The organism is Desulfurococcus sp., assembly GCF_038881575.1.
Taxonomy (GTDB): domain Archaea; phylum Thermoproteota; class Thermoprotei_A; order Sulfolobales; family Desulfurococcaceae; genus Desulfurococcus.
Genome location: NZ_JAVZPN010000006.1, coordinates 1 through 57671 on the forward strand (window position 1 = coordinate 1; position 57671 = coordinate 57671).

The following is a 57671-nucleotide window of genomic DNA, read 5'->3' on the forward strand; positions in this document are numbered from 1 at the left end:
GAAGAATACGTTAAACAGGGGTTGAGGTTCTTTGAGACCATATATAATGCAATGGGGCTTGCATCCAGGGTTAAAGCATACACGGAGGACTACATTAACTATGTTATAGAAGTAATAGACAACTGGGAGTGCCCCGCCTTATCAGAAGCCAGTTTATCCGCTGGGCCGCAGATAACCCTTGGAATAATAGAGGGATATCTAGGCAGAATGCTGGGTAAGAGGGTGGTAGCCGCCGAGGAGAAGCATGCCCGGAGCCCTGGCGAAGTCTGTGTATATACGGCTAAATCACTTGAATCGTTTATTGAGTAACCAGGATATTATTTACCGGGTGTGAGATGCCTCATACACCTCGAGTAGCCCAGAGTATCCCTTATATCTATAGCTAATTAAGTCTTTAAATATCTCGATGGTGATCAATTAATCTAGGGTGATTGATTTGAGCGAGCAGAAAACCGTCAAGGAGAAGCTATTAGAGTTTCTAGGCAACCAGGATAAGCCGTTAATGCCTAAGGAGATAAGCAGGTTAACCGGGTTAAACTATAATACCGTGAGGGCTAGGCTCCATGATTTAAGGAAGGAAGGCCTCGTTGAGAGGATGCCAGAGGGTTGGATTGCTAAAAAGACATAGATGGAAACTAGGTTGTCCCCACTCTACTCCAGTTTTTCACCTGGTAATTTATCCAGTGTTTAAGCGGTGATTATTTAATGCAACCTCACACCGGCTTCATGGAGTTATTTACCTGGAAAATGGTGAGCGACCCTATATACGGCTTCGTTTACTTCAACAGGGAGATTGAGGAGCAGATTATTAATAGTAGCCTGCTCCAGAGACTCCGCTACATAATGCAGTTGCAGACAGCCCACCTTGTTTACCCCGGCGCTGTTCACACCAGGTTCCAGCACAGCCTCGGTGTAATGCATCTAAGCGGGTTGGTTGCAGAGGATTTAACATGGAAGCTCATGTCCATTTATGGAAGGGAAGCATTAGAAGACTACTCCCCTGCCACACTAATAGAGGCCAGTAGACTAGCCGGATTACTCCACGATGTAGGGCATGCAGCCTTCGGCCACTCCTTCGAGCACTCTGTTCTATGGAGGAGGATGATACCCAGTGAGTTATCGAATCATGAGAGGATAGGACTCAAGCTAGTGGAGCTAGTCTTAGAGGATGCACTCATTAAACTAGAGGAAAAGTATGGTTTAAACGGTTTAACCGATGTCTTAAAGAAGCTACTGAAGGATAATTATGATGGATCACCACTTATCAGGATGTATAGGTGGGTTATCAAGGATGGATTATATCCAACCGATATAGTCGACTTCCTCAGGAGGGATAGCTATTACGCTGGTACAAGCGAGTACGGTTATATAAGTCATGAGAGGCTCTACAGGAACACCTACCCCCTCATAGAGGGAGGCGGCTTCAAGCCTGTCCTAGATAGAACCGGTCTAGGAGAGTTTAAGCAATACATGATTGCCAAGGCAAGCATGTATGAGCACGTATACTATCACAGTGTTTGCAGGGCCTTCGATAAAATACTTGACACACTCCTAGAGAGGCTTGATGAGGAATACGGGCTCGTGGAAAGAGTACTCGCTATATCCAAGGGAAGGATCGAAGACTTCCTCGAGTTAACCGATGTACACGTATACAGTATCCTCCTAGGTAAGGCTTTAAGGGAGGATTCTGAAACCGGGCGTCTAGCCAGGTTGATGCTTATCGAGAGGAAGCCTGAGTGGAGGCGTGTCGGCGGAGACTACGTGTTAAACGGGTACAGGGGGCCGAGGTTCATTAGTGAAATACTTAAATTAATCTTTAACAGGGAGTGGAGGAGTAAAGTGGTATCCGTTCTCACGGAAGAATTATCTAGAAAGCTTGGTGGAATAGGGGTTACAGAGGAAGATATATGGGTTGACGTACTCGATGTATCACCCGTGCCCAAGACCCTTCTATACCCCGGTGGAGAAAACAGCATACCCGGGGTCATGGTTTACACCGGTAAAATACTGGGTAGGCAGATAGTCGTGGGGCAAGAGATAAATCTACTAGAGGGAGAGCTGCCTCTGGCAGTGATATTCAGGGCCTATGTGAGAAGAGGTAAGTACAGGGTTGAAGCAGAATCCATAGCCTCTAAGACCATCGGGGATGTCTTGGAGAGCCTGCTCAGAATAAACATGGATGAGTATAGGAGGAGTATTGAGGAAGCATATAAGTCCGCCACGGGTATTGATTACTCGAGGTTTAAACTCACAATGTAGCGGAGGCTAGTGTAAATGGCTAGGCTAATAATCAACGTGTATTTCAAAACCGATGAATACGTTGTAGAAGTGAACAAGTATAATGGTGAAGGATTACTGGAGGAGTCAAGGGTTTACGAGGGCGTTAAACAAGTAGTCTTAAGTAACCTGGTTGTCAGAATAAACAGGCAGCTCCATAACCAGCCGTGGAGCCTCATAGTGGAGGCCGAGGACCCGGTTATAGAGTTCAAGGAGAAAAGCCTCCTCTACGTGTATGAGAAGAAGTAACGCGTGATCTAGATGAGTAGCATAGGGTATTTTAAAATAGAGAATTCAAGAAGCAGGAGCGGTAAGCATGCCGCTTCAAGCACTCTACTAATATATAGAAGGGGTATAGGGGTGGTGAAGCCTGGGAGGGAGAATATTATTGAGGAAACCGAGGCTAGACCCACGTATGTTAAGGGCTCCGCTAAATCCATTAAGATCACTCTTGCCCACGGCGATTTCGCTATATATGGCTGGTTCGTGAAAAACTATATGGGGAGGGTTAAAGGATACATTAGCGTTTACAATCACAGGGGTGAACTAGTGTATAGGGCTAAATACCTTAACGGTGTTGCCAGGCTGGGGGTGGGAAGCCCGGTCTACGCCTGGCTTGCGAGAATATTTATCGAGGCGCTGAATATACCTGTCTCCAAGACCCATCTAGGTGATGAGAAGTGAGTGATATAGTTGTCCTGGCTGAACGCATGGTGAAAGCTTTTTCAAGATATAATTGCTTCATATTCGAGGAAAACGAGCTCGAGAAGGTTAGGGACCTTATTATAGCGGCGGAGTTGAAGGGTCTTGTTGAGGTGAAGCAGGTGGATCCACGATACCCATACATATATATTGCAACACCATGGACCCGGAGCCTTGAAAAAGACTGTGTTTCACGCGTAAACATAATGCTTACAGAGGGCAGGCTAACACAGGAGGAGCATAAGAAGTATAGGGCAAACCTGATCGAGCAATGCATTGTCAGCGGGGAGGTCGAGGCCTCCAAGAGAATTGTCGAGGCTTTAACAAGGCATATTAATAAGTTGAAGAGTAGTAGCGGTAACAATGGGAGGAAGAATTCATAACTATATGTCCACGGCTTCCACCCACTGTGAGGCAGTCTAGTTGTGTTATAAACGGGTTTTAAATTAAGATACCTAGTAGAGGTTAATGGATCATGTAAGGGTGTCACCGATGGATGCCGGGAGATGCCTTATAATAGCAAGGTTTCAGCCATTCCATTACGGCCACTTAAACGCTGTGGAGTACTGTTATAGAAACTACGATGAAACCATAATAGTGGTTGGGATGGCTAGTCAAAGCCATACACCTGAGAACCCGTTTACAGCTGGTGAGAGAATACTCATGATTAGGGAATCACTTAGATGGGCTGGACACGATTTATCAAGGTATATAACGGTTACTCTTCCCACACTCGAGGTGAATAGGGCGGCTATACACTTTGTTAGACAATATAGTCCCCCATTTAAATCCGTGATCACATTAAACCCGATAATACAAAGGCTCTTCATGGAGGAGGGGTATGAGGTGATTACCCCGCCCCTCAAGGAGAGGGATACATATAGTGGTTCAACCATTAGACGGCTAATACTAAATAATGACCCCTTGTGGAAACAATTAGTTCCGCCGCCAGTCGTGGAGATAATTGAAAGCATAGGAGGAGTGGAGAGAATAAAGATGCTTTACAGTGAGAGGCTACCAGGGTATTATGCCACCGCCTAACTGGGATGAGATGTATTATGGGGGAGGAAATACCTGTATTCAAGTGCCCGGCTTGCGGACTCTGCTGCACATTTTCACCCGTCTCCATACTGCCGCATGAAGACGTGGTGCTTGGAATCATAGCTGGAGTACTTGATCTACCTTATAAGAGTCAACCAGGGTACACGGTTTACGATGAGATCTCGGGTTTGAATATAGCTTTCAGCTATATAATGGAGCTCAACAACGGGAGATGTGTTTTCTTAAGCGGGGTTAGGTGCCTGGTACACAATGTATACAAGCCGCTGATATGTAGGAGCTATCCCTATGTACCCCGTCACGTTAAATACAATATAGATGAAAGGGGTAGGTATATACTGGCGACAGCTGACTACGGGATAAGCTTAGCCTGTCCAATAGTTAGGAGGGATCGGGGTGTATTGGAGAAGTACTCCGAGAACCCTGGTTTAGTAATCAGGTATATGAAGAGGGAATATGAGGCAGCTGTTGAAATGGAGAATGCTCGGAACCTATTGTTAGGGCTCCTCTCAAAACTATGGAGAGAAGGGTTAGTAGAGTTATCGACAGGTAAGAGAAACGCGCCTGTGGTAAACCTCTATGAATTTTTGAGGAAATACTACCCGGATCTCCCCAACATGCTTAACATTGATAAAGTCGTTGAGAAGATTAAACTATTAGAGGGAGAAGTAAATGAGTAGCGAGCTCGCATTAAAGCTTGAACTGGTGAGAATTCTCTCCGAGCACGACGAGATACCTATCTCCGAAGTAGTGAGAGAGATAGGTGTACAACAGGATGAATTAATCAGCATGATTAACGAGTTATCCAGGTATTACCTAATGGAGACCGCGAGATCCAGGGTTTTATGGAGCCCGGGCGATAATCCACGTAGATTAAAACCATGGGGTTGGAACTACCTATATAGAATTATAACAGGATCCACGATGACTTCAGCGAAGCAGATGCCTCCATGGAGTATAGTTGTATCGGAGATGCAGACGCAGGGTAGAGGAAGACATGGAAAGACATGGATAGGGAATCTCGGGGGATTATGGATCACGTTCAAGATTAATACCACACCCCAGGTAACACAGATTCTTCCAATAGTGATACCAGTCCTCCTAGTCAGGATGCTAAGAGATAAACTCGGTATAAATGTCGAAATCAAGTGGCCTAACGACATAATATTCAGGGATAAAAAGATCGCTGGAATACTCCTGGAGGGCGAGTACAAGGAGTCAGTAATGGTCAGTTATATCGGGGTAGGCATAAACGTTAATAATGACCCCCCGCTTGAAGTTGCTGAGAGCATTAAGAACATAGTGGGACACCTGATACCGCGTAACAGGATCCTCTCTTATCTCTCCGGATGGATGGGTAGGTTGGATAGATTAGCCGATGAGCCGGATGAATTAAGGATGGAGTATATGGAGTATCTCTCTACACTGGGTAGAAAAGTCATAGCTATGACAAGCAGTGGTGAAATACAAGGGATTGCAAAGGATGTAACAGAGTATGGAGAGCTGATCATTGAGAACGAATCAGGCAGCCATAGATTATCAAGTAGTGAAATACTTAGATTAAGGCATGCCGAGTAACTGCCTTACTTCCCAGCTATGTTAACCCCGTGGATCCATAGGCTTGGAGAGCCAACCCCGTTATTCACAACTAGGTCTCCTCCAATACCTGTAAGACCGTTATTTAGCCACTCGTAGATGTTACCGGTGATAACCACTCCTTTAACTGGTTGAATAACCCTACCTTTTTCAACTAGCAGTCCATGGCTCACTGTAGCCTTCACGACACCGTTAACTGGGTTACTCATCCAATACCCAATCATCTCGTAAACCACTAGTGCTCTCCTGGCTTCATTAATGAAGCTGTTTAAATCGCCTTTAACCGGCCGAAGTATAAGGTTGGTAGCACCTGGTTGCACTGGGCTACCGGGTGAACGCCTGAACCCGTTTCCAGTAGTCTCGGTACTCATCCTAGATGCTGTATAATACGAGTGCAGCGGTTGCTTGAACACTCCTTTATCAATAACTATTTTACTATATGTGCCTACACCCTCATCGTCGAATCCCCTACTACCTAGTTCCAGGGGTATCGATGGATCATCCATTATAGATACCTGTGGCGATGTAACCTGCTCACTTATTCTATCCTTCAATGGGCTCCTCGACTCAAGGATGTTCAAGGCTGAGAAAGCCGGTGTTAACACAGTGGAGATAATTAATCCCGCTGCTTCTGGAGCCAGTATTAAATCGTAGACACCGCTCTCCACTAATCCTGCATTAGTGAATAACGTTGCCAACTCACCTGCTTCTTCAGCCTGCTTCAATATATATGATTCATCGAGTCCGCGTTTAACTATGAACATCGATTTATCAGATGAGCCGCTAGGTGATTCAACGCTTAATGTAAGCCATATGCTAATAAATGTACACTCCGAGCTAGCGTCGACTCCATGCAAGTTTAAAACACGTATTCTCTGAGTACCCAGGTTTAATGAGCCCTCGACAACGATGGCCTTCTCGACATGCTTCTCCATAGCCTTGCTTCTTAAAGCCTCCATGGTGCTTAATAATAGTTTAAGGGCTCCCTCATCGTTTATATTGGTGATTCTTCGATCAAGGCAAGTGGTACTGCTGGCCCCACGTATTAATGGAGGAAAGCCAGGCCAATACGGGTCCTCGGGGCTCGAGTTAATTATTCCAACTAGTTCACTCACGGCTTTCTCTGGTTCGATGTTCAACGTGGTTAAAGTAATGCCACCGGTTTTCCTTCCAGCCGCGCCCCTTAAACCTATATTTGTTATTCTCGAACGCGAGGCCTCCCTAACCATATTGTTTGATACAGTGAATGATAATATATTGGATTCAATAGAGTAAACCTCTACCTCACTCAACCCTTTCCTAATACCTATCTCCACGAGCTTCTCGAGCAAGCTTAACCACCCCCAATAGTGAATCCCCTGACCCTGACATGTGGTCCTCCATCCCCTACCCTAACCATCTGTCCGCTCTTACCGCATCCACCGAACACGCTTGTTTTAACAACCAGGTCTTTTCCCACGGCATCCACATTCTTCAGCGTCTCAAGTATTATACCACTTAACATTACTCCTTTAACTAGTTTAACGGGCTCACCGTTTTCAACTATGTAGCTTGGACCACTTGTAAACGTGAAGGCGCCTGTTAACGGGTTTACCTCACCCCCCATTGCACCCTTACCCTTGATATACAGTCCCCTCTCCATATCCCTAATCATCTCCTCCGGTTCCCAATCCCTGGGCTCCATATAGGTGTTCGTTTGCCTCACCAGTAACGTGTTTCTAAAAGACATTACGCGGGCATTACCAGTAGGAGATGCTTTGAGCCCCCGTGCTGTTGTAAGGCTATGGAGAAAGGATGATAACACACCGTTTCTCACCGTGTATGTTTTAAGCTTAGGGGTTCCTTCATCATCATAGGGAACGTAGACCCCTCCCTCGACTCTTCCATCATCAATTATTGAGACAAGAGGGCTGGCCACGGTTTCCCCGATTCTACCGCCGAGGACGCTTCCACCGGCTTCAACTATGTCTGCCTCGCTTGCATGCCCAAATGCCTCGTGAAGCATTAGCCCCACTATCTCGTTATCCAGCACGATGTCATATCTGCCTGGCTTCACATGCCCTGCTCTCGCTGCATCCACGGCTAGCTTACTATTCTCAGCAACGTAGTTAAGCCAGTTGAACGACTTAATGAATTCCCACCCAGCTACACTTGACTCGCTTGTCCACAGCATCTCGTACCTACCCTCTACGCTAGCCACCGCCCTTACCCCTACCCCGATCATTCTCCGCGTGAAATCAATGTAGTCTCCCCTACTGGAGACGTATATCCTGTGATCCCTCTCATACCCGTATGGAATAATGAGGCTTGAAATACCCTGTACCCCTCTCCCAGCCTTATACATGTCGAATAATAGTTTCACCTTCTCTGAGAGATCCACGTTCTCAGGGTTTAATCCATAGTGACTCACGATTCTATCCCTGTAGACCGGGCGCTCAAGTAATCCCTGTTCCATCCCATGGTGCCCTAGTACCCTGGCCAATTTAATAGCTGACTCCACGGCCTCTCTCATGCCTTTCCTACTTAGATCATTGGTTGAGGCATAACCCATCAGTCCTTTTACTAAGACTCTTACACCTATACCACTGGAGTAAGTGGCTGTTGCCTCTCTTAAAACACCATTATCCACAACCAAGGATTCATAGTAGTAGTCTTGGTAGCGGACATCGATAAAGTCCGCGCCGAGCTCTAGCCCGGTTTTCACAATGTAATCCAGGTCTATCATCGGCTCCAAGAGAAACACCTTTTTGGGGTTAATTAAAATAATTGTCTCTGCGAACAAATATATATTTCGTTCCAGGGAACTGGGGTAGAAACATTAGAAAACATTAGATCATAGCTTTCTGTACTAGTTTATGTCTTTCTACGCCCTTAATGCTTCTTCATTATTTCATCGTGTTCTTTAGGAAAACTTATTAGGTATTTGCAAAAATAGTCAGTGAAGTGGGGTTGAACCCCTCTTCGCCGAGGAGGGCGATAACCCCCGCAAGCGGGGAGAATAAAGAAATGAAAAACCATGGTAAACCCAGCAATACCAGACACAACACAGAACAACACATGAAGCTACGGCCCAGGTGAACAGTTCAGCCGTAACGGGGAGGGGTCTAGTGTTCAGGGATCCTCTAGTTAACGAGGTGGATGAGGAGCTTAGATCCAGGTATCCTGAGAGCAGGGTAGCTGTTATATATGAGAGAGTAGAGGAGACACGTGAACCAGAGCCTGGCCCAAGTATAGAGGAATTAGATCTACCCGGCGAAGTAGCCAGGATTCTTCACCGTAGAGGTATTAGGAGACTATATAGATTCCAGTATGAGGCATATCGTCACATTCTAAACAGGGAAAACACTGTGATATCAGCTGGTACAGGTACCGGGAAAACTGAAGCATTTATGCTCCCTATCTTGAGGGAGATATACTATGTGAGGAAGAGTAATCCAAGAGCTATGATACTATATCCAACAAAGGCCCTTGCAAGGGATCAGCTTAATAGGTTCACTGATTACACCGTGTATCCAATAATAGGCTTCAGCATATATGATGGGGATACACCCAGGAGGCAAAGAGAGAAAATAGGATTGAATCCACCCTCAATCATAATATCGAACCCGGATATGCTACATATAGGGTTAGTGTATAGCTCGTATATTAGGGGCTTCGTGGAGAACAGTGAGTTCATGGTTTTCGATGAATTACATGTCTACGAGGGAGTTCTAGGCAGCCACATACATCATCTTGTTGAGAGAATAAAGAGAACCAGCAGGGAGAAACCAGTATTCATAGGTTCATCTGCAACGATTGGTAATCCAAAGGAGTTCGCTGAGGAATTATTTGGTGAGGAAGTCGTTGAGGTGAGGGGTGAGGCGTTCAGAAAGGGTATGGTTACACATGTACTGGTTTCATCAGGCTATTTAAGCAGGTGGAGCGTCGTAGCTTATCTATGCTACATCCTGTCTAGGAAGGGTTTAAAATACATTGTTTTCGTTGATAGCCAGCAACTAGCTGAGTTGCTCACAAGGATTCTTAAGACCAGGTATAACGTAAACATTATGGTTCACCGTGCCGGCCTACCTGCTGATGTAAGAAGGGATATTGAAGTAAAACTGAGAAATGGCTTAATAAATGGGGTTGTAGCAACTTCTACATTAGAGCTTGGTATAGATATAGGGGCATTGGATGCTACTGTAATGGCTATGCCTCCCCCATCATACTCGAAGTACCTACAGAGAGCTGGTAGAGCTGGTAGAAGAAGGAAAGGTTATGTTTTCACAGTTCTAGGGGACGACCCGATAGATGTATACTATGCTAGATCCCCGGAGCGGTTTTTCACACAGTCAATTCCACCATCCGTTATAGAGCCCTCGAATGAGGAAGTAGCTAAGACACATCTAGTAGCATATCTTCTCCAATCATGGAGGGCCAGGATCGATAAGATACCTGGTGAATGGAGAAATGTTATAGATGAGTTAGTGGCTGAGGGGGTCGTGAAGAAGACTGGAGAGTATATAAGACCTATACCTGCCTCTGCTAGGAGGCTCCTAAGTACACAGGGTGGTTTAAGAGGGATGGGCCCTATTGTGGAGATAGTTGATTCTAGTAGTGGGGATACGTTGGCCACGAGGGAGTTACCTGTAGCACTCCTGGAATTATATCCCGGCGCCATCTACCTGTACATGGGGGAACCATATATTGTTGAGTCGTTGAACCTAGTGGAAAAGAAAGCACTTGTCAAGAGACTAGGGGAAAATACAACGGCATATACCAGGCCATTATATACCGTCGACGTCGTTAGCTACGATGTATTAATGGAGAGAAAGAGTAGTAGAGGAATAATGGCGTCGTATGCCAAAGTAGTATTAGAGCTAAGCGTGAACGGAATGGTCGTTAAAGACATGTATACTGGTGAAACAAGATTCACAATGGATCTTGAAAAACCCATTAAATATCAGTATTCAACCAGGGCACTTCTATTAAAATACCCTGTATATGAGGAGCTAGGGATAAAGGGTTGTGCAGAAGCATTTCACGCAATAGAGCATGCATTAATTTCAGCGGCGAGAGTGACATGCGGCTCTGGTTTAACAGATTTAGGCGGTATAAGCTATCCTAGTGGCGATATAGTAATATATGACTCAGCTATAGGTGGCAGTGGCTTATCTAAGCTACTCTATAAGAGGCTGGAAGAAACAGAGGATGTAGCACTAGAAATCATGAGCAAGTGCGACTGCTATGATGGATGCCCAAGATGTATCTATAGTCCATACTGTGGTAATAACAACCAGGTACTCTCACGGAGGAAAGCAGTATACGTACTCAATAAAATTAGAGGAGGCAAGGCCCAAGCGGTAGCACACCCCCTTGAGTTGCGTGGGGGAAAGCCATTGGTTGCTGTTTTAGTTTTCATATTGGTTTATATCGGTTGATGTTATTCCTCCACCACTATTACTGCGTATACTCTTTTTCCATGTAACCTCTCTAGTTTTTCCTTGCTCTCCTTTCCTATTGGGTACAACACGTAGCTGCTCTTCCTATACTTTATCACGCTACACTCTACAACAAACACACCCATAGAGACACCTAAGAATAATGTAGACAGAAAATCTTTTAAATTTGTCTGTATATTTTATTGGTGGGAGCTACTCGATGAGGGTGCGAGAGCTGGTTGAAACGCTCAAGGCTAGGGCTCTCCCCGAGGGTAGCGATGAGGAGCTCCTAGAGTTCCTGAAGTTATTCCGTGATGCTACACAGCTCGTTGTAAACAGCATGTGGAGCTTGGATGAAGTACCATCCATAAAAACACTCCACAAAATGTTCTACAGCAAGCTCGTGAGCTATGGGTTGAGGGCACACCACGCCAAACAAATATATTGTTATGCTAGGGCAATTGTGAAATCAGTCAAGAAAAATGGCGGCAGAAAACCGGTTCTAAGAAAATTAACGGCTAGAATTGATAAATACGACTACAGGCTGAACTTAGAGAACAAAACATTGGTGCTAAAGCTCCACAATGGTTACGAAGCCAAGCTGAAGCTGTTAGCGCCCAAGGAGAGGATAGAGAAGTTTCTTGGATGGAACAACTATGAGATTGCTATCAGATACGATGGAAAAGACTACTGGGTCTCAATATACTTCAAGAAGGCTGTTAATCTGAAGAAGCCCAGAACTGTTATGGCTGTAGACATTAACTTCGACAATGTAACATTAGTTGTGTTCTCTAAGAGCGGTAAGTTGCTTAGAGTTAAGAGGTTTGAGACTCCTCTCAGAAAGGTTTTGACTCACAGGATATGGATTGAGAGGATTCAGAAGAGGTACCCGAGGTCATGGAGGTTTATCAAAGGTATTAGAAGAGCCATTAGGAAACACGGTGAGAGAATCAGAAGCACTACCCGTGATTACGCATGCGAGCTTGGAAGCATAGTAGCAGAGCTGGCCAATAGGTATAGCTCGGTTATTGTATTGGAGAACTTGAAGAAGGTTAGGGAGAAAGCTAAGAAAGGTGAGGAGTTCAATAAGAAGCTATCTCTCTGGTTCTACAGAAGAATGCAGTTCGCACTAGAGTACAAAGCCCTTGAGAATGGGTTGGAAGTAGTTTACGTGAATCCGAGGAAAACCTCATCGATATGTCCAAGATGCAGAAGCAAGCTAATTGAAGCTGGCTACAGAGTTATGAAGTGCAGGAAGTGTGGCTTCATGGGAGACAGAGACGTTATAGCATGCACAAATCTGTTCATCAGATACTCGAGATGTGGGGTGCCCGGGGTCGCCCTGAACGCCCCCAAGCCAGATGCAAACCCAAGTGGGATGCGGGGGAACAAAAATGAGGGGATGATATCAACTAACATAAATCTATGTCAGACCTGAACCCCATTGGTTTAAGTAATTTAACTCCCTAAAGCATTGATCTAGGTAGTGATGAGGGTCCCGAATAAAGAGCCGTGTGGCCGTGAAGAGACTACAGGTGCTGAACAGTTTTTTAGAGGTAATTATGATGTATCATTTACTTGCAGTGTTTTTAAGAAATGAAAATGTTAGGTGTGTAGAATAGTAAGAAGTAGATAAGATCATTCACCGCTAATATAATACTATACTTAAACGAGTAAGCGGGGAGTACAGGATATTTTGCAGGAGTGTTAAGCTTGTAGAAGCAGTACTCCTCGATAAAGCCTCCTATTTCAAGCAGGCTTGCTACAGCTGGCGGTATCCTATTCAATGTTTTCTCCTTTTTAACGTATCCTATAGCTAGGCTCTCAGTAAATGATTTAAGCCCATAAGGCATAAGCCTCCAGATCAATAATGGTACATTACCGGCTCTTCTAGCACCAAGCTTGATAAGTAGTGATGAGACTTCTAGTGGTGAGACAATTATGAATGCAAAAGCCAGTATCACAGAGAGGGCGAGTGTTTTAACAGCGATGAATGGTATTAGTGAAGCATCTACTGGGGCGAACCCTATGATTGATGCTATCATGGCTGTAAGAGACATATACAGTGAGATTAGTGATGAAAGAGCCAGGATAGATATAGCCCACTCATACCCAGGCGATACGAGTCCCAGGATTAATGAGAGCACAGCCATTCCAGTTAATGATCTTAGATGGTTCTCCAATAATATAAACACGATCAAAGATAAGTGAAGCATCTTGACGACCCAGTGGGCTTGCCTAAATCCTGTATCACCCTTAAGAAAGAGTATTTTATAAACAATAGAGACAAGCCAGCTAATAAACCCCATAGTCTCAACCCATTCTAAACTCGTAGTCAAGGAGCTTGATTACTCTCTCATCATGTGTAGCTACTACAACTGTTTTCCCCTCGTTGACTAGCTCTAATAATACCTCAAGCACCCTTGATGCATTGGCTTGGTCAAGTCCTCCAGTTGGCTCATCGATCAAGTATATATCGAAACCTCCTAGATACGCTGAAGCCAGTGCCAGCCTCCTTCTCTCCCCTGAGCTAAGTCTTGCCAGGGGAGTATCAAGTATCCTAGAGATATCGAATATCTCGGCGGCTTCAAGTGCCTTCTCTTCCCTACCATTGGCCATGTAGAGCAGCTCCTCGCGTGGAGTAGGCTTGGTGAAATATAGTAGGGGGTTTTCAGGTATGTATACTGGGGTGCCGAGTCTATTAATAAATCCTTTGGTAGGTTTCAGTATCCCCGCTATGAGTTTTAGGAGCGTTGATTTTCCAGTGCCATTCCTCCCGGTTAAACCAGTGATCAACGACTTCTTAACCTGGAGTGATAGGCCTCTGAATAATGGCTTTTCACCAGGGTATTTAAACCAGATGTTTTCTATGTCCACGGCTACCTCATCGTTGACGACTCTCATAGTTTTACTTGGCTGATGGAATTGCTGGAGTACCCCGGTATCCCATTCACCATAATATTTAGCGACTCCGTTCTCTAAAACCAGTAGCTTTCCCGCTAATTCCCTCCAGAATAATGGATCATGGTCTATAATGATTATGAAGGCTCCATTATCCCTCGCATCCCTAGCCACATCTGCCACTATTCTCCTAGCCTCTCTATCCAGGTATACTAGTGGTTCATCCAGGATCAATACGCTGGATTTCTTAGCTAGGGCCTCGGCCCATAGAAGCCTCTGGGTCTCGCCAGCGCTTAGATTTATTGTTAATGAATTAATCTTACCTGCGAGTCCGAGTTTTTCAAGGAATACACTGCTACACTTTAATCCAAGCTGGGAGAGTATAAAGCAATGTTCTGCATACACAGTGTAACCTACTAGCGCGTACCAGGGTTCCTGTGGTATGTATGTTACCAGCTCATATATTTTCTCAGGCGGCATCTCTAGAAGCGGGTATCCATTAATTAATATCGAGCCCTTGAATAAGCCACCGCTTCTACCCAGCAGTCCCGTCAATGCCTTTGCAAGCGTTGTCTTCCCGCTTCCAGATGGCCCGGTTACAACTAATACCTCTCCATTGGAGACATTGATATTGATTTCCCTGATAATGAATCCATCCCTATAGCCGGCTACCTCTATATGTGCCTCCATCATTTTCGGCTCACTCAATATTTAAGGAGCGTTAATTAAGTGAGGTGTTAATTAATACCTTACTTTAAATACCCGGCTCTTCTAAGCCATGAGACAACGGGCAGTGCCACCACTATACCTGTAATAGCCTGCCCTATATTCACAGGTATCTCAATAACAGCGTCTATAGGCGGTCTACCCGTGTAGGGGTTTGAGATAAAGTACTCGTACAGGAAGTAACCCATGACCATTATAATGCCTCCAGTTAATAGGGCCAGTGCTTCACCCATGCTACTATACTTCATCAATAGTGAATAGACTACCATGAAACCAAGGAGCATGCCTATGAGTAGCCAAATATACCATGGTATATTTACCTCGAAGCCTGCTGGGCCAACCTGTACGATACCTGAGTACTTCACCAGCGCGAACCCTGTGAACACGGAGGCGTACACTGAGCCCAGTAACCCGCCAATGATTTTCTGGTGTCTCGATCTGAGTAGTCTGGCAAGATACCCTGCTACTAGTCCCTCCAGCAGCTTTATCACCAGTGTGCCTGGTGCGAAAATCTGGTAGCCAGTGGTTAGATCCGCTAATGCAGCACCTACTCCTCCAGCTACCCCGGCAACTATGGGTCCCGATGTGATGGCTGCTACATATATCATGGATTCACCTAGGTTGAAATACCCGCCTGTAGCAGGTTGGTATATTTGAAGCACTATTGTTGCAGCGTAAACGAGTACGGTGAAGACTACTGTTTCAACTATAAGCCTGGTCTTCACGGCATTCACCATTACACGGGTATTTTATTGAACCTATTTAAGAGTTCATGAACGTTCAATACGTCTTCCCGGCTAGATAGGCCGATAGATGTTATCCCCGATCTCTACGACTACGTTGTCAATGCTCTCTATGGGTATGTAGTTCAACCCTTTCTCCACTATATATCTCACAAGCCTTGACACAGTCCGGGACACCTCTCTGTTCTCCAATACTTCTTCAAGGCTAAACCATTTAACGTCTACTGCATCACTACCCGGCCTAGCCTCGCTCTTGATGCTTTCAGGATTGAATAATACATCTACTATGATATAATGATATTTTACTCTCCTTGAGCTGTCTAACACTATATTGTTTAAAACCCAGATTACTCCAAGTGGTTCGGCGTCAAGTCCTGTTTCTTCTCTCAGCTCTCTTCTAGCGGCATCACCTATTTTCTCACCGGGCTCTACAACTCCGCCTGGCAGGCTCCATTTACCTCTAGCAGGCGGGCTCCCTCTTTTAACCAGGAGTATCCTGTTATCCCTGATCAAGACTGCTCCAACAGCCCCTATAGCGAAACCCGGGTATTCTCTCCGCATTTTTTACGCCGTGTCTTAATAATTGTCATGGGATTTAATTTAATAGCTGCTCGAAGTATTAAACATTACTCTATGGTGTGATTCGACCAGGTGGTTTACATGGAGGCTAAGCCACGGGTTTTAATAATTAATGCTTCGCCGCGTAAATACGGGTCGTCAATGCAGTTATCCGTAGTAGCTTCAAAAGGAGTGATAGATGCTGGAGGCGTGCCAGAGATAATTAGCCTATACGACTATAAGATAAAGCCCTGCATAGGGTGTGTATCGGATGGTAATAAATACTGTAAGTTTCCCTGTGTAATTAGGGATGACGACTTTAACTCGCTGGCAGAGAAGCTCTTGAATTCCCATGGATTCATAATATCTACGCCAGTATACTGGTATGCTCCAAGTGGTGTCCTAAAGAACTTTATTGATAGGTTGACAAGTATGGAGCACATGATATTCCATAAGGGTAGAAGCCTGTTGGAGGGTAAGGTCGCAGGGTTTATTGCTACAGGTCTCGACAGCGGGGTAATGATGGCTATATCATATCTGGCCATAGTAATGAGTAGTATGGGTGTACACATTATTCCATGGAGTATGGCGTACAGTCACCTGGATGATGTCACCAGGGATGAGCAGGCCCTTAGAGACTCCTATAACGTGGGGTACATTGTGGCTAAGACTGCGAGGGCCCTGATGAATTACGAGTATATAGGGTATAATCCATCAGTTAACATAGTTGAATTAGCTGAACTAGCCCGTAAATACACTATTGCAGAGTCAGCTGAGAGGGAGGAAAGAATTAGAAACCTTGAAAGCCTACTGAATGGTTAACAATACTTGTTTTTTATCCTCTCGATAATCCTACTAGAGCTCCACTCGCCTATCCTCGACTCCAGCTTTTCAACCCTCACGTCACTTAACCCTTTTTTCTCGAGGAGGCTTTTTAATTCATCTGGCTGGATCCATTGATCCGGTCCTAGAAGCACTATATCCGGCTTCAACTCTGCAATCGGTTTTAAGAAGTCCTCTTCATCACCCATTACTGCTTTCGATACGTATTTCACGTTTTCCACGATTATCAATCTATCTTTCTCATCCATAATGGGTTCCCTTCCCTTGAACCTTGTGAAGTTTCTATTCCTTGAGACAACTACATATACTTCTCCAAGCTCCCAAGCCCTCTTAAGCAAGTAAATGTGACCGGGATGAAGGAACTCGAAGCTACCTGCCACGAGAACCCTGGGTCTCTTCAATAGTTCTGAGAGAGGTTTCCAGTTGAATGAGATAACACCTTGATACCTCAGTGAGTCTATGAGACCCTCCGCGTATGCTATGCAGGCTAGACTAGTGAAGCAGTCGTTTTTCTCGAGATAGTACTTTGCATCGCTTGTATAGCTACGGGCTAGCTCAATAATGTATCGATGCCTTGGATCAAGCTCCCCGATAACGGTCGCTTGTTGAAGCACCTGTTCGACATTATCTATGTAGGCTTTAACTCTATCGCATTGAGTGGTCATTAGGTGCGCACCTGGTTATCCTTTATTATGTCATAGAATACTGCTCCAAGTATTTAATCCGTGAGCTATAATAATCTTAATAATGGTTTGAATCAGGGGTTGATTGTTTCATGAGTGGGGAGGGATATATTGATCAACTACTTAATTTCCTACGATCAAGGAGTTTTCACAATGGGGAGGCTTCAATAATACCTGTCCTAACCCATCCCTGGAACGTGGCTAGTGTAGTTAATAGGCTCAGCGAGGAGCTGGGTTTATCGGACTTCATTGTTTTAACCAGGAAGGAACTAGTTGATGACGTGTATCAATCGCTTTCCCAGGAACCCGCTCCCACCAGTGAACTAAATATATACGTGGATCACATGTATGTGAAAAGCACACTGCATGACAGCGTATTCGATAACGCTGTAAGGCTTCAGTACTTTGTAAATAATATTAGCGATAGAGTCAAGAGAATATATATAGACTTAACCCTCACCACTGGTCCATTCGCGGTAACGCTCCAAGGAGTATTCAGTAAGGCAGGGAGTCCTCCGATAATATATACCTACGTGGATACTATACCATTACCAGGGCTCCCACAATACCCTAGTAGCCCTAGATGGATGCATAGGGTGTATGTCTATGATTATGAGTCGCATCCCTTAGAGATCAAGCATGGTGGAGCCGGGAATAAAACACTCCCAGCCACTATTTCCGGTAAAATAATGTGGAAAGGGACGCGCGGCATATTCGAGGATATCTCCAGAATCATGAATAAGTTAATAGATGCCAAGATGATGGAGAAGATAAGTGGTGAATTCAGGGAGGATATCTCAGAATCATCTCCAGTGCTGGTGGTGAATGCTTTAAACCCTGTGAACGAGGAGAGAAGAAAGATTATATCGCTTAAACTAATCGAGGGACCCGACGAGGATTCAGTCAATATGATGATGGGTAACTGGAAAATACTGTCGGAACTAGTTTATGAACTCCACCAGGATGCAGATAAGTCATCCATTGAGAGAATACTAATGCAATTCCAGAGATATACCGGAGCGGTTGACCTAATAGCCAGGGAGCTTGAGGGGCAGAATGCCAGAGACTATGAGGGCTGGAAGATGCACAGCCTCCTAGTGGATATGTATAGAAGGCTTAAGAAACCCATAGCCCTGCTCCCAGACACCAATATGTTCTACCAGGGGTTACATATGACACTGTTAAAGGCCAGTATTAAAAACGGGAAGCCATGGAATCCTATCGATGGTGTCAGGATATATATACCTGTCTGTGCCGAGGCCGAGATAAACGGAAAGGTAGCTGGGGTTTCAAGCGAGACCACCGGGATCTCCAAGTACTCTTATATAATGGCTTTGCTTGCCAATAGAGCCATAGACGAGATCAGGCAGTATTACAAGGGGGTGCACCTGCCTGCTGTTAGCCAGCCTTGCGAGGCATCAATAGCCGTGGTGGAACAGGGTTTAAGCGAGGAAAGGATAATACTGGTAACGGCGGATAAGAAAGCGTATAATGCATGGGTAACCCTGAATGTCTGTAGGGACAGGGTTATATGTATATACGTGGGACACAAGAATAAGCCGTTGAACATAGATGGATTGTACTCTAAATTCTATGCTAGCATCGTGCTGGCAAGCCAGATTTACGTGGCTAGCTCTATAATTCCTCTAGAGCTCTCCATGAATAACAAAAGAATCCGCATAGTGCTTGAAACACTCCAGGGCGCTGGAGCCCCAGTATTAAACATTATTGAAGAACCTGCTTCATACCATGGAGCAAATTGATCAAGCCTGGGAACCTAGTAGCGGAGCTAGCTGATAAGCATGACCCGGTTATTGTATTGGGGGATCTAAAGAAGGTTGGGGAGACGCTGAGAAGGACAGGAGTTTCAACAAGAGGCTATTGCTATGGTCCTACAGAAGAATACAGTTCGCATTAGAGTGCAGGGCACTTAAGAATGGATTGAAGACATCCTATGTGAATCCTAGAGGGCGTCTTCGAGGTGTCCGAGATGTGGTGTCATGCTAGTCGAAGTCGGCTACAGAACCATGAGGTGTCCGTGCTGTGGTTTCACAGGTGATAGAGACGTTATGGCATGTATGAATCTATTCTATAGATGCTCAAGATGTGGGGTGCTCTAGGGGTCGCCTTGAACGCCCCCAAGCCGGGTGCAGACTCAAGAAGAGATGCAGGGGAAGAGAGATGAAGGGATGACATCAACCAACATAAATCTACGTGAGACCTGGATCCTGCATCAGCATACATGGTGGTACTCAAATACACGGGAACAACAGGTATCCTAGGAATCACCGCTCTAAGCCAAAGTACTGGTAAGTAGCTATAATAGCCAAAGAATTCAAAAGTCCATTACCAAGCCAGCAGTCTCAGCAATAATCTTGATCTCAACTAGCTAGCTGGAACTACATTGGAGGTATTCTGGAGAATACCTCCTCGTATCTCACACCGCGGTGCTTCATGTATGTTGTGATAGCAATGAATAAGAGGAGGATGGCTCCGAATAACGATGTAGCCACTATTACATCAGTTAGTGAGGTATTGGCGCCAACGGTTAGCGCTAGCCCGAATCCGATCGTTGAGGATGTGTAGCCCACTATGTATAGTAACCCCCTGTTTCTATATGTAAACCTGCTGTATAGTTTCTCCGAGAACAATGGTGTAGAGATCAATGAGAGCCCTGTGAAAACCAGGAACACTGAGTACCCTAGATTCATTATTTTAAGGAATGAGAGCTCTAATTGCTGGCTAGACTTAATGAAGAATGATAGTAGTAGTACCAGAGTTGAGAACACGTATATGAATAGGTTCGAATAGAGTGGTGTACTGGTTCTACGTGATATCCTAGCCAAGAACCTCGGCATTAAGTGGTCCTGGCTCAGTGCGAGCAATCCACGGGTAGCACTGAGCCAAATAGTCAGCATAGTGTTAAAGTAGAACAAGTATGCTGTGGCAGAGAAGATGAGTGAGGTATAGATGTTACCGGTGTAGACCGATATAATGGTGACCAGGCTTGGCGAGGGAAGTGTATTGGTGCCCATAATAATCTTTAATACCCCGGGGTAATAGTGATATAGGTAGCTGTACGCTGATAGGAAATCATATCCAGCGATAAGCGTTACAATAACTGGTGTAACAGTGTAGAGGGCTACTAATGTAGCGAAGCCAGCTATGTATCCTTTAAAATACGAGTTAACAGGGTCTTTGACCTCACCAGCTATGAAGCTAGCGTTCTCTAAGCCCAGGTAGGCCCATACAGCTATACCGAATAACGCGAACGTGGCGTTCCACCCGGTTACAGGTTTAAGTGCTTCAACGGCTACCCCGTTGACAACCCCGCCGTGTAGGGCTATACTCATTATTTTCCCATAGGAGTCATTGAACAACGTGTTCCAGTTATTGATGAACACCTTGTTGGAGAAGGGGTAGAGTGATGCAAGTATAGCTATGTATAATACCAGGGGTGTTGCCACGGATACATATAGTAGTATTCTTATAGCCCTCCTTCCAAGCGTCCCCGCGATGAATATGAGTGTAAACACTATAAGTGCTATAATGGCTGTGAAGATCATGCTCCTCAGTGATTCCCCGAGCGCGGTGAAATAACTATTATTAGTAATGTATCCACCCACAATAAATCCATCGCTTAAGATCCCCGTGGAAGAGAAGGCTAGGAAACCAATGCTCAACAATCCCCCGCTTAGAAACAGGTATAATGCTATAGCCAGGAAACCGGGAAGCGCTCCGAAAGCCCTGCTCACCAGTATATAAGGTGATGCACTACGCGGAAGAGATGAAGCAGTAATCATGAACAGCAATGCGATAGGGATAAACAGCAGTCCAGCTGATATGAATGCGTATGGTACTACTCCGCCATAAAACCCAGGGGAGCCGGTTGCTGACACAGAGTAGTAGAGGAGTCCTGAGGCCAATGGATTAGCTATAACCCATAGAAATACATCGAACCATGTAAATTCCCTCCTGAGTAGATATGCCCTGAAAACCGTGAAAGATGACTCCTCATCGCCCATATAGCATACCTCTATCCATCTAAATATTATGTTTGTTTTTCTATATTTATGTTTATGTTTATAGAATATAAATTTTTGGTGGAACAATAAACCATATATTTCCTTTGATTTACCGGGATTAGAGGTTAAATAAATAATATAAAATATTCCTCTACTTTAAATGGGTCCACCATAATTTTAATTCATGCTAATGATTTCTCATGTACGCTGAGAGATCCAGTAATCCATGCCCGCTTAGATTGAACAATATCACTGGTTTCTCGCTGGTACCCTTGTATTTCAATGCTATATCTATCACTGCTTTCACTGCATGGGAGCTTTCAGGGGCCGGAAGTACACCCTGGGTCCTGGCGAATATGAGTCCTGCCTCTAATACCTCGTCCTGAGGGTATGCAACTGGTTTTATGATGTTGTTTTTCACAAGTATGCTTAGCGAGGGAGCGACACCATGGTATCTTAATCCACCTGCATATATTGGCGGCGGGATGTAGTCATGCCCAAGGGTATACATTTTTAATAGTGGTGTCAATCCAGCTGTATCGCCGTAGTCATACCTATACTCCCCCCTAGTCATAGAGGGAACTGTTTCCGGTTCAACAGCGATGAACACTGGTGGCTCATCATTATTATAGTTATAGCCTATGAATGGGTATGAGAGCCCAGCGAAGTTGGAGCCTCCCCCGACGCATCCAATAACATAGTCCACTCTCTCAACTCCCAGTAACTCTAATTGCTTAATGGCCTCTAACCCTATCACGGATTGATGTAGTAGTACATGGTTTAAGACGCTTCCAAGACTATACTTAGCCCTACCCCCACTCGACACCACGTCTTCTATTGCTTCGCTTATAGCTATACCTAGGCTGCCAGGATGATCAGGGTTTTCCGCTAAGAGTTTTCTACCAGTATTGGTCTTGGTGCTTGGACTAGGATATACTTCAGCACCATAGGCCTCCATCAGTATCCTTCTATAAGGTTTCTGAAGATAACTAGCCCTCACCATGAATACCCTTACCTTCAACCCGTATAAGCTGCCAGCCAGTGAAAGAGCCGAGCCCCACTGGCCAGCACCGGTCTCAGTGGACACTCTTTCAACGCCTTCAGCCGCATTATAATATGCCTGCGCGATAGCCGTGTTGATTTTATGGGATCCCGTGGGGAGTACGCCCTCGTATTTAAAGAATATTTTTGCATTAGTCTTCAAAACTTCTTCCAGTCTTCTCGCCCTTATCAATGGCGTGGGCCGTCCCAGCATGAGTAGTGTCTCTCTGACAGCCTCAGGGATGGGTATTCGGCTCTGTGTGCTGAACTCCTGCTCTATGAGACTCCTGGGGAACAGTACCTCCAGCTCGCTTCTCTTAACTGGCTCCCCGCTAGGATGAATCATGGGGGGTAGTGGTTCAGGTAGATTGGGTACTATGTTATACCAGTAGGATGGGAGTATATCAGGGGTTTGGATACTTCTTAACTCCATTCCAACATAGTATCACCGAGGGATGATATTTAGGGGGTTTGATATATAAATCTTTGCTTTTGTATATAATTAATAATACATGAAATATATAGAAAACCATAGTTGAAACCTCTGCCCTCTAGGGTCGTGGTGCCGAGAAATGCTTATAAGTGGTTGCCCCAACCCTATTAAAAAGCCATCTCAAAGTATAAGACGGGGTTCTACATGCTTTTATTATCCTGCAGACGAAGTATATACAGGGAATTGGTTGATTATTTCTCAAAGTAATGGGGATCTGGATGAAATATGGACTTCTAACTGAGAAGCAGTATCTTGTGCTCAAATATAGGGTACAAGGGTTAACACAGGAAGAGATAGCGAGGATCCTAGGTATCTCTAGGAGTACTGTTGCTGCAATAGAGAAGTCAGCCTTAAGGAAGATAAGGATGGCTGAGGAAACCATACGTTTATACAGGCTTCTCCACGCGGCAGGCTATATCGATATACCCGCTGGAACACATATGGCTGAAATACCCGGGATGCTTATCAGGAAAGCTGACGAGCTAGGGGTGAAGTTAAAGGGTGATTTCAATCTGATATATGGGCAACTACGCTTACTCATAGGTACACGAGTAACAAGGTTGCCACGTAGTGTGAGGGCAGTAATTCATAGCGATGGCTCCTATGAATTCTATCTCCTCACCTAATCCTCAGCCATATAAGGATTTAAAACCCGGTGATTAATCACAGTAGATAATGGGTGGGCCGGTAGCTCAGCTGGAAGAGCGCCGCCCTCGCAAGGCGGAGGTCCCGGGTTCAAGTCCCGGCCGGTCCATTTAAAAAGATCATCATTACAACTGAAAGCCTCGTCCTTCAGGGTGGGGATGAAATGTTTATAGGCTTTGGTGCTTGCATAGATGAGGGCTCAAACAGCTATATCCCCTGGGTCCCCGGGAGGGGATAGGGGTAATGGGCTGGAGACCCGGCCAGGACTAAACCCGGCGAGAACCAGGGAATACAGCCCAAAACTCCCCTGCTCCAAAAAAAAAAGAATCCCCGCCCATCAGGACAGAGAGGAGGTCAGAGTGAGTAGCCGAGTTCCAGAGCCTTAATGTTTAATTGATGCCATTTCTCAGGTATTAAATCCACCACGGTCATCTTTAAGTGTTCTAGGCTCCATATACTTGTTGCCTTGGCCATGTGTCCTGCTACAACCATGTTTGCAATCCTCCTGGTCCCAAGCCTTGATTCGGCTATCTCACTATACCTGTGATGAAATAGCTTGAATCCCGTGAATAAACCTGGGTCAACGTATTCTTCATCGATGAAAACCATAGTGGTTGGTTTAAGCATTTTTAAATATTTATCAAGGTTGAAGGGGTACATGAATACCGCTATATCGGGTGACTGTACTTTTACATAGTCTACATCATACATGGAATCCCCAATCACTATATCAGTCCTGCTCTCGCCTCCCCTGGTTTCAGCAGCATAGGTCTCCGTGGCTACAGCATATTTCCCAGCATACTTGCTGATCGATAACCCAAGTATTCTACCCAGTAGTAATACGCCCTGCCCCCCACGCCCAATAATGAGTACCTCCACCTTCATTTCAACCCCCTCATGATCTCAAGGTATGATGGGTTGTCTCGAACCACGAATTCACCTATAATTATGCCTTTCTCCCAGTCTATTAAGGCTTCATCTATTGTTGGATTAGGCTTGTACTTAACTCTTTTCTTCAGCTCATTATACATTTCAACAGGGTCTCTAAGCCCGATGTGCCTTCCATATACTTCGGGGCATGTGCTTACAACTTCTATGAATCTAAACCCCTTCATACCTAAAGCCCTGTAGAAGAACTGCTCTATGTAATGCGGTGTCGTTACACTAGCCCTAGCCACATAGTTCGCGTTCAGCGATGCTACGACTTTTATGATATTCAATGGAGGTTCTGGATTACCATGGGGAGTTGTTGTAGTCTTGACCCCAAGGGGCGTCGTAGGCGCTACTTGGCCACCCGTCATTGCGTAGACGAAGTTCGTGAACATAACTGTGACCATGTCTATATTCCTCTTAGCGGCATGGAGCAGGTGGTTGCCCCCAATGCCGGCGATATCTCCATCACCTCCTACAACGATCAACGTTAGCTCCGGGTTTGCGAGTTTAACGCCTGTCGCGAAAGGTATCGCCCTGCCGTGGAGAACATGCGCTGAATCATAGCTAACGTAAAAGGCCATTCTAGCGGAGCACCCTATACCTCCAACCCATACTACTTTATTCCTATCCACTACTCCCTCACTGATTCTTTTATCAAGCGCCCTGAGCATGGCTCCCAATCCTATTCCAAGGCCGCATCCGGGACAGTATAATGTGGGTATCCTGTCGAGTCTAAGGTGCTTGTCAAGTGGATGTAGGTGTCCAGGGATTACAGCCATTGCTCCACCGCCTCGGTTACTTCTTTCACAGTGGGTAGTTCAAGGCTTACAACTGGGGCTGAATACACATCTCTATCTCTGAAAATACGTTTCATATCGAGGAATAATTTACCCATATTATTCTCTACAACGATCACTTTATCTATCCTGCTTGATACACTATTATAGATCCTCTCCTCATCTAATGGCCAGAGGGTTTTCGGCCTGAGCATACCGGCTTTAACCCCTCTACGCCTCAGCTCCCTTATTGTTGCATAAACTGTTCTAGCTGTTGAACCATATGAGACCAGGAGTACATCAGCATCGTTGATCATATATGTTTCCTGTTCATATACGTAGTTGATGTTCTTCACTATTTTAAGCATTAGTCTCATGACAGTGTTCTTATGATACGTGTTTGTAGGAGCATAGTATCCTCTCTCATCATGAGTTAATGATTCGACAAGCACGTTATAGCCCTCCCCGAAACATGCCATTGGTGGAACCAGGTCGTCTCCAGGCATATATGGCTTATAATTATCTTTACTAGTGGGTTTTCTCCTCTCAATGATCTCGACCTCGCCTCTTTCATAGATAATGAGTGGTTCCCATAGATGAGCTATCACGGCATCGCTTAGGAGTATTACAGGTGTTCTAAGTTTTTCAGCAGTATTGAAGGCCTTAATTGTTAAATCATAGGCCTCCTGTACACTCCAGGGGATATAACTAGGGATAATATAGTCTCCATGCGTCAGCCACCTGACTTGAAAAATATCTGCCTGAGTAGTCTTTGTCGGTACACCAGTACTTGGCCCAGCCCTCATGACGTCCACGATAACTAATGGGGTTTCACTCATTACCGCTAGCCCTAATCCCTCCGCCATAAGTGATAACCCAGGGCCTGAGGTAGCCGTCATGGCCTTAGCTCCAGCCCATGATGCCCCTATTATGGCATTGATAGAGGCTATCTCATCCTCCATTTGCATCACGATACCTCCTTGCCCTGGAAGATGCTCTGCAAGGTACTCCATTATCTCAGAGCTAGGCGTGATAGGGTATCCTGCATAGAATTTTAAACCAGCAGCTATAGCGGCTTCAGCGATAGCCATGTTACCCGAGGCAAAGGTCTTCCTCACTTTGAAGCCACCCCCACAAATATAGCGAAATCGGGACAGTTGTATTCACAGAGCCGGCAACCAATGCATTTCTCTATGTGTGCCGGCTCGGGAGGGCGGTAGCCGTACTTGTTTAATACGCTGGATTTAACGAGGACTTTTGTTGGGCATACACTGATGCATATACCGCATTCTTTGCACCTGTCAACTATTACTGTGACCCTGTATTTCTGGTTCTCCCTTGTGATCAATCCCAGGCTAGAATAAGTAGCCCCCATTGAGTTAACCACCTAATATTAGTATATACAAGTACTTACAATATATAAATAATTTCTATCCTGCATAAATAGTATAGAAACAATTGCTGAGGAATAAGCAATAACCCGGGTAAAAATGTGAAAATCTTCGAATAGATGCTGACCTAACAGCCGTTTCCTCCTAGGTGTTCGCTTCAATTATTTCATCATGGCTTCATGGTTGCATCGAGGGGTTCCGTCTTCCTGGAGGGCTCTCCCAGCTCACCCCATAGGCTCATGGATGGCGGTCGAGCACAACGCCGCAGATCCATCCATGCTAAAACCCATTGGGCTCAGAGCAGTGCCCCATCACCTAGGCGGATCAAGCAAACAACGATTCACCCATCAATCAAACAATATAAACCTCCTCTAAACACTAAAAAGACTTCAGCCACTTGGAACTCGATCATCGTTTTCCATGTTCCAGGAGGATCATTGAGAAGGCGTTAACTAGTTTTTCAACACTATCAGCTACTTCACTGGAGATCTCTACTCCATAATCTAGGTTCAACGGTACTACACCAACCACGTATACTTCTTTAATACCGGCATCATGGAGCATCCTTAATAATATCCCAAATGGTATTGTATGAGTTGTTGCTAGGCTGTATTTCTCTGCTAGGGAGTCTTCACTAGCTATGACTATCTCTCCTGGCTTAGCCCCCCTATATATCACTGCATCAACTATCACCAGCTTCTCCGTTCCAGCATGTAGTATTTCGCTTATACAGTTCTCCAAACCATACTCGCATTTAACGCATTCAATACCTCTTTCAACTAGTTTATCGCAGAACACCAAGCCTGCTTGATCATCCATCCTAAGAGGAGATCCTATACCAGCTACCAATACCTTACCGCTTAAAATATGTTTAAGTAGAGTAAAAAATCCCTGTGGATCAGCGGCCTCAGGTTGCGGCCTACTTTGGTGCATTACTAGCCCTTCTTAAGAGGTCTTCCCATACTTTGTCAACGTATTCCTGGAATTGCTTTAATAACTCCTTGTTCTCCGGCTTTAACAGGTGTCTGAACCTACCTTGGACCTCGATGTATTTTTCAATGGGTTGCTTTAAAGCCGGGTTCCTCGCTATCGCTAGACTTCTATCTGTCAACACATATCCCTGCTCAGGTGTCCACTCCCATAATGGGAAGTAGCATGTATCAACGGCTCTCCTCATTATCTCTACTGATATATCTGTTTCATGCCTCCATCCACGGTTGCAATCGCTTAAGGCATGGATGAATGCTGGACCATTAACCTCTAAGCCCTTTCTAACCTTCTTCATGTAATCCATCCAGTGGGCTGGTGTGGCTGTGGCAACATATGGTATTCTATGGGCCACCATTATATCGGCTATCGGCTTCTTAGCCTGTGTTTTACCCGGTATCACTTCACCGGCGGGCGATGTAGTCGTTGACGCGAATTGCGGGGTCCCACCGGATCTCTGTATACCGGTGTTCATGTAGGCTTCATTATCGTAGAGTATATATAATACGTCGTGACCCCTCTCAGCCATACCGCTTAACGCCTGGAACCCTATGTCAAAGGTCCCTCCATCACCAGCAAACACTATGACATCCACGTGATCGTATGGTAGTCTCCCGGTCTTCTTTAATGCCTTAATCGCTGATTCAACGCCTCCGGCAACAGCCGCAGCGTTCTCGAATGCTACGTGGATCCATGGCGCAGCCCAGCTTGTATAGGGGAATATTGTGGTTGCTACTTCGAGGCACCCGGTAGCGTTGACGAATATTGTGGGTCCTCTGAGAGCGAAGCTAGTTAGCTTTACTACTAGTGGTGCAGCGCATCCAGCACATAGCCTGTGACCCGGTAGTAGCACTGGCCTCTTTTGCTCAGCCAGCTGCCTGAGGTTGAAGTTTAACGGTATCTCACCCTTCCAGCCTGGTTCAAACATCCATATCTTGTATGCTTGCTCGCCTTTTTTAACAGGGAATTCTGGCAGGGTTTGAACCTTCATGGCTACTCCCTCACCCCTAAGTACCTTATCTTCCTCTCAACACTCTTGGACCCTAGGTCTTTCTTTACTTCTTCAATCATCCTGTAGACTAGTGAGGGCGGTAGGTCTCTCCCTCCTAGGCCATAGATGTAGTCGAGCAGTAGTGGTCTCTCATCGAGATCATATAGACTTACCGCTATATCCTCGTATAGCGCGCCAAATGAGCCGGGTCCTATAGCTTTATCCATTACAGCCACTATTTTAGCGCCTGAGAGTATTTTTGCTACATCACTATATGGGAATGGCCTGAACATCCTTATCTTTAGCAATCCTATCTTCTCCCCCTTCTCTCTTAGCTTCTTCACAACACTCCTGATGGTGCCTGCCCCACTGCCCATTGCAACAATCACTATGTCTGCGTCCTCCACGCCATATGCATCCACTATTCCATCACCGTATCTCCTGCCCGTTAGCTTATACCATTCTTCATTTATCTCCCTTACAACAGAAGGTACATTCTTCATGGCTTCCACCTGCTGGACTTTGTGTTCAAAGTAGTAATCGTATAGATCCAGTGAGCCGAATGTTAAAGGTCTGGCCGGGTTTAACACTAGTGGCACTTCATCGCTGAAATAGTCTACTTTAACGTTTACTAGTTTCCTCGGACCCCCTAGGAACTCGTGGACCGTGTCATCTGGTAACATGTAGAAGTTCTCTAGGGTGTGGCTCAGGAAGAACCCATCGAGATTTACAGCGACAGGTAGTTGTACACGTGGATCCTCAGCTATCTTGAATGCCTGAATAGTGGTGTCATACGTCTCTTGCACGTTTTCCACGAATAACTGTATCCATCCAGAGTCCCTCATCAGGTATGCATCGCTGTGATCATTATGTATGTTTATCGGTGCTGAGAGAGCCCTGTTGACAACCGCCATTACTATTGGCAGTCTTAGTGCTGACGCTATATATACTATTTCAACCATTAACGCTAATCCCTGAGATGATGTAGCTGTGAAAGCCCTGGCGCCAGCCGCCGCCGCACCTACGCAAGCACTCATAGCTGAGTGCTCCGATTCAACCGGTATGAACTCCGTGTGTACTAATCCATCATTAACGAACTCCGAGTATTTTTCAACAATAATTGTCTGGGGTGTTATAGGGTATGCCGCTACCACATCTACGTAGCTCTGCTTTACAGCGTAGGCTACTGCTTCATCACCATTAGCGGTTGTTAAAACTTGTTTCTCAACAGGGATCTTCGGCTTGAACATGGTTTTCTCCATCACGCTTACACCTCCTCAAACTCGGGTATCATTGATATGGCTTTAACAGGGCATTCGTGAGCACATATCCCGCAGCCTTTGCAGTAATCCAGGTTGACCTGTATTTTCTCACCATCCCATACTATAGCCATATCAGGGCAGAAGAGCCAGCAGATCATGCACTTCGTGCATTTATTATGATCCACCACAGGCCTCAACGCACGCCAGTCACCGGTTTTAACATCTGTGGATAACCTATACGCTACCCCGCCTATTGGCAGGCTCCTCCATCCCCTAGGCTCACTCATGCATCTACACCTCTATAGATTCCTCATAAGCCTTCTTTATTAAAGCAAGATTCTTTTCAGCAACAGGGCCCTTAAACCTTGCCCTCACGGCTTTCTCAACACTCTCCCATCCAACGACCTCGCCGTGCTTGAGTATTCCACCTATCATGGCTGTATTAGTTATATTAGCCCTAAGTATCTCAAGCGCTAGCTTAGATGCTGGTACAAGTATCAGCCTGTAATCACCCTTTTTAATGCCTAGTTTCCCAATAACCTGGTCAATACTTCCAGCATAATTGGTTATAATAGTACCATTCCTCTTTAAGCCGCTCACTAAGCCTGGGGAGAGGAGGGTGTAGTCTAATACTACAGCTATATCAGGCTCATATATCATACTGTGTATTTCTATAGGTTCATCGCTGATCCTAGTGAAGGAAAGCATTGGCGCACCTGATCTCTCAGGACCGAATGCTGGAAAACTTTGAGCATGACGTCCCTCCAGAGCGGCTGCCATGGCAACAATATTACTAGCGGTCCAGGCTCCCTGGCCGCCTCTTCCATGCCACCTGATCTCAATCATCATTTACTGATCACCATTTATTCTACGTGGTAAGTTTATTCATACACGAATTAATAAAGGTTTAATATTACTTGGATACCACCTATTTTTAAAGAAGGCATATTGGTTTAAAGATTCGTATCTCTGAAACACATTAAATTCAGGTCAATTAACCCGGTGTTCTAAATAAAGGCATTCCTGTTTTTGTAAAGAATATACATCGCGATGGATAAGAATAGTAATCCAGCGAGGCTCCCCGCCAGGTATAATAATAGTATCATATATACTGTTTCAACCGGTAAACCATATACCCCAGCTAGATAATTTATTTCACCCGGGTCAGGTAATGCCCTTACAACGTACCCGATCATCCATGAAAATATGACTAGGGGCAACGGTGTCGACGCATAAGCCAACATCAGACCCATTGAACGCCTCCTCCTCATGAAGTACACGGCCATTAATGATGGGAGGGCTATAAGTAATGCTGAAACAGCATATATTTGCGTATAGGTTCCAGCCAGTATGAAGAACAGTATCATCCCGTATAAATAATACCTGTACCCCTTCCTCACATACTTTATTCTATCTGTGAAATCATATGGAATTGTTTTACACCATTTTACTAGTTTCTCCAAGTCTTCAATGATTTCCCTGGTTAACTCCTTGCTTGCGGATATCTTAGATACTGTTTCTCTGGCTTTAGCACTGATAAACCTAGCTAACTCTATGTTGTCGACACTGATCTCTCTGAGGGTTAATTTAAGGGATTCGATGGCTTCCTCAATTTTTCTCTTCAATCGTGGATCGCTTAACTGTTTTAGACTTAACGATGTCTCCAACGTGTTCAACGCGTCTCTTAGTAGCTTGATGGACTCCAATGTATGGTGACCCCCTTATGAGGATGATTTTGATTGAGACGGATAAAAAAGATATGGTTTAGGTACTACTTCTTCTGAGCCTTAAGATTCTTCCAAATACACCAGGCCGACAAGCCCAGTATGAATAGCCATGATCCCAGCATGAAGACTATCCACAGCTCCATGTCTTCCACCTCTACTCGACCACTATGATCTTCCTGTTTTCGGCCAACTCCTTACCATATTTCTTTTTGATTCCATAGTATGTTTCAATCGCTCCAATGATCAATGCAAGTATTATAGCTATTCTGGCGCCCACTATCAAGGGATCTGCTTGCGCAAATACTTTTTTGTTATAATAATCTATTGTTGTCCCAACTAATAGTATTAATATGTATATTGGGGTCAGCGTCATTAATATATACTTGAACAATGATGGTACACGTATCAATGCACCAGTATGGAGCTCCTTCCATAAGTTATCTGGTTTAAACAGGTAGACTCCCACTATTACATCGAATAACCCAAGAACTACCAGCAGGTATGAGCCAACCCAGTTGTCTAGTTCGCCGAAGTATGTAAGAGAAGAGTCTAATGCCACCGGTAATCCTAGCAAGAAGTATAGTATAAATACTATGAGTGACCCAAGCCTCCTGTTGATGCCTAAGTCCTCCTCTAGTAATGCCACTAGATAATTATACATTGCTATAGCGGATGTCCACCCCGCGAAGAATAGTAGGAGGAACCATAATACGCCGAAGATCCTGCCTACATCACCTAGGGCTGTGAAGACATTTGGTAGAGCCATGAAAGCTAATCCCAGTGAGCCTTGTTTAACCACGTCTGGGCCTAGGTATGCGTATGCTAATGGTATTGCTATTGTACCGCCTAGTATTACCTCCGCTATCTCGTTGAGGGACGCTGTTGTTAAGCCTGCTAGTGCTATATCATCCTCCTTCTTAATGTATGACGCATAGTTATGTATTATACCCATTCCAAGGCTCAATGTAAAGAATATCTGGCCCGCCGCAGCTAGCGAGATAACCCAGAAGTTGCTTCTCAAGGTTTCAAAGTCCGGGTTCCAGCTGTACTGGAGCCCGGCCCAGGAGCTCCAGTCAGGTCTCACCGGTGCTCCAGTTGTCACCGATCTTATTGCTAGAATTATGGCAAAGACATAGAGCAATGGCATCATGATCTTGTTGAATAACTCAATACCTTTAGCTACCCCCCTATAGGCAGCTATAAAGAGCAGTATCATGGGTATGCACCATGTGGCAAGCACCATGCCGGTGTTAGCTATATGGTTGTTGAAGAATTCTACAGTGTTTACTCCATAGTATGACCCCGCTACACTATATATTGCGTATGCTGCTGTCCAACCTATCACATGGATGTAATAGGAGTTTAGCAATGTGGTCACGGCGAAGGCTAACATGCCTCCTATAATGCCGAATATTAATGCTGTCCTGGGCTTAACCGACTCTCTGGCCATCAGGTAGAACATTGGACCAAGCGTTCCATGCCCGTATTTACCACCATATCTCCCTATACTCCATTCAACCCACATTAATGGTATACCTAGCAACAGCAGTGCTATGAAGTATGGTATCATGAATGCGCCGCCACCGTTTGCAGCGAGTAGCCTGGGGAATCGCCAGAAGTTACCTAGTCCAATAGCGTTTCCAGCCATCGATATTATTAATCCAAACCTGGTTGCCCACGTTTCTCTCTCCCTACTCATTAGGCCCACCCAGGTATAATAATTTTATAGTATTAAGTATAAAAATATTAACTGTATTATAGAATGAATATTTCTAACCCATCAATGTTTCACCTTAAAAATAATTGAGAACATTAATCAGGGTTACCCGGTAAACGCTGTCTATATTATATCGTAGCTGTGCCGTCAAGAACTAATCTTTGGATTCAGCTTGTATCCGGTTAACTTCGTTATCAGTATGGTGCACGCATTATCACCCGACGCGTTTACAGCCGTCCTTATAGCGTCAGCCAATGGATCGATCACCATCATTATACCAATACCCTCTAAGGGTAGGCCAATCACAGATAGCACGTATGCAAGCATTATTGTCCCACCGCCAGGTATAGCAGCTGTAGCAACAGACCCGATAGTGGCCGCCATTATCACCATGCCTAGTTGGGATGATGTTAGATTTATGCCGAATAACTGTGCGATGAATAAGGCGCTGAGTGCCTGGTATAAGGCTGTCCCATCCATATTAACGGTGGCGCCTATGGGGAGAGTTATATTGAATACCTCATCAGGCACACCCATTTTCCTAGCGGCCTCCATGTTGAATGGAAGTGTGGCAGCTGATGAACGGGTTGTGAAAGCTATTAGGAAGGGTGTTAACTGAGCCTTTAAGTATACTATAGGGTTAAGCCCTCCAAGCATGACTATTATAGAATATATTACAATGAAATGGAACAATGTGAACCCGTATTGTACACCAAGGAATTTCGCGTAAGCACCCAGCATGGCTGGTCCATAAGATATCATCAGCCAGCCAGCATAACTGAACACAGCTATCGGTGCATAGTACATTATAACCGATACGAATTTAACCATGAGGGTTGACAAGAGTGATAGCATTGAAGCTATCTTCCTACCAGGCTCCCCCATAAATACTGCTGCGACACCCAGTATCATAGCGAAGATTATCATTGTCATAGAGCCGGAAACGGTTAAGAGGTTTGAAAAGTCGGGCACGAAGAATGAAAGCAGTAGATCCGGCCCGCTTGGAGGAGTTGGAGGCTGGTAACCCTTGGGTGGTTGGAGACCTACCCCGATGCCGGGCTGGAATAATACTCCACCTAGGACGCCCCAGAAAGCGGCAAGGACTGAGGTAATAATATAGAGGAACAGCATTACCGCTAATATCCTGCCCAGCTGTCTAGCACTTGCTATAGAGGATGTTGCGGCTGCAATAGTGAATAATATAAGGGGTGGGATAATTATTCTGATTAACCTAACGAATATGTCTCCTAATGCCTTTAGCCATGATGCAATAATGGATGCCGTGTCTTTTGGAACGGTGATGCTTGTAATGTAACCAAATGCTATACCTATACAGAACGCCAACAATATAGCTATTAAGAACCCATATGCTCCTCTTCTTGGGGAGGTACCCATTATATTTCACCCACTAATTATGGAATATAATATAGGGGCTTACTTATAAACATATCTTTTATTAATTAATATATATTGAAAAATAACAATGTTAAGTATATGCTAACCAAGGATCCTCAGGTATATGCCTAGATCATATATGTTCTCAAACACCTTCTTTCCCGGATTCCACTTGGCAAACCCTATTACTTCATTATCGCTGGAGTCGATTATACTGACTAATCCATCCACGGGCTCATACTTCTCTATAATGCTTTCCAATAATATATCGTTCCCGTAGAGGAAGGCCTTTACACCTTTTTCCCCAACTAGTACTGCCGCCCTGAATCCTTTCGAGGAGTATATTTTTTTAACTAGGGGAATAGAGGGCGTTATTTCTCCTTTAACTATGGTTGCCACCCATCGACCCTGGTAAATGATATTTGTGCTGGGTCCTATGGCCCCAGCGATGATACTATGTATTATGCATAAATCATTAATACAAATGTATCTTAATTCATCTCTATTAACTCTGCCAATGTATTCTTCAGGGTTAACGTTGAACGTGTTCTTAAATAGATTATAGAGCCTGGTGTACAGTGTTTTCCCAACCTTCCCCCTCTTAAACTTTATCTTCCCCTTCATGACTTAATCCTCCTGATCAGGCATGTGGTAAACCCGAATAAGCCGTGTCTATGAGGCCATACCCTGATGCATTTCTCAAGGTCCCTGGGGAACTCCATTGACCTGTAATGGATGAGCCAGGGGCTATAATTGAACAGCTTTAATTCCGGCTCAATTATCTCGATATCGCTTCTTGAATTCAGTATCCTACTAAGAACGTATTCGTTTTCCTCCGGTGCAATACTACACGTTGAATACGCTAGTACCCCGTTTTCATCTAGTAGATCTATTAATCTATCCAGCAATAATATCTCTCTTTTTGCAAGCATGGCCAGGTCTAAGATACTTGTCCGTGTTTTCCGCCTGGGATCCACAGATATCCTTCCCTCCCCACTGCATGGTGCGTCCAGGAGGATTCTCTTAAATCTTCTACCTAGTTTCCCAGGGAGGTTTAATGCATTACTCCATGCTACTACTACGTTATCTAGTTTCATCCTTAATAGATGCCCCATCAGGGTCTTTAACCGGTATAAGACATAGTCGTTAGCGTATACAATACCTTTTCCACGCTCCTTAAGGATTTGAGCCATAAATGTTGCCTTACCGCCTGGGGCGGCGCACGCGTCGAGGACGTCGCCTTCATAGTTATGTAGTAGGAGTAGTACTGGTATCAGGCTAGAGGCATCTCTATGGACATAGTAGTAGCCCTTTAAGTATTCATGTGTCGAGCCTATAGTGGGGCTTCTAGGGGTTTTAACTACCCAGAATGAGCCGGGAGCCCATGGTATTTCCTCAAGCTGGAACCCTAGGGATTCAAGCCTCTCCCTTAATTCATCGGGTTCTATAAGTAACGTGTTAACCCTGACAACTGGTTTAACAGGTTTTTCGAATGCTTCAAGAAGCTCCAGGGCTTCATCGAGGCCAAGCATCTCAAGGTATCTTTGAACCATGTATGGGAGATACCCGTATCTTAATGCCAACTCGACTGCCTGTTTAGACGGCTCCAAGTATATGTCACGGTATATCTCATAGAGTCTCAAGCAGAAAACCCCTCTTAACTCCTAAGCATACCCATTAGTGAGCGGGCATTTTCAAGCATCCAGTGATCGTTATTGAAGAACACATATACTTTCTCAGGTTTCAACCCCACTATCATCTCCGCTACCTCACGTAGCTCATCCATGGTATACTCATGCCCGTACCACGAAGATCTCCCATGCATCCTTAAGTAAATTATCCCCATAATATTGGTAATCCATGAAGCAATGGGTGCATCTATTGACACTATCACTATACCTTTATCAACCCCCCATGAGGCAACACTATTATTAAAGCATGATACATGCCTGAACTCAACAGCCATCCTGGAGGCTAGGTTGGATGCCTCATGGAATCTATCAATCTTCTCCAGGTTTTCCTTACTGCATGCGAATTGAGGAGGCATCTGGAAAAGATAGAAGTCAACGACATCATTCATCGGGGTGAATAAGTTGTGGAACCTTTCCCATATTTCTAAGGCGTCTCTTCCAAGCTTCCTGTAATGAGTTATAGACTTATGCACCTTAATACTCCATCTTATGCCCTTACCCTTCCTAGCCCATGACATCACTTGATTCCTGTAGGGGAACCTGTAGAAGCTGGCGTTTAATTCAACAGCGTTTAACCCGCTTTCCCTAATATACCAGTCCAGTGATGCTTCCTCGTTCCAATCATAGAGCCAGCCACTAGTGCCTACGTATACCTCCATTGTCCTCTCCCAGTTAAAAACCGCTTCCCTGACTATATACTGATATATAATAGTATTCTAGTAGCAATATATGTAACTACAGTGGCTACTAGGAAACCAATGTACCAGTATGAGAGCATCCTAGAAAATAACCTGGTGTTAACACTTGAGACACCTCTTCCAAGTCCAACCCCCATTATGGAGCCAACGATTATTCCAACCATACTGCTCGGTAACCCGAGCCTGGTTACGATGAGCGTTGTTTGTGCACCGGCTATGTTGGCAATGAGAGCGGTCTCAGGGTTTAATACAGTGATCTCTTCCCCAATGGTTTTCGCTACGCTAACACCCCATGTGAGGATCCCTGTGCTTAATCCCAGTGAAGAATAGGTGAGTATCAGCAGTGATTCAATATCATGATTTATCTCCCTTGAACCCAGTATAAGCATTAATGGAGCGGCGGCGTTTGCGACATCGTGTCCTCCATGTGTAAAGGCGAGGATTGCTGACGAAGCGATGAGCATTCTATTATTGAACCTATTTACAACAGCGTCTACATCTCTCACCACATGTCTGCTTCCCCGTATATTCATGTAGAGGTATATCATTATTGATGCTGTAAGGACGATGAGGATCGATGACACGGCTGTGAGAATATATATGTTCTCAAGTAACTGCTCCGGTATAGCCATATATACAGCTGAAACAATGAAGGATGCGTATAGGAGTAGAAGGGGGAGGAATATCTTTACATAAATGTTTCTTCTCGAGCGCAGATAGCTATATAGCCTATAATATATATAGCCAACCAGCAAGCCTATGAAAGGTATTAAAAGCCATAGAATAAATAACTCGATGAGTAGGCCTGTATTAACATATTCCACACCCATAGCTAAACCTATCCCTGAAATAGCTCCCACTGTAACTATGCTTATACTAAACGGCATATGCTTTCTAGTCGCCAGGAACACTATTATAAATGAGACAAATAAGGCAATGGTAAAGCCAGCGGCAATCATCCTCGAAGATATCTCTGTTACACTTATTATCTTGGAGGAAAGAGTTGACGAAATGAATCTCCCATAAGCCAGGCCCCCGATCAACTCGAAGACCGATGCAATCAACAAGGCCCTTCTTACAGGCAATGCACGTACACCTATGATTGTCCCAATACTGTTTGCAGCATTGTTTGCCCCATCAATCCACGCGAGCATGAACGCTCCCATAAACCCTGCTAAAACTATTGGATCCATGAAGTAACCCCCAGCCCTAAATATACTTGTTGCGTAGATATGATTAGATTATTAAATTGTTTAAAACCACTCCTAAATATATTTCACTGAGTTACTTACCTCAGGATCAAGGTAAACCAAGTCCATGAATAAGTATTTTGGAGGAATATCATGGGTTGGGAGCATTAAAAATATGTTGAGCAGCGAATTCCTTGCTTAAGGCTCCTATAGCTTATTTTATCACTACTCCCTTTATGCTTTGAATCCACTCAGGCGTTACCTCCTCTATGAAGGCCTTAGCTAGCAGTGATGCATTGTAGAGGTCTCTTAAATCCACTACTTCAACAGGGCTATGTATATACCTTGAGGGAATGGAGATTGTTCCAGCGGCGACACCCTCCTTGTTTAAAGCTATTATTGAGGCATCGGTTGTACCACCTGAGATCACGTCTAATTGGTAAGGTATATTCTTTTTCTCAGCAACACCTACCAGGAACTCAACCACCTTTGGATGCGCTATCAACCCACTTGCATTTCTCCCATCAACTATCTTTATGGCTGGACCATATCCTAGCCGAGTGAACCACTCGCTTTTAGCTACTCCGGGTACATCGCTTGCTATAGTTACATCTATCGCTAATGCCACATCCGGTGAGATACCGTAGGCCGATGTCCTAGCCCCCTTCAACCCTACTTCCTCCTGGACTGTTGCAACGAAATAAACGTCTACATCATGTTTCTCAAGCATTTCAAGAGCCTTTAACATAACCACGACACCAACCCTGTCATCGAACGCCTTACCGGTTATCCTGTTCCAGCCTAGCTCAGCCACCTCCCTATCAAACACAGCTATATCGCCGACTCTTATACCCATCTTCTCCACTTCCTCCTTTGATGACGCCCCCACATCTATGAAGAGTTCCCGTAGCTCTGGTACTTTCTGGGCTTCCTCCGGCTTAATTACATGGGGAGGCTTTAACCCTATCACACCCCTGTATAGTCTCCCATCCCTTGTCCTAACAACTACTCTTTGGTAGAGAAGAGTCCTCTCGAGTGCTCCACCTATAGGTATAACCCTTAGGAATCCATCATCCTCGATGTGAGAGATGAATAAGCCTATTTCATCCATGTGGGCTGCAATCATGATTTTACCAGAGCCCTTAGAGCCCTTCCTATATCCAACTACATTCCCCCATACGTCTATCCATAGTTTATCTACATGGGGCTTCATCAATTCAGCAACGAGGTCTTTCACTGGGTCTTCTCTTCCACTAGGAGCATGGAGGCTGGTTAGCTTCTTAATTAACTCTATGTATTGACTCCTCCATTCCAAGGCGTCCACCAGTGTGAATATATAGTTTACATGTGGAATAAAAATATGCCTTGATCAGCTGAAGAGGGTGCTTAATACCTTCTCTGTATCAAGTAGCTTATTATAGTTTGGTAACTCGATTACATTACTGCCTATTAACGCAGCGACCCCTCCTTTTTTATCGAAACCGTATAGAATGTACATTGAGTCTACATCAGCTCTTAGAACACCGTTTTCGAATCCAAGTAGCTTCAGTAACTCCATAATGATCTTATACCTTGTTAAACTCCCCCAATAAATACCCTCTTCCTGGAGTTCCTCCCGCTGACGGGGTAGAATTAATCCTAGAAGCATGCTTCTAAACGATATTTTTTTCTGGCTCTTATCCCGCTTACTGACTAACTCATTCATCCTATGCCTTGCAGATTCATATAGGTTTAAGAGGTATTCCTCAATGCCTTTTTTACTACAGGTATCCCTATCAGCGTTCATGGTTCTAAAGCTCTTACCCGTGTCGAGCATTATTTTCCCTGGGCTTGTTTTCGAATTATATGAGAGCAGGAGCCTAGACTCAGGTGCATTACTCTTGGAGTAATTGTGAAAGAAGCAGTCAACACAGTAAAAGGTGTCGGAATCGTATGGTTTAACAATGGCTGTTTCAACCCATACGCATTGATATATGCTTCCACATTTCTCAACTAGTCTCTCAGCAACACCTATAAAGCCCTTCACATTGAATCCCTCCATAATGTTACAGGATACTCTTCTTGATTCTCTAGAATTAGTTAGGCCTATATTATACATTTAGCAAGCCCAGTGGCGTAAATACATTCACTACAGCCTATTTCGTTACCGTAGCAGTCGAAGTTGTTTTCATCAACGTACCAGCAGTTAAACGTTGATATATTGCAGTCTGAGCACCAGGGTATGTTCTTAGAAAATTCTTTCCGAGTATTCCTGAACCTAACGTATTCAGGTTTCAACCATATATCCCTTAAATGCTCCCTCCATAGGTCGCCGAAGATGACTCTATGGATAATCTTATAGTGGTTGTTTATGAATAACGGGTGCTCGTATGCTAGATCCATGCATGGGGATACTAGTCCATCATACCTGATATATGCATAGTCTCCATCAATATAGGGGCATGTACGCTTAAGCGCATCAGCATATACACCTGGTGCATTAATGATTAATCCTTTCTCCTCTCCTTTTGCCTTAGCCTCACTCAGGATCTTCATGGTTTCTTCAAGTATGTTCTTTCTCTCTAATGCCTGTCTAATATTGAATGTGTTTAAACTATATCCCTTCTTCATTACCTCATCATATATTTTATTATATATTACACGCCACTCTAACTCCTGACCCGAGTACTGGTTCTTAACGCTCTCTCTAAAAGCCATGCTAGATATTTTCTCCCATTCTTCTAGGCCAATACTCTCTATAAGTCTAACAGGGTATTCGCTTGACAAGCTGTAAAGGATTTGATCTGCCAGGGTACTCGTGTATGTTATCAAGTGACTTATAGTTAGCTCGTTGATCCCCAGCTCTACAGCCTTGTCGACCAGACTGGGTAGCTCTGCTAGGTTTTCACGCATTAACACGGTTGCTATACTTATCTTGCCACCGTATTTGCTAGCTATCCTTGTCGATGTAGCTAGATGCTTGAAAAGAGAGTATTGTGAACTACCTACTCGTATCTTGTTTAACTTAACAAGGTCGCTACTATCAATGCTGAACACTAATTCATTAAGCCCATTTCTAAATAATTTGTCGACAAGCTCCGGTGTAGCTAGGGAGCCATTTGACACCATTAGTATATATGTTGAATCACCATGTTTTTCCCTGTATTCCTTGATAAAGGTTGGAAGCTCTGGATGTAGCAATGGCTCACCAAACCCGTAGAGTGCCAGTCTCTCTAATGTATTATCGATTTCATCAATTATTTTACTGAAGAGCCTAGGGCTCAGTAAACCATATTTCTCGCCTTTCCAGGTTCTCCTTACACACATTATACAGTTGAAGTTGCAGTTATTGGTGACCTCTATCTGTAGACTACGTGGCGTTTCACCCATTAATACTATCCACCTGCTATCGGAGGAAATATAGCTATTACATCCCCATTCTTAAGCTTTAACTCCTCGATAAACTGTATGTGTCTGCCATTTACGAGGATTATCCTATCACTTCTATATCCATCACTTGTCAGGACTTCATCAATGAAGTCTCTGCCGAGGATTTCACCAGCTTTCTCAATAGCCTCCCTAAACTCGCCATCCTCTACTTCAACTTCTATCTCGCTTACACCATATTTCTCTCTAAGGGAAGCAAATAAGCGTATTTTAACCTTGGCCAAGAGAGATCACCTTCCAGTGGTTCCAAAAAGCTTCAAAAAAAGCTTAGAGTTCTATTCCAAGCTCCCTGAGTTTCTCAGGGGTTGGGATTCCATTTACCCATCCTCTTAACTCATAGTACTCCTTTAACATTACGTCTAGTTCAACCACTTGCCCCTTGGCAGGTCCTTCAGGCATGGGCTCTCTTAACAGTCTAGGTGGCAGTGTATCGTCTTTAGCTGAGAACCCGTAGAGGGACATTATATATCTCTCTAGGTTGTATATTCTCTCACCAATGGTCATAACATCATGCTCTGTAAAGCTGAATCCTGCTATTGTGTTGAATAGTCTAGCATAGTCTCTAGCACCTATCTCGAATGTGGTGAAGAGGCAGTTGACAGCTGAGTTCACGACTGATGTTAGATCCTGGAAGATCTTAACAAGTTTAGCCTTCCCATGTGGGCTCAATGGATCTGTTTTCTCGGGTAGGCCAAGTACTTCTGAGGCTATAGTGTATCCTGATACATGGCAACCCCCTCTGTTAGCGGTTGCATAGTTTAACCCGATTCCTTTTACAGCTCTTGGATCGTATGCCGGCATCTCTAATCCCTTAACACTCATGCTCAGCTCTGGTGCACCATACATCTCTGCAAGCCTCTTGCTTCCAAGGGCGAGCTTTGCTCCAAATCCAACTCTATAGGCTGTCCTCCATACACTGTCGACTAGTGCAGCTGGATTACTGAATCTTAGATCCATACCCTCTAGATCCTCGCTGGGTATTAATCCCTTCTCATAGAGCTCCATGGCTGTAGCAATGGTTGCACCCATACTTATAGTGTCTAATCCTAGCTCGTCACATAGATGATTTGCCTTTATTATTGCCTCGAGATCCATTACACCGGTATCATTGCCGAGTGCCCATATGGACTCATATTCCGGGCCCTCACTGTATAGTACCTGGTACGGCCCGAACTGTACACGTGTCACCCTGCCGCATGCTATCTGGCATCCCCAGCATGGTCTGCGCTTTATAAGGTATTTTGACGCCAGGGTTTCACCACTTATCTTGTCTGCCTCAGGATTGTAGCCGTACTGCCAGTTCTTATAGGGTAACCCCCCGATCTGGTTTATTATGTTCACCAACACTGCTGTACCATACTGTGGCAAACCGCCTCCAGTGACAGGGTTTTTCCTTATTCTCTCAGACATTTCAGCAACAAGCTTCCTGTACTCCTCCGTATCAGCTATTCGGGGCTGGTTGTCGCCTGCTACAACAATTGCTTTGAGCTTCTTTGAACCCATTATAGCTCCAACACCTGTTCTACCGGCTGCTCTATGTTCATCATTGATTATTGCTGCAAATAATACCTTGTTCTCGCCAGCTGGACCAATACATGCCACACTGGTGTTTTTATGGTTAACTCTCTTCTTGAGTATGCTTGTTGTGGTAAAGGTGTTTAATCCCCATAGATCACTAGCATCACGAATATCGACGTGTCCGTTCACTATTTCTATATAAACCGGTTTCTCGGCTTCGCCCTCGATGAACACCATGTCGTATCCAGCAAACTTTAAGAATGGGCCGAACTCGCCACCACTATTCGCACTTGCCACCGAGCCTGTGAGTGGGCTCTTTAAAGCCATTACATGATATCTACCTGGAGAGGGAACACCAGGTATACCAGTAATAGGGCCAGTTGTAAATGACAACACGTTTTCTGGTCCAAGTGGGTCTATATCTCTTGGTGAAAGACCTTTGTTCATATATTCCTTTAAGTATTTCTTGTATAGGACATAGAGCGCGTATCCTTTTCCACCAATGTATTTTTCAGCTATACTTGGATTAATGGGTTCTTCGTGTATGGTTTTATCTGTTAGATTAATGAATAGTATTCTACCGGTATAACCTCCTTTCAAATATTTCACCATGTATAATTGTGTTCCCCAGATATATATGCCTTTATTTTCTTTCTTAATTAAAAATTCCTGGGACACTGTATAGCCTACTTCATGATAAATTCCAATATTAATTATAGGGGATATAGTCTATTCTCCATTATTATATTCATGAGATTACAGTTGAAAATCCTATCCTTTTAGCAAATATAATATATTAATAATATTAATTAGGGAGCATTGCTCATAGAGTAATACAGCCCCAAACTCGTCAGGGGGTTTTAATGGGTTTTTATAGTAATGTGAGCAAAATCCTGATCGATGGTGAACTGCTTATTGAGAAAGAAAGAGAGCTCAGGATCATTATTGCATCAATACTCGCTAAGGGACACATGATAATGGAGGGTGTCCCGGGTGTTGCTAAAACCTATACTGCTAAAGCTGTTTCAAAACTCCTTGACTTAGAGTTTAAACGGGTTCAAATGACTCCTGACCTGCTTCCATCGGATATAATAGGCTACTATGTGTTCGACCAGAAAACCGGGGGGTTTATCGTTAAGAAAGGACCTGTTTTCACTAATATTCTTTTAGCTGACGAGATCAACAGGGCCTCCCCTAGAACACAGTCAGCATTGCTTGAGGCTATGCAGGAGAGGCAGGTGACTATTGAAGGCGAGACATATAGGCTCCCGGAGCCCTTCATAGTTATAGCAACAATGAATCCCCTCGAGATGGAGGGTGTGTTCCCGCTTCCAGAGGCACAACTGGATAGATTCCTCGTTAAAGTGGAAACCAGTTATACTTCTCACGTAGGCTTGGTTAAAATACTTAAGAGAGCCGATGAGATCGAGAAAGCCATCAACGAGCTTAAACCAGTTGTCTCCCGCCAGGAGATACTAGAGGAGATTAATAGGGTTGCAAGTATTAAGGTGGATGAGTCAATCTATGACTACGTTGCCTCAATAATCGAGGAGACCCGTAGGCATCCGGCAGTGAGACTCGGGGGCTCGCCTAGGGCTGGGATAGCATTAATCAAGCTGGCTAGGTCGCTGGCGTACATTGATGGGAGAAACTATGTTATACCCGATGATGTCAAGGAGGCATGTAAACCCGTGCTACTGCATAGATTAATCCTTAAGCCCGAGTATGAGGTGCAGGGGCTGAGCGTTGAAAGAGTAATTGATGATGTCTTATCAAGGGTTAAGGTGCCCTCTCCATGAAGAGCCTGCTCATAATATCTATAGCCTTGGTAATTATTACCGCGTCGACTCCTCTAGTACCTATTGCCGAGGACAGGCATACAGCGGGGTTCCCGAATCAGCTGGATTCCCCTATAAGCATGGATGAGTTAATACGTGAACTATATAATGCATCGATAATACCCTTGGGATCCAGCCTGAATGAGGCAAGTATTTCGAGTCTACTGGATAATCTCACAAGAAGCGGGTTATTGAATGAGACATATAGGAATAAACTTAGTAGAATATTATTTGATCCCCCTGAATCACTTGTTGCCAATATAAGTAACCCCGAGTTGCGTCTACTACTCGGCAAGCTAATTGGCAAGGAGAATATATCATATGATGAGTTATCCACTATACTTAAATACGTGGATACCTTGAAGGCCACCAATAGTCTAAGCCTTGAGGATGAGTTGATAACCTATAGGATTCTCTCCGAGCTCTCAAGTAGAAACCAGTTGGGTGATACAGAGGTACCTGGTAGAATAATGTCAACTCTAATCAATATACTTGGATTAAACCATATATCATTAGAGGAGACCACGGGGAATATATCGGTAAGCATGCCACGCGTTAATTTACCGGGTGTAGTACTGCCTGGTATGAAGCAGGGGCTACCGAGTCTGAATCTACTGGTTCAAGGTCCTTTATGGCCTGGATTACTTGGAGTATTTATTGCTGTCTTCACAATAGTATTGATTGCGGCTACTAGGGGAGACAAAATCATTGGGGTGGTAGGCAAAATCTACTCGGGCATCGTACTAGGGGGAACAAGGAGGTATAGTTATGGTGAACCAGGGGACTGTATCTCAGCATACTGGTTCACTGTAGCTATGCTGGCGAGTAGATATAGGGTCTTGAAGACGCCTTTTGAAACACATAGGGAGTATCTTGAGAGACTCATGCATAGGGTTCCACCCGAAATAGCTGGGCTGGTTGGAGAGATCACTAGGTTATATGAGGTTTGTAGATTTGGAGAATCCATGAGGAAGGGGGAAGCTGATAGGGAGGCGATTGAAAAATATCGTGAATTGGTGAATATAATTGAACATAGCTAGGCTTGTAATCGAGGTTGGCAGGAGGTTGGTTGCACTGGCCATATTTTACGATGCACTAACTATACTGGTAAGCCATATGTTCCCCAATGGTTTGGGCATGGTTGTTTTAATAGTCACTATATTACTAGCGGCTTCAATGGCTTTAATAGGAAGTCTCACGGTATATATTCTAGCCGTATTATTGGTTACATTATTCTCCATAATGATGCACTCTATTCCAATCGCCTCGATCACATGTTTACCAGTACTTCTACTACTCGATACTCTCTCGAGTATTTACAATGGTGGCGAGTTATCCTGGTCTGGCCTTAGTTCCATGGATATTGCTAGAAGTCTTGCATCATTGCTTCTACTATATACACCAATGCTCCTGGTATCAATGCTACTAGCCTATGTCTCATGGATACTGGTTGAGAGCATAGAGAATGCATTTCTGAGTACAGCTGTGACTAATCCACTGGTTTCACGTATAGTGTTATCCAAGGTGTTCATTACAGCTCTAACAATCATACTAGTGATCTACTTCTACCGAGTGCTTAAAGCAGGAGTTGAGGTAACTGCTTTATTTCTTTTCGCGACTAGTGGGCAAGCCGTTAAGGAGCTTGCTAGGGAATCAGATGTAGATCTCGTCTTTTCCCCACCGTTTTCATGGTTTTTAGAGCTCCCCATAGTCTTCCTTATATATCCATTTTTCTACACTATAATCTACGATATCTACTTGCAATTGATTCTTAGAGACACACTGGGCTCTATGCCGCAGGGTATCGCATTGTTTCTCCAGTTCGCAACCGGTTTACTCGCATTCACTCTCTCAACAGCTCTGGTTAGAGACTTCATCGATCCGGGGGTTCTTAGAGGTGTAGAGATCGATGGAGGGAGAGGCCTAATTATTAAACCCTTAATATTCACTCTATTCATTTATCTGACCTCGGTGATGCTAGCATTAAGGAGTGGCTATCCCATCATTGATTCATTGCTTAGCCCGAGTTTCAGCGAGCTCGCCGGCTTAATCAGTTCCAACTACATTGATTCAAGCTCCTTCTTTATTTCATTGCTGAGTGATGTATTAAGAATACTGGGGATTGTTACATGAGTAGCGGACAGGGGAGGTCGAGGGCTGGTAGGATGGGTTTCCAAATACTTATAGCACTCGGTGTTTCAGTTTTACTTGTATCACTTATCCTCATGATCCAATCGATAGGATATATGGAGGGAGCCATGGTAGGTGCTTCATTATTAACTGCGCTGATAGGTTTCTCCCTCCTCTCGGCTTCACTATATATATTGAGGCTGGCAGCATATGTCTACGCAACTGAGAAGAGGGGGGAGAGTGGGGAAAAGGAGGAGACAGGGGAGAAGTAGTCTAGTCACTGCATCCATAGTGCTAGCACTTGTCTTCATAGGTTTAATAGCCCTTGTTGAAAGAGGACCAATTGTCCCAGGGTTCCCGGTTGGTGCATCCCCATTTAACCCGTTATCTTTTGGTACACTGGGGTTAGTTAAGGATCTCGAGCATTACTACACTGTTAGAATCGCTAGCTCCATGGAGGATCTCAATAGATTAACCGGTGGCAAATGTATATATGTCGTGATATCGCCGGAGAAGCCTTTTGCAGCCAGTGAAGCCGAGTATATAGTGAAATCACTCAGCGAGAGATGCAGGGAGGCAGTAGTTCTCATTGGGGACGAATCAACTTATTCAAACGGGCTCTTGGAAGCGTTGAATACAAGTATCAGGGTTACCGGTAGCAGGATATACGTGGGTCAGTGTAGTGATATGGCATGCGGGTACTCGCCGTATCCACGTGCCCGGCTAATCCTTGGAAACAGGTCGTTCAACCTAGTTCTAGATAAGGCATCCAATCTCATTGGCAGGGGGATTATGTGGGGGTATATTACCGAGGGATGTGTTGTGACATTGCCTGGTGCAGGGGGCTTCGAATGCAGTAGTATCACGGTTGGAGCTAACGAGATCATTGAGGCGGGAATTCAGGACCCTGTTGTAGCATTAGAGGATCACGGTTCACGTATACCGGTCTACGTGATAGGGGATGGTTCGATATTTCTTAACCAGGTGATTAACTCGGGGAATCACAGCGAGTACAAGGTGTTCGTGTTAGAGTTATTCCAGTATTTATGTGGAGGGGAGAGCGGGTGTATTATTGTATTTGACAACATGCATTATGAAACAATCAACGCATTCAACCTACTAGTGAATCCAGGCTTAATTACGGGGGCTGGAGCTGGTTTAAGTGATATACTCTATGTATTCTCCCTTATACTTGCAACAATTATACATCCATCATTCTGGATGCCCCTGGTATTCAAATTTGTCGATGAATTATTCTCCTCGTTCCTAGCCAACATGTTTCTAGCTATCCTCGTATTACTAGCGGTCACCATAGTTGTGGACAAGTACTTAACGAGGGGCATTGTTTTCAGGGGGGATGAAGTGTTAAGGGAGCAGGTTGAGAGAGATATTACAGTGTTTGAATCAGTGAGGAGGAAGATAATTGAGAAGAAGGAGAAGCTGGGTAGGGATGACTTCCTAAACATCTATTGGCTAGCAAACCAGGTGTCAACCATGATACTAGGGGTTGAAGTATCCAGTCCAGCCTTCATTGAGAGAATATCACAGTACGTGGGGAGGGATCTAGCTAGCTCGTACTGGAGCTACATGAATAAGCTATATAGGAGAGCGACAGGGGAGTCTTGGAGACCGCTTATAGTGAGATGGCATAGTGAAGCACTTAAAGCCTATAGTGAAACCGAAAAAATACTTTCACTCATTACATCAAGGCTTCAGATAGAGGATTATAGAAGGCTTCTAGCGGGGATCTAAATGGCTATCTATGCTACAACGAGGCTGAGGCTCTACATGTTATCTACGGCCCTGCTTCTAGCTGGAGCCATAATAGTTGACCCAACTTTCCTGGCTCCAGCCCTACTACTCCTCTCTCTCCCAGTGTTCTCATACATGGCTATAGAGTTAAACTATAAAATCCTTAAGAGCATGGAGGTCTCAGGCTCAGTTACCATGGAATCCAATGGGAGGTTCTTCGTCGAGTACACTATTATAAACCCTACTAGAATACCTATTCTGCCAGTTGAGTTCGGCATACAGTATAGCGAGCTGATAAAACTAGTCAAGGGATCAAAGAGGGGCTTATTAATAATACCACCTAGAGCAAAGGTTAAGCTAAGATTCTCCTTTCACGGCAGATTAGGCGAGCACGTTGTCGGCCCGCTTAAAATAGTTCTAAGGGATCTCTTCGGATTCTATAGATCGAGCGATGAATATCTTGGAAAAGCACTAGTGGTTAATATACCTCCCACCGTGGAGGAAGTCGTTGTCAGGAAACTACTCATATATGCGAGGAGTACTGGGCTCGTTAAATCAAGGATCCCTGGGGATGGAGTCGAATTCTATGATATACGGGATTATTCACCGGGTGATGAAGCGAAGAGAATAGTCTGGCGTATCTATGCTTCAAGAAGAATGCTTGCCATCTGGGAGCCTGAGAAGGAGGCGTTTCAACCAGTGTTATTCATACTTGATGGAACAAGAGAGATGTGGAGCGGTCCAATGGGTCAATCCATGATAGAGCATTCAGCGAGGATCATATCCTCCATAATATACTATCTAGTTAAAAGAGGCTACTCTGTCTCAGCAACCGTCTTCAATGAGTCACTAGTGTACACCAGTGGGAGACCCATGCATGGATATCACGGATACATGGAGGCTCTTAGAGCGCTCTCCAAGATAAGGTTTGAGGAAGGAGATGAATCATATAGACGTAAGGCGTTATCAGGAGTACTCTCATACACGTATACCAGGATTCTCCCAAGAGATAGAAGTATAATATTTCTCTTTACACATCTCAGGAATGCCATTATAGATGAAATAGCTGTATGGAATAACTTATACAGGGATAAAGGTCATATCCTCTACATTGTCCACCCCCTTATAACAGCCTATGAGTCAGATAGCAATGTACCTGAATGGGTTGCGAATATATATAGGGTGAAACTAATAGAGAGCCTTCGAGAAGACATGGCAGTAATCTCCAGGGCGCGTGGGAGAGGGTTGAAGGTAATAGCTGTTACCCCTGATCTAATACCCCAGAGGGTCATGGATATTATTGAGAGGTATAGCTCGTAGAGTTAAATAATCTAACAACAAAGTATAAATACGTTTCAATAATAATTATTCCATGGTAGATAACTATGATGTCCAAGCATCCTCTTGACTTACCATTGAACAGGAAGCTTACACTCGATGAAATCATGGAAGCATTAAGGCTATCCATAATAGCCGAGCTAGATGCGGTGAACCTATACCTTCAACTAGCTAGATCTATAGACGATGAAAAGGTGAGAAGAGTATTTGAGGACATAGCTAACGAGGAAAAGACGCATGTAGGCGAGTTCCTAGCGGTATTGGAGTCGCTGGATCCCCAGCAGGTAGAGGAGTTGAAGAAGGGGGCTGAGGAGGTCAGGGAGCTAACCGGTATAAGTAGCCCGCAGGGGCGGGGAGCTATAGGTGTTGACGCGAGGAATAATGATGAATCAATCACTAGTGAAGACCCCAAAGGCATAGAATTAGTGGGTAAGATATTCCTCAACATAGTGAATGAGACCAGGTCTTTACGCAAGTACATACCCGTAGTGGATTTGGGAAAAGGCGTTGAAAGCGTGGTCCTCGAGAAAACCGGGGAGACCCTACAGCGTATAGTAGTACCCTTGAGAGAGCTATCAGTATACTTCAGGATCACTCAAAGAAGCCTGGAGTACTCATATAGAACCAAGACCAATATTGATGCACCAGACATGTATCAGGCTGCGCTTAAACTAGCCACCATGGAAGATTCACTGATAATAGGATCCATTCTAGACTCCAACGATGTTTCAAGGAGTAAGCTTAGTGATTGGCGGACTGAGGATGCACCAGTTATTGATGTAGTAAACGCTGTTAACAAGCTTTACTCCGCCGGGGCTACCAGGCCATTTATACTGGTGATCAACCCGGCTAACTATGTTAACATGGTTAAATCAACTGGTAGAATAGGGCTCACCGAGCTTGACAGAGTGAGGCAGATAGTGGATCACATCGTTGTCTCACCGGTAATAGGGGAGGATAAGGCCATAGTGTTATCTGCTAAGCCATACGTGATTGATGTGGTGACCGGTGGAGATATCTCCGTGGACTATATCGGGCCAGAGAAAGATATGCATGTATTCAGGGCATGGGAGCTGATAGCTTTGAGAATAAAATATGGAGGAGGCATAATAGTGCTTGAGAGGTAGGTGTGAAATGAGCCAGGAACTGGCTACTAGGCTATCTGTCTACTCTAAAATAGAGGAGGAATATGCTAGAAGGCTAGTAGAGCTGGGTGAGTCGCTTAATCACCCGGTTTTAAGAGCGATATTTCTATCTATAGCTAGAGACTCGGAGAAGCATGGAATGATATACAAGGCCCTCTCAGAACTCATATCTAATCCACAGCCATTTATAACTGAGAAAGAGTTTGAGAATATTAAAAAAGTGATATCAAACCATATAGAGACAGAGGCCAAGATGCTCGAGGTTGTTGAGGAATTACTCCATGAAGCAGAGGACTCACGTGTAAAGCTATTACTGGCCGCTATAAGGGACGATGAGGTAAAGCATCATGCCCTACTAGCTTCAATAAGGGATAAGCTGGCCTCACTGGAAACATTGACAGAGCAGAAATTATGGGATATGGTTTGGAAGGAATCCCCGTGGCATGGTACGCCCGGAGGATAGTTATTGAAAAATACTTAGGGAGACTATTTTATCAATGACTCTATTAAGCCAATTATTTTATCCCTAAACCTTTCCTCTTCACCAGCCTTAAACTCTACTACCCCTACGACTTTGAAGCCTTGAGTATTCATCATCTCCTCTAATATTTTACCTGCTTTACCTCCCCACCCATACTGTGCTATAATTGCTACCTTCTTTCCTCTCGGGGTCTTCCTGGTTATCAGTGATGCTATATGCTTCATCAATGGATATAGGTCTGAATCATAAGTTGCTGATGCCAGTATTATGTTTTCAGCATCAAATGCTTCACCAATCACATCGCTGATATTAGGTCTATTGGAGTCGGTGAATCCAATTATATCTATATCCCGGTTCAAGCTTGAGAAGTATTCTTTAATTATTTTAACGGTTCTCTCGATGAATCCATACATTGACGTATATATGAGCAGGGTTTTACCTTGCTCTGGCTCTCCATGTCCCCATGACTTATATTTCTTGTACATGTAGTCTAAGGGGTCTCCTCTGAGGAGAAGTCCATGAGATGGAAGTACCAGGTTTGGAGCCACGCCTCGTGATGCCAGTTTATCAAGGTTTTTCACAGCCCACTCGTAGTGGATCCCTATAACGTTGGCGAAGTATTTCTTTGCGTACCATATGTATCTCTCATAGTCTTCCCCGCGGAGTTCGTCTGCCCATATTTCCTTAAATACACCGTAGGAGCCAAATGCGTCGCATGTGAGCAGTATCTTTCCGCTGGTTATGTAGGACATTATTGTCTCAGGCCAGTGGAGCCATGGCGTGTGATAAAATATTATTCTTTCATCACCGAACACTATTTCCTCTCCATCTTTAACAGGCCTGAACTTCATTGAGATGTTGTAGAATGATTCAGCCATACCCTTAACCAATGGGTGGCCGAGTACTATTGGATCCGTCTTTTCAATTAGTGTTTTAAGTATCCCGGAGTGATCCGGCTCCATGTGGTGTACAACTATATACCTAACATCTCCCAGGTCAACTATGTCTCTAAGGGCTTCGAGAAACTCATTTCCCCACCCTATCTTCCAGGTGTCAAACACTATTGCGCCTTCGTTACCCGTATAGATATAGGAGTTATACATTATCCCCTCTGGTATCTCCCATAACCCTTCAAAATACTTGGTACGTGTGTCTTTGAAGCGTAACAGGTACAGGTTGCTTGTTAACTTAAATACATTATATTCCATCATGTTCCCCATCCATAAGCAGTGTTAGTAATCAATGTCTCCCAGGAAGGTTTTAATAATGATTTCAGTATAAAAAACAATTACTTTGAGGGTTTCGCGGCTCTTTCAAGCCAGGAACGCGCTTCCTTTACTTCTTCGGGCGGTACCTTTCCCTCCTCGTAGCATAGCCACCAGTCGAAGCACTTATACTGCTTGATCCTCTCCTTTGCTTCCTGTATTGTTGAAGCTGGTGGAACGATTAATCCATCCCCGATTAATTCATTGTTGGGCCATCCAGCTGGCACAGCCCTCTTATACTTGTCGTTCAACTGTAACGCTTTTACCAGTCTCAATATCTCATCTATGTTGCGTCCAGTCTCCTGTGGATAGTAGATTACAGCCCTTATGATACCGTTTCCATCAATAATGATTACTGCCCTAACGGTATGTGTAGCGCTTTGGGCATGGAGGAATCCAAGCCTCCTCGATACTTCACCATTTGGGTCAGCTATTATTGGGAACGGTATTTCAACACCTAGTTTCTCCTGGATCCACTCAATCCACTTGATATGGGAGAAGACGCTGTCAACGCTTAGCCCAAGTAACTCAGTATTCAGTTTCTTAAAATCCTCGTATCTCTTTGCGAATGCCACGAACTCAGTGGTACAGACCGGTGTGAAGTCGGCTGGGTGACTGAATAATACGAGGTACTTACCCTTATAGTCATCGGGGAGCTTCTTCTTGCCATGCGTGGTCACTACTTCCATCTGAGGGAATGGTTCGCCTATTAATGGGATTTGCCCAGGCATTTACACCACCAAATTCATAAAATATACTATAATGGTTTATAAATTTTTCCATATATCGTCTTTATTTAATCAATTATTTAGCATCTAATACTTCATAGAGAGATAATACACCCTTATTTGAAAAATATAACCCAGGTGTAAACATGAAGACTATAAAATGCCCGGTGCAGGGAAGGCTTCTATCTTGGATCACCCTATTCTAAGCTACTTGAAAACGGGGCACTATGGAAAAATTTATTAATATGTAATTATTAATATGAGCATATAAATGATCATGTGATCGGGTACCAGCATAAAATGACAGAGGTGTATACACCTTTGGCAACACCTTATGAGGCGCCTCAGGGCGAGTCGTTATTCTCTTTATTCATGCCATTCAATGCACAGGTACGTGACCCCATATACGGCTATATAGACTATGTAAAGGGGTTTGAGGACGAAGTCATAGACTCATGGGTTCTACAGAGACTTAGATATATCTATCAACTACAAGCAGCCCACATGATCTACCCTGGTGCAACGCATTCAAGGTTCTCCCATTCGCTTGGAGTTATGTATTCATCCTACAAGTATATATCATTCCTCATAAGGTCCACAGTAGTGTCGAATATTTCGGATAGCTATAAGAAGAAGTTGGCCACGTATCAAAAGGAGTTAATATATGCATCGCGGTTACTCGGCCTCCTACACGACATAGGTCACGGGCCATTCAGCCATGCATTCGATAGATACGTGTATAAATCGAGGAACTTCCTGGAGTATAGGGTAGGCAATCACGAGGTAATGGGGTACCTGCTCTACCGTGATGCCTTAAGAGATGTTATTGAGAAAACGGCGATGAGGGAACGTGAAAGAATACAGGTTGATCCAGAGCTACTAATACGCATACTGGATGAAGGCTTGAAGCCCCCCAGGGGGATGAGGGAATTCACAGATCTCTATGTCAAGGGGCTTCTCAAGGACGGCGACTTCTATGATCCTCATGCAGTTGAAGGGTTGAATAATATTGTAAGGCTTATTGTAAGGGATTACGTGTATACCAGTGATATAATGGATTACCTCAGAAGGGACAGTTATTTCACCGGTGTACCTGTTGGAGAGATCAATGATGAATGGATAATAAGGAACTCCTATATTGTCGAGAAAGATAATACATTAATACCAGCAATATCTACGAAAGCACTTGATGAAATAGCAAGGCTGTTTGATGCGAGGAAGATAATGTATAAAAATGTATACCTTCACCCAGTCAACCAGGCTTTCATCGAGACTGTTGGGCTACTTCTTCAGTGTGTTAGAAGTGATATAATAGAGATTCTCTCAAGGATTATAGAGAAGGGTGATGCAATAGCTTACCTCGCTTTAACCGATCACTACATGTATTCACTCTTCAAGAAACTCCTAGTGGAGAGCCCTGGTAAACTGGAGTGTGAGAATAAGGAGCTAGCTAGGAACGCGTTGGAAAGCTTATTCATTAAGAGGAAACCCCTATGGAAAATGGTTAAACGGATATCAATGGATCTCAGGAAAGCCGGCCACTTATACGGCAGATTCGGGGATGCACTACAGAGACGCATAGAGGAGGAGATATATGGTGAGATATCTAGTTGGCTACGGGATAAGAATATAGGGCCCGACGACTTGAAGATAATATTTGACAAGATAGATGTATATCCATCAGCTGGAGCCGAAGTATTAAAGACTATAGAGGTAGTTGAGCTTAAAGACGGGAGGATAATAGAATTCCACTCTAAGTCCCTCGAGGAATTTGCAAGAGAGTCCGGGTTAATACCCGAGGCATTGATCACGGTTTATGTGAGCAGGATAAAGTATAATGAATTATCTGGTGAGGAATTAAGGAAGATCAGCGAGATAGCGACCAGGATAATCGAGGACGCGGTGAAAGGTAGATCTAGCGAAGCCCCTGAAACAAGCTAGTGCATTGGCAAGTTTTATTTTATTCCACTTGTATTCAGAGAATAAAATGCCGGCTTAATGAGAGTGGGTTATTTAATGAAGGTATCAATATTGTTACCAACATACAATGAGAGAGAGAATATAGGCATACTCATCCCTTTAATAGATAGTGTTCTAAGAGGTGAAGGGATCGAATACGAGATCATTGTCATAGACGATAACAGCCCCGATGGCACAGCCGAGGAGGCTTTAAAGCTTTCATCTAGGTACAACGTTAAAGTCCTTAAGAGACCCGGTAGACTTGGGTTATCCTCAGCCATTCACGACGGGGTTAGATATTCCAGTGGTGAAGTAATTATAGTCATGGACGCGGATCTACAACATCCCCCGGGATACATCCCCATGCTTCTCAAGAGGATAGGGGAGTGCGATATCGTAGTGGCATCGAGATATATACCTGGAGGGAGAAGCGAGGGTTTTCCACTCGTTAGAAGAATTGTTTCAAGGGGCTCGATTCTACTTGCCCATTTAATAGTCCCGGGAACAAGAAGGGTGAGAGATGCAGTAAGCGGGTTCTTCGCTGCTAAGAGGAGTGTTTTATCTAGGTGGAGGCTTCTAGAGCCCTACGGTTACAAGGTCCTTGTGGAGATTCTTGGAGAGCTCCAGGATGTAAAAGTATGTGAGGAGCCCATAGTATTTAAAAATCGTGAGAAGGGGTCCTCGAAGCTTACGGTTAAGGTTATTCTCTCATATATTAAGACAATCTACAGGCTGAATCCACGCGTATTCCTAGGCTACGTGTTATTGACTTTGACTATAGTGTTACTTCTCTCAATAATACTATTAGCTATATAGCTATGTTTTTATTTTGGTTAGATTGTATCTTTCAAGATACTGAGTTAACCAAGCATTAACGAGGATGTAGTTAATGAGTGGAAACACAGAGTGGCTTTTACAGGGGGGTTATAAACCCCGGGAAGTCGAGGAAAAAGTACTTAGATTCTGGGAATCCATGAATATTTACAGGCTCGTTAAAAAGGAGAATGAGTCTCATGCTAAGAGATTCAATTTCATTGATGGTCCACCCTATCCCTCAGGTGAAATACCACATATTGGCACAGCATGGAATAAGACGCTTAAGGATGCCGTATTAAGATACAAGAGGATGAAGGGTTTCAGAGTATATGACATACCCGGGTACGATTGCCATGGACTACCAATAGAGGTAAAAGTAGAGCAGAAACTCGGTGTAAGTGTTAAGAAGGAGATCGAGGAAAAGATAGGTGTCGAACGCTTCATAGAGGAGTGTAAAAGGCTCGCCCTCTCCAATGCTAAGGCTATGACTAAATGGTTTAAAGAACTCGGTGTCTTCATGGACTGGGATAATCCATACCTGACTCTAAGAGACGAGTATATCGAGGCCGAGTGGTGGCTCATAAAGAAAGCACATGAAGCTGGGCTTCTTGAAGAAGAATATAGGGTAGTGCATTGGTGCCCTAGGTGTTCGACAACCCTGGCTGAGTACGAGTTAGAGTACCGTGAACTAGAGGATCCAAGCATATATGTGAAGTTCAAGGTTGAGGGCGAGGAGAACGAGTACCTGGTGATTTGGACGACTACGCCATGGACTCTCCCAGCCAATACCTTCGTGATGATTCAC

57 protein-coding genes, 1 tRNA gene and 2 pseudogenes (1 of these 60 running past the window's edge) are annotated in these 57671 nt (G+C 44.3%); 27 read left to right on the top strand and 33 right to left on the bottom strand.

Features of this window, described 5'->3' with window-relative positions; all coding sequences use genetic code 11:
• From QXV08_RS06540 to QXV08_RS06580, 9 genes and pseudogenes are all read left to right on the top strand, one after another.
• Positions 1 to 309 (top strand): annotated as a pseudogene (locus QXV08_RS06540) (hypothetical protein); the annotation flags it as partial.
• Positions 310 to 427: 118 nt separating this feature from the next.
• Entirely contained in the window at positions 428 to 628 is a 201-nt protein-coding gene (locus QXV08_RS06545) for a helix-turn-helix domain-containing protein (RefSeq protein ID WP_404991001.1), read from the top strand.
• Between the two features lie 77 nt (positions 629 to 705).
• Positions 706 to 2259, top strand: coding sequence for an HD domain-containing protein (locus QXV08_RS06550; protein WP_342786179.1), 1554 nt, complete (start codon positions 706 to 708; stop codon positions 2257 to 2259).
• Positions 2260 to 2274: 15 nt separating this feature from the next.
• Complete coding sequence (locus tag QXV08_RS06555; RefSeq protein WP_342786180.1) at positions 2275 to 2526, top strand: hypothetical protein; 252 nt, start codon at positions 2275 to 2277, stop codon at positions 2524 to 2526.
• 12 nt (positions 2527 to 2538) lie between these two features.
• On the top strand, positions 2539 to 2961 hold the full coding sequence (locus QXV08_RS06560) for a hypothetical protein (RefSeq protein WP_342786181.1): 423 nt from the start codon (positions 2539 to 2541) through the stop codon (positions 2959 to 2961).
• A complete protein-coding gene (locus QXV08_RS06565; protein ID WP_342786182.1) occupies positions 2958 to 3362 on the top strand; it encodes a hypothetical protein in 405 nt (134 codons plus the stop codon). Before QXV08_RS06560 ends, QXV08_RS06565 begins: the two co-directional genes overlap by 4 nt.
• A gap of 109 nt (positions 3363 to 3471) precedes the next feature.
• A complete protein-coding gene (locus tag QXV08_RS06570; protein WP_342786254.1) occupies positions 3472 to 4020 on the top strand; it encodes a nicotinamide-nucleotide adenylyltransferase in 549 nt (182 codons plus the stop codon).
• Positions 4021 to 4025: 5 nt separating this feature from the next.
• Positions 4026 to 4718: a YkgJ family cysteine cluster protein gene (locus QXV08_RS06575; RefSeq protein ID WP_342788277.1), complete on the top strand. Its 693-nt coding sequence runs from the start codon at positions 4026 to 4028 to the stop codon at positions 4716 to 4718.
• Complete coding sequence (locus QXV08_RS06580) at positions 4711 to 5616, top strand: biotin--[acetyl-CoA-carboxylase] ligase (RefSeq protein WP_342786184.1); 906 nt, start codon at positions 4711 to 4713, stop codon at positions 5614 to 5616. Before QXV08_RS06575 ends, QXV08_RS06580 begins: the two co-directional genes overlap by 8 nt.
• 5 nt (positions 5617 to 5621) lie before the next feature.
• Here QXV08_RS06580 and QXV08_RS06585 read toward each other — a convergent pair whose 3' ends face one another.
• Together QXV08_RS06585 and QXV08_RS06590 are read right to left on the bottom strand one after the other, a co-directional pair.
• On the bottom strand, positions 5622 to 6965 hold the full coding sequence (locus QXV08_RS06585; protein ID WP_342786185.1) for a TldD/PmbA family protein: 1344 nt from the start codon (positions 6963 to 6965) through the stop codon (positions 5622 to 5624).
• 2 nt (positions 6966 to 6967) lie between these two features.
• On the bottom strand, positions 6968 to 8359 hold the full coding sequence (locus QXV08_RS06590; protein WP_404991002.1) for a TldD/PmbA family protein: 1392 nt from the start codon (positions 8357 to 8359) through the stop codon (positions 6968 to 6970).
• Between the two features lie 382 nt (positions 8360 to 8741).
• Here QXV08_RS06590 and QXV08_RS06595 point away from each other — a divergent pair, with 382 nt between their 5' ends.
• Entirely contained in the window at positions 8742 to 11054 is a 2313-nt protein-coding gene (locus QXV08_RS06595; RefSeq protein WP_342788406.1) for a DEAD/DEAH box helicase, read from the top strand.
• 2 nt (positions 11055 to 11056) lie between these two features.
• On the opposite strand, the gene QXV08_RS06600 is transcribed toward QXV08_RS06595, so the two are convergent.
• A complete protein-coding gene (locus QXV08_RS06600) occupies positions 11057 to 11200 on the bottom strand; it encodes a hypothetical protein (RefSeq protein ID WP_342786189.1) in 144 nt (47 codons plus the stop codon).
• 74 nt (positions 11201 to 11274) lie between these two features.
• Between QXV08_RS06600 and QXV08_RS06605 the strand changes: the two genes are divergently transcribed.
• Positions 11275 to 12492 (top strand): RNA-guided endonuclease TnpB family protein, encoded by a 1218-nt coding sequence (locus tag QXV08_RS06605; RefSeq protein WP_342786190.1) that lies wholly within the window; start codon positions 11275 to 11277, stop codon positions 12490 to 12492.
• Between the two features lie 151 nt (positions 12493 to 12643).
• Here QXV08_RS06605 and QXV08_RS06610 read toward each other — a convergent pair whose 3' ends face one another.
• From QXV08_RS06610 to QXV08_RS06625, 4 genes are all read right to left on the bottom strand, one after another.
• A complete protein-coding gene (locus tag QXV08_RS06610; RefSeq protein WP_342786191.1) occupies positions 12644 to 13363 on the bottom strand; it encodes a hypothetical protein in 720 nt (239 codons plus the stop codon).
• Between the two features lie 4 nt (positions 13364 to 13367).
• The gene (locus QXV08_RS06615) at positions 13368 to 14663 is read right to left on the bottom strand and encodes an ATP-binding cassette domain-containing protein (protein WP_342788155.1); all 1296 of its coding nucleotides are present in this window, start codon (positions 14661 to 14663) and stop codon (positions 13368 to 13370) included.
• 41 nt (positions 14664 to 14704) lie between these two features.
• Positions 14705 to 15406, bottom strand: coding sequence for an ECF transporter S component (locus tag QXV08_RS06620; protein ID WP_342786193.1), 702 nt, complete (start codon positions 15404 to 15406; stop codon positions 14705 to 14707).
• 72 nt (positions 15407 to 15478) lie between these two features.
• Positions 15479 to 15985 (bottom strand): NUDIX hydrolase, encoded by a 507-nt coding sequence (locus tag QXV08_RS06625; protein WP_342786194.1) that lies wholly within the window; start codon positions 15983 to 15985, stop codon positions 15479 to 15481.
• A 99-nt stretch (positions 15986 to 16084) separates the two neighbouring features.
• Here QXV08_RS06625 and QXV08_RS06630 point away from each other — a divergent pair, with 99 nt between their 5' ends.
• Positions 16085 to 16804, top strand: a complete 720-nt coding sequence (locus QXV08_RS06630; RefSeq protein ID WP_342786195.1) for a flavodoxin family protein — start codon at positions 16085 to 16087, stop codon at positions 16802 to 16804.
• Here the strand turns inward: QXV08_RS06630 and QXV08_RS06635 are convergent.
• Entirely contained in the window at positions 16801 to 17490 is a 690-nt protein-coding gene (locus QXV08_RS06635; RefSeq protein ID WP_342786196.1) for a DUF357 domain-containing protein, read from the bottom strand. The genes QXV08_RS06630 and QXV08_RS06635 overlap by 4 nt on opposite strands.
• A 215-nt stretch (positions 17491 to 17705) precedes the next feature.
• Here QXV08_RS06635 and QXV08_RS06640 point away from each other — a divergent pair, with 215 nt between their 5' ends.
• Together QXV08_RS06640 and QXV08_RS08955 are read left to right on the top strand one after the other, a co-directional pair.
• Positions 17706 to 19271: a hypothetical protein gene (locus QXV08_RS06640; RefSeq protein WP_342788154.1), complete on the top strand. Its 1566-nt coding sequence runs from the start codon at positions 17706 to 17708 to the stop codon at positions 19269 to 19271.
• 222 nt (positions 19272 to 19493) lie between these two features.
• A pseudogene (locus QXV08_RS08955) lies at positions 19494 to 19628 on the top strand (zinc ribbon domain-containing protein); the annotation flags it as partial.
• A gap of 279 nt (positions 19629 to 19907) precedes the next feature.
• On the opposite strand, the gene QXV08_RS06645 reads toward QXV08_RS08955, so the two are convergent.
• Both QXV08_RS06645 and QXV08_RS06650 read right to left on the bottom strand, forming a co-directional pair.
• The gene (locus tag QXV08_RS06645) at positions 19908 to 21533 is read right to left on the bottom strand and encodes an amino acid permease (protein ID WP_342786198.1); all 1626 of its coding nucleotides are present in this window, start codon (positions 21531 to 21533) and stop codon (positions 19908 to 19910) included.
• Positions 21534 to 21720: 187 nt separating this feature from the next.
• The gene (locus QXV08_RS06650) at positions 21721 to 23007 is read right to left on the bottom strand and encodes a TrpB-like pyridoxal phosphate-dependent enzyme (protein WP_342786199.1); all 1287 of its coding nucleotides are present in this window, start codon (positions 23005 to 23007) and stop codon (positions 21721 to 21723) included.
• 266 nt (positions 23008 to 23273) lie between these two features.
• Here QXV08_RS06650 and QXV08_RS06655 point away from each other — a divergent pair, with 266 nt between their 5' ends.
• Positions 23274 to 23693, top strand: a complete 420-nt coding sequence (locus QXV08_RS06655) for a Tfx family DNA-binding protein (protein ID WP_342788153.1) — start codon at positions 23274 to 23276, stop codon at positions 23691 to 23693.
• A gap of 55 nt (positions 23694 to 23748) precedes the next feature.
• Positions 23749 to 23821: transfer RNA gene (locus tag QXV08_RS06660), tRNA-Ala, on the top strand.
• Positions 23822 to 24066: 245 nt separating this feature from the next.
• On the opposite strand, the gene QXV08_RS06665 is transcribed toward QXV08_RS06660, so the two are convergent.
• From QXV08_RS06665 to QXV08_RS06765, 21 genes are all read right to left on the bottom strand, one after another.
• The gene (locus tag QXV08_RS06665) at positions 24067 to 24597 is read right to left on the bottom strand and encodes a 2-oxoacid:acceptor oxidoreductase family protein (RefSeq protein WP_342786201.1); all 531 of its coding nucleotides are present in this window, start codon (positions 24595 to 24597) and stop codon (positions 24067 to 24069) included.
• Positions 24594 to 25424 (bottom strand): thiamine pyrophosphate-dependent enzyme, encoded by an 831-nt coding sequence (locus QXV08_RS06670; protein ID WP_342786202.1) that lies wholly within the window; start codon positions 25422 to 25424, stop codon positions 24594 to 24596. The genes QXV08_RS06665 and QXV08_RS06670 overlap by 4 nt, the downstream gene beginning before the upstream one ends.
• Positions 25415 to 26539: a 2-oxoacid:acceptor oxidoreductase subunit alpha gene (locus tag QXV08_RS06675; protein ID WP_342786203.1), complete on the bottom strand. Its 1125-nt coding sequence runs from the start codon at positions 26537 to 26539 to the stop codon at positions 25415 to 25417. Before QXV08_RS06675 ends, QXV08_RS06670 begins: the two co-directional genes overlap by 10 nt.
• Positions 26536 to 26796, bottom strand: a complete 261-nt coding sequence (locus tag QXV08_RS06680; RefSeq protein ID WP_342786204.1) for a 4Fe-4S dicluster domain-containing protein — start codon at positions 26794 to 26796, stop codon at positions 26536 to 26538. Before QXV08_RS06680 ends, QXV08_RS06675 begins: the two co-directional genes overlap by 4 nt.
• A 424-nt stretch (positions 26797 to 27220) precedes the next feature.
• Positions 27221 to 27745, bottom strand: a complete 525-nt coding sequence (locus tag QXV08_RS06685) for a hydrogenase maturation protease (protein WP_342821430.1) — start codon at positions 27743 to 27745, stop codon at positions 27221 to 27223.
• Positions 27732 to 28790 carry a thiamine pyrophosphate-dependent enzyme gene (locus tag QXV08_RS06690; protein WP_342786206.1) on the bottom strand — a complete coding sequence of 353 codons (1059 nt, stop codon included), beginning with the start codon at positions 28788 to 28790 and terminating at the stop codon, positions 27732 to 27734. Before QXV08_RS06690 ends, QXV08_RS06685 begins: the two co-directional genes overlap by 14 nt.
• Before the next feature lie 2 nt (positions 28791 to 28792).
• Positions 28793 to 30052, bottom strand: coding sequence for a pyruvate ferredoxin oxidoreductase (porA, locus tag QXV08_RS06695; protein ID WP_342786207.1), 1260 nt, complete (start codon positions 30050 to 30052; stop codon positions 28793 to 28795).
• Positions 30053 to 30057: 5 nt separating this feature from the next.
• Positions 30058 to 30339 (bottom strand): 4Fe-4S binding protein, encoded by a 282-nt coding sequence (locus tag QXV08_RS06700; RefSeq protein ID WP_342786208.1) that lies wholly within the window; start codon positions 30337 to 30339, stop codon positions 30058 to 30060.
• A 4-nt stretch (positions 30340 to 30343) separates the two neighbouring features.
• Positions 30344 to 30898 (bottom strand): 2-oxoacid:acceptor oxidoreductase family protein, encoded by a 555-nt coding sequence (locus QXV08_RS06705; protein WP_342786255.1) that lies wholly within the window; start codon positions 30896 to 30898, stop codon positions 30344 to 30346.
• 161 nt (positions 30899 to 31059) lie between these two features.
• Positions 31060 to 31758, bottom strand: coding sequence for an alpha-glucosidase (locus tag QXV08_RS06710; RefSeq protein ID WP_342786209.1), 699 nt, complete (start codon positions 31756 to 31758; stop codon positions 31060 to 31062).
• Positions 31759 to 31933: 175 nt separating this feature from the next.
• Complete coding sequence (locus QXV08_RS06715; RefSeq protein WP_342786210.1) at positions 31934 to 33478, bottom strand: sodium-dependent transporter; 1545 nt, start codon at positions 33476 to 33478, stop codon at positions 31934 to 31936.
• Between the two features lie 165 nt (positions 33479 to 33643).
• On the bottom strand, positions 33644 to 34891 hold the full coding sequence (locus QXV08_RS06720; RefSeq protein ID WP_342786211.1) for a dicarboxylate/amino acid:cation symporter: 1248 nt from the start codon (positions 34889 to 34891) through the stop codon (positions 33644 to 33646).
• 102 nt (positions 34892 to 34993) lie between these two features.
• On the bottom strand, positions 34994 to 35515 hold the full coding sequence (locus tag QXV08_RS06725; RefSeq protein WP_342786212.1) for a hypothetical protein: 522 nt from the start codon (positions 35513 to 35515) through the stop codon (positions 34994 to 34996).
• A complete protein-coding gene (locus tag QXV08_RS06730; protein WP_342786213.1) occupies positions 35512 to 36534 on the bottom strand; it encodes an RsmB/NOP family class I SAM-dependent RNA methyltransferase in 1023 nt (340 codons plus the stop codon). Before QXV08_RS06730 ends, QXV08_RS06725 begins: the two co-directional genes overlap by 4 nt.
• A 14-nt stretch (positions 36535 to 36548) precedes the next feature.
• Positions 36549 to 37241: a DUF72 domain-containing protein gene (locus QXV08_RS06735; protein ID WP_342786214.1), complete on the bottom strand. Its 693-nt coding sequence runs from the start codon at positions 37239 to 37241 to the stop codon at positions 36549 to 36551.
• A gap of 32 nt (positions 37242 to 37273) precedes the next feature.
• On the bottom strand, positions 37274 to 38473 hold the full coding sequence (locus QXV08_RS06740; protein WP_342786215.1) for an inorganic phosphate transporter: 1200 nt from the start codon (positions 38471 to 38473) through the stop codon (positions 37274 to 37276).
• A 211-nt stretch (positions 38474 to 38684) separates the two neighbouring features.
• Positions 38685 to 39785 carry a M42 family metallopeptidase gene (locus QXV08_RS06745; protein WP_342786216.1) on the bottom strand — a complete coding sequence of 367 codons (1101 nt, stop codon included), beginning with the start codon at positions 39783 to 39785 and terminating at the stop codon, positions 38685 to 38687.
• Between the two features lie 54 nt (positions 39786 to 39839).
• Positions 39840 to 40568, bottom strand: coding sequence for a hypothetical protein (locus tag QXV08_RS06750; RefSeq protein WP_342786217.1), 729 nt, complete (start codon positions 40566 to 40568; stop codon positions 39840 to 39842).
• Positions 40556 to 41839: a radical SAM protein gene (locus QXV08_RS06755; RefSeq protein WP_342786218.1), complete on the bottom strand. Its 1284-nt coding sequence runs from the start codon at positions 41837 to 41839 to the stop codon at positions 40556 to 40558. The genes QXV08_RS06750 and QXV08_RS06755 overlap by 13 nt, the downstream gene beginning before the upstream one ends.
• 5 nt (positions 41840 to 41844) lie before the next feature.
• Positions 41845 to 42120, bottom strand: a complete 276-nt coding sequence (locus QXV08_RS06760; protein ID WP_342786219.1) for a MoaD family protein — start codon at positions 42118 to 42120, stop codon at positions 41845 to 41847.
• Between the two features lie 43 nt (positions 42121 to 42163).
• Entirely contained in the window at positions 42164 to 44026 is a 1863-nt protein-coding gene (locus tag QXV08_RS06765) for an aldehyde ferredoxin oxidoreductase family protein (protein WP_342788152.1), read from the bottom strand.
• A 251-nt stretch (positions 44027 to 44277) separates the two neighbouring features.
• On the opposite strand from QXV08_RS06765, the gene QXV08_RS06770 reads away from it, so the two are divergent.
• From QXV08_RS06770 to QXV08_RS06805, 8 genes are all read left to right on the top strand, one after another.
• Positions 44278 to 45213, top strand: a complete 936-nt coding sequence (locus QXV08_RS06770) for a MoxR family ATPase (protein WP_342786221.1) — start codon at positions 44278 to 44280, stop codon at positions 45211 to 45213.
• On the top strand, positions 45210 to 46292 hold the full coding sequence (locus tag QXV08_RS06775; RefSeq protein WP_342786222.1) for a DUF4129 domain-containing protein: 1083 nt from the start codon (positions 45210 to 45212) through the stop codon (positions 46290 to 46292). The genes QXV08_RS06770 and QXV08_RS06775 overlap by 4 nt, the downstream gene beginning before the upstream one ends.
• Entirely contained in the window at positions 46279 to 47385 is a 1107-nt protein-coding gene (locus QXV08_RS06780) for a hypothetical protein (RefSeq protein WP_342786223.1), read from the top strand. Before QXV08_RS06775 ends, QXV08_RS06780 begins: the two co-directional genes overlap by 14 nt.
• Complete coding sequence (locus tag QXV08_RS06785; protein ID WP_342786224.1) at positions 47382 to 47654, top strand: hypothetical protein; 273 nt, start codon at positions 47382 to 47384, stop codon at positions 47652 to 47654. The genes QXV08_RS06780 and QXV08_RS06785 overlap by 4 nt, the downstream gene beginning before the upstream one ends.
• A complete protein-coding gene (locus tag QXV08_RS06790) occupies positions 47623 to 49134 on the top strand; it encodes a hypothetical protein (protein ID WP_342788151.1) in 1512 nt (503 codons plus the stop codon). Before QXV08_RS06785 ends, QXV08_RS06790 begins: the two co-directional genes overlap by 32 nt.
• Positions 49135 to 50454 carry a DUF58 domain-containing protein gene (locus QXV08_RS06795; RefSeq protein ID WP_342786226.1) on the top strand — a complete coding sequence of 440 codons (1320 nt, stop codon included), beginning with the start codon at positions 49135 to 49137 and terminating at the stop codon, positions 50452 to 50454.
• Between the two features lie 68 nt (positions 50455 to 50522).
• Positions 50523 to 51599 (top strand): family 1 encapsulin nanocompartment shell protein, encoded by a 1077-nt coding sequence (locus QXV08_RS06800; protein ID WP_342788150.1) that lies wholly within the window; start codon positions 50523 to 50525, stop codon positions 51597 to 51599.
• A gap of 7 nt (positions 51600 to 51606) precedes the next feature.
• Positions 51607 to 52080 (top strand): ferritin family protein, encoded by a 474-nt coding sequence (locus QXV08_RS06805; protein ID WP_342786228.1) that lies wholly within the window; start codon positions 51607 to 51609, stop codon positions 52078 to 52080.
• A gap of 23 nt (positions 52081 to 52103) precedes the next feature.
• On the opposite strand, the gene QXV08_RS06810 is transcribed toward QXV08_RS06805, so the two are convergent.
• Together QXV08_RS06810 and QXV08_RS06815 are read right to left on the bottom strand one after the other, a co-directional pair.
• Positions 52104 to 53306 carry an FprA family A-type flavoprotein gene (locus tag QXV08_RS06810; RefSeq protein ID WP_342788404.1) on the bottom strand — a complete coding sequence of 401 codons (1203 nt, stop codon included), beginning with the start codon at positions 53304 to 53306 and terminating at the stop codon, positions 52104 to 52106.
• A gap of 80 nt (positions 53307 to 53386) precedes the next feature.
• Complete coding sequence (locus QXV08_RS06815; RefSeq protein ID WP_342786230.1) at positions 53387 to 54094, bottom strand: peroxiredoxin; 708 nt, start codon at positions 54092 to 54094, stop codon at positions 53387 to 53389.
• 297 nt (positions 54095 to 54391) lie between these two features.
• On the opposite strand from QXV08_RS06815, the gene QXV08_RS06820 reads away from it, so the two are divergent.
• The 3 genes from QXV08_RS06820 to ileS all read left to right on the top strand — a co-directional run.
• Positions 54392 to 56032 carry an HD domain-containing protein gene (locus QXV08_RS06820; RefSeq protein ID WP_342788149.1) on the top strand — a complete coding sequence of 547 codons (1641 nt, stop codon included), beginning with the start codon at positions 54392 to 54394 and terminating at the stop codon, positions 56030 to 56032.
• A 75-nt stretch (positions 56033 to 56107) separates the two neighbouring features.
• The gene (locus tag QXV08_RS06825) at positions 56108 to 56866 is read left to right on the top strand and encodes a polyprenol monophosphomannose synthase (protein ID WP_342786232.1); all 759 of its coding nucleotides are present in this window, start codon (positions 56108 to 56110) and stop codon (positions 56864 to 56866) included.
• A 73-nt stretch (positions 56867 to 56939) separates the two neighbouring features.
• On the top strand, positions 56940 to 57671 hold the 5' portion of the coding sequence (ileS, locus tag QXV08_RS06830) for an isoleucine--tRNA ligase (RefSeq protein ID WP_342786233.1). 2445 nt of this gene lie beyond the right edge of the window; the window shows 732 of its 3177 coding nt (coding positions 1-732); its start codon is at positions 56940 to 56942; its stop codon lies beyond the right edge, outside the window.

What these genes read in the sequence shown, in the direction of transcription:
- QXV08_RS06550 (WP_342786179.1), top strand. Translation starts at nt 706, where the DNA reads ATGCAACCTCACACCGGCTTCATGGAGTTATTTACCTGGAAAATGGTG.
- QXV08_RS06555 (WP_342786180.1), top strand. Translation starts at nt 2,275, where the DNA reads ATGGCTAGGCTAATAATCAACGTGTATTTCAAAACCGATGAATACGTT.
- QXV08_RS06560 (WP_342786181.1), top strand. Translation starts at nt 2,539, where the DNA reads ATGAGTAGCATAGGGTATTTTAAAATAGAGAATTCAAGAAGCAGGAGC.
- QXV08_RS06570 (WP_342786254.1), top strand. Translation starts at nt 3,472, where the DNA reads ATGGATGCCGGGAGATGCCTTATAATAGCAAGGTTTCAGCCATTCCAT.
- QXV08_RS06575 (WP_342788277.1), top strand. Translation starts at nt 4,026, where the DNA reads ATGAGATGTATTATGGGGGAGGAAATACCTGTATTCAAGTGCCCGGCT.
- QXV08_RS06580 (WP_342786184.1), top strand. Translation starts at nt 4,711, where the DNA reads ATGAGTAGCGAGCTCGCATTAAAGCTTGAACTGGTGAGAATTCTCTCC.
- QXV08_RS06590 (WP_404991002.1), bottom strand. Translation starts at nt 8,359, where the DNA reads ATGATAGACCTGGATTACATTGTGAAAACCGGGCTAGAGCTCGGCGCG.
- QXV08_RS06600 (WP_342786189.1), bottom strand. Translation starts at nt 11,200, where the DNA reads ATGGGTGTGTTTGTTGTAGAGTGTAGCGTGATAAAGTATAGGAAGAGC.
- QXV08_RS06605 (WP_342786190.1), top strand. Translation starts at nt 11,275, where the DNA reads ATGAGGGTGCGAGAGCTGGTTGAAACGCTCAAGGCTAGGGCTCTCCCC.
- QXV08_RS06610 (WP_342786191.1), bottom strand. Translation starts at nt 13,363, where the DNA reads ATGGGGTTTATTAGCTGGCTTGTCTCTATTGTTTATAAAATACTCTTT.
- QXV08_RS06625 (WP_342786194.1), bottom strand. Translation starts at nt 15,985, where the DNA reads ATGCGGAGAGAATACCCGGGTTTCGCTATAGGGGCTGTTGGAGCAGTC.
- QXV08_RS06630 (WP_342786195.1), top strand. Translation starts at nt 16,085, where the DNA reads ATGGAGGCTAAGCCACGGGTTTTAATAATTAATGCTTCGCCGCGTAAA.
- QXV08_RS06635 (WP_342786196.1), bottom strand. Translation starts at nt 17,490, where the DNA reads ATGACCACTCAATGCGATAGAGTTAAAGCCTACATAGATAATGTCGAA.
- QXV08_RS06645 (WP_342786198.1), bottom strand. Translation starts at nt 21,533, where the DNA reads ATGGGCGATGAGGAGTCATCTTTCACGGTTTTCAGGGCATATCTACTC.
- QXV08_RS06650 (WP_342786199.1), bottom strand. Translation starts at nt 23,007, where the DNA reads ATGGAGTTAAGAAGTATCCAAACCCCTGATATACTCCCATCCTACTGG.
- QXV08_RS06655 (WP_342788153.1), top strand. Translation starts at nt 23,274, where the DNA reads ATGGGGATCTGGATGAAATATGGACTTCTAACTGAGAAGCAGTATCTT.
- QXV08_RS06665 (WP_342786201.1), bottom strand. Translation starts at nt 24,597, where the DNA reads ATGAAGGTGGAGGTACTCATTATTGGGCGTGGGGGGCAGGGCGTATTA.
- QXV08_RS06670 (WP_342786202.1), bottom strand. Translation starts at nt 25,424, where the DNA reads ATGGCTGTAATCCCTGGACACCTACATCCACTTGACAAGCACCTTAGA.
- QXV08_RS06680 (WP_342786204.1), bottom strand. Translation starts at nt 26,796, where the DNA reads ATGGGGGCTACTTATTCTAGCCTGGGATTGATCACAAGGGAGAACCAG.
- QXV08_RS06685 (WP_342821430.1), bottom strand. Translation starts at nt 27,745, where the DNA reads ATGCACCAAAGTAGGCCGCAACCTGAGGCCGCTGATCCACAGGGATTT.
- QXV08_RS06690 (WP_342786206.1), bottom strand. Translation starts at nt 28,790, where the DNA reads ATGAAGGTTCAAACCCTGCCAGAATTCCCTGTTAAAAAAGGCGAGCAA.
- porA (WP_342786207.1), bottom strand. Translation starts at nt 30,052, where the DNA reads ATGGAGAAAACCATGTTCAAGCCGAAGATCCCTGTTGAGAAACAAGTT.
- QXV08_RS06700 (WP_342786208.1), bottom strand. Translation starts at nt 30,339, where the DNA reads ATGAGTGAGCCTAGGGGATGGAGGAGCCTGCCAATAGGCGGGGTAGCG.
- QXV08_RS06705 (WP_342786255.1), bottom strand. Translation starts at nt 30,898, where the DNA reads ATGATTGAGATCAGGTGGCATGGAAGAGGCGGCCAGGGAGCCTGGACC.
- QXV08_RS06715 (WP_342786210.1), bottom strand. Translation starts at nt 33,478, where the DNA reads ATGAGTAGGGAGAGAGAAACGTGGGCAACCAGGTTTGGATTAATAATA.
- QXV08_RS06720 (WP_342786211.1), bottom strand. Translation starts at nt 34,891, where the DNA reads ATGGGTACCTCCCCAAGAAGAGGAGCATATGGGTTCTTAATAGCTATA.
- QXV08_RS06725 (WP_342786212.1), bottom strand. Translation starts at nt 35,515, where the DNA reads ATGAAGGGGAAGATAAAGTTTAAGAGGGGGAAGGTTGGGAAAACACTG.
- QXV08_RS06735 (WP_342786214.1), bottom strand. Translation starts at nt 37,241, where the DNA reads ATGGAGGTATACGTAGGCACTAGTGGCTGGCTCTATGATTGGAACGAG.
- QXV08_RS06740 (WP_342786215.1), bottom strand. Translation starts at nt 38,473, where the DNA reads ATGGATCCAATAGTTTTAGCAGGGTTTATGGGAGCGTTCATGCTCGCG.
- QXV08_RS06750 (WP_342786217.1), bottom strand. Translation starts at nt 40,568, where the DNA reads ATGTATAATATAGGCCTAACTAATTCTAGAGAATCAAGAAGAGTATCC.
- QXV08_RS06755 (WP_342786218.1), bottom strand. Translation starts at nt 41,839, where the DNA reads ATGGGTGAAACGCCACGTAGTCTACAGATAGAGGTCACCAATAACTGC.
- QXV08_RS06765 (WP_342788152.1), bottom strand. Translation starts at nt 44,026, where the DNA reads ATGGTGAAATATTTGAAAGGAGGTTATACCGGTAGAATACTATTCATT.
- QXV08_RS06770 (WP_342786221.1), top strand. Translation starts at nt 44,278, where the DNA reads ATGGGTTTTTATAGTAATGTGAGCAAAATCCTGATCGATGGTGAACTG.
- QXV08_RS06775 (WP_342786222.1), top strand. Translation starts at nt 45,210, where the DNA reads ATGAAGAGCCTGCTCATAATATCTATAGCCTTGGTAATTATTACCGCG.
- QXV08_RS06785 (WP_342786224.1), top strand. Translation starts at nt 47,382, where the DNA reads ATGAGTAGCGGACAGGGGAGGTCGAGGGCTGGTAGGATGGGTTTCCAA.
- QXV08_RS06795 (WP_342786226.1), top strand. Translation starts at nt 49,135, where the DNA reads ATGGCTATCTATGCTACAACGAGGCTGAGGCTCTACATGTTATCTACG.
- QXV08_RS06800 (WP_342788150.1), top strand. Translation starts at nt 50,523, where the DNA reads ATGTCCAAGCATCCTCTTGACTTACCATTGAACAGGAAGCTTACACTC.
- QXV08_RS06805 (WP_342786228.1), top strand. Translation starts at nt 51,607, where the DNA reads ATGAGCCAGGAACTGGCTACTAGGCTATCTGTCTACTCTAAAATAGAG.
- QXV08_RS06810 (WP_342788404.1), bottom strand. Translation starts at nt 53,306, where the DNA reads ATGGAATATAATGTATTTAAGTTAACAAGCAACCTGTACCTGTTACGC.
- QXV08_RS06815 (WP_342786230.1), bottom strand. Translation starts at nt 54,094, where the DNA reads ATGCCTGGGCAAATCCCATTAATAGGCGAACCATTCCCTCAGATGGAA.
- QXV08_RS06820 (WP_342788149.1), top strand. Translation starts at nt 54,392, where the DNA reads ATGACAGAGGTGTATACACCTTTGGCAACACCTTATGAGGCGCCTCAG.
- QXV08_RS06825 (WP_342786232.1), top strand. Translation starts at nt 56,108, where the DNA reads ATGAAGGTATCAATATTGTTACCAACATACAATGAGAGAGAGAATATA.